This is a genomic window from Marinilactibacillus piezotolerans (assembly GCF_900114235.1).
GTDB classification, from domain to species: domain Bacteria; phylum Bacillota; class Bacilli; order Lactobacillales; family Carnobacteriaceae_A; genus Marinilactibacillus; species Marinilactibacillus piezotolerans.
Window position 1 is genome coordinate 1 of sequence record NZ_FOSJ01000008.1, and the last position, 57671, is coordinate 57671.

The 57671-nt window shown below is 37.8% G+C and carries 68 protein-coding genes, 1 tRNA gene, 1 rRNA gene and 2 other annotated features (1 of these 72 running past the window's edge); of the genes, 68 read left to right on the forward strand and 2 right to left on the reverse strand.

Annotation, left to right across the window (positions count from 1 at the left end; translation table 11 throughout):
• Positions 1-191: 191 nt before the first annotated feature.
• A 5S ribosomal RNA gene (gene rrf, locus BM212_RS03130) occupies positions 192-307 on the forward strand.
• Positions 308-342: 35 nt separating this feature from the next.
• A tRNA-Asn gene (locus BM212_RS03135) sits at positions 343-415 on the forward strand.
• A gap of 202 nt (positions 416-617) precedes the next feature.
• Here BM212_RS03135 and BM212_RS03140 read toward each other — a convergent pair.
• Together BM212_RS03140 and BM212_RS03145 are read right to left on the reverse strand one after the other, a co-directional pair.
• On the reverse strand, positions 618-920 hold the full coding sequence (locus tag BM212_RS03140) for a HesB/YadR/YfhF family protein (RefSeq protein ID WP_072693509.1): 303 nt from the start codon (positions 918-920) through the stop codon (positions 618-620).
• A 43-nt stretch (positions 921-963) separates the two neighbouring features.
• Positions 964-1830 carry an SDR family oxidoreductase gene (locus tag BM212_RS03145; protein WP_091896247.1) on the reverse strand — a complete coding sequence of 289 codons (867 nt, stop codon included), beginning with the start codon at positions 1828-1830 and terminating at the stop codon, positions 964-966.
• Positions 1831-1989: 159 nt separating this feature from the next.
• Here BM212_RS03145 and BM212_RS03150 point away from each other — a divergent pair, with 159 nt between their 5' ends.
• The 66 genes from BM212_RS03150 to truA form a co-directional block, all read left to right on the forward strand.
• Positions 1990-3129 carry a glycerate kinase gene (locus BM212_RS03150; protein ID WP_072693507.1) on the forward strand — a complete coding sequence of 380 codons (1140 nt, stop codon included), beginning with the start codon at positions 1990-1992 and terminating at the stop codon, positions 3127-3129.
• 12 nt (positions 3130-3141) lie between these two features.
• The gene (locus tag BM212_RS03155) at positions 3142-3696 is read left to right on the forward strand and encodes a sugar O-acetyltransferase (protein WP_072693506.1); all 555 of its coding nucleotides are present in this window, start codon (positions 3142-3144) and stop codon (positions 3694-3696) included.
• A gap of 176 nt (positions 3697-3872) precedes the next feature.
• A complete protein-coding gene (locus BM212_RS03160; RefSeq protein ID WP_072693505.1) occupies positions 3873-4979 on the forward strand; it encodes an ABC transporter ATP-binding protein in 1107 nt (368 codons plus the stop codon).
• A 236-nt stretch (positions 4980-5215) separates the two neighbouring features.
• Entirely contained in the window at positions 5216-5752 is a 537-nt protein-coding gene (locus tag BM212_RS03165; RefSeq protein WP_072693504.1) for a dCTP deaminase/dUTPase family protein, read from the forward strand.
• Positions 5753-5924: 172 nt separating this feature from the next.
• Positions 5925-7295 (forward strand): DNA repair protein RadA, encoded by a 1371-nt coding sequence (radA, locus tag BM212_RS03170; RefSeq protein WP_072693503.1) that lies wholly within the window; start codon positions 5925-5927, stop codon positions 7293-7295.
• A gap of 20 nt (positions 7296-7315) precedes the next feature.
• A complete protein-coding gene (locus BM212_RS03175; RefSeq protein WP_072693502.1) occupies positions 7316-8428 on the forward strand; it encodes a PIN/TRAM domain-containing protein in 1113 nt (370 codons plus the stop codon).
• Positions 8425-9144: a 2-C-methyl-D-erythritol 4-phosphate cytidylyltransferase gene (gene ispD, locus BM212_RS03180; protein WP_072693501.1), complete on the forward strand. Its 720-nt coding sequence runs from the start codon at positions 8425-8427 to the stop codon at positions 9142-9144. Before BM212_RS03175 ends, ispD begins: the two co-directional genes overlap by 4 nt.
• An 80-nt stretch (positions 9145-9224) precedes the next feature.
• Entirely contained in the window at positions 9225-10697 is a 1473-nt protein-coding gene (gene gltX, locus BM212_RS03185) for a glutamate--tRNA ligase (RefSeq protein ID WP_091896250.1), read from the forward strand.
• A gap of 6 nt (positions 10698-10703) precedes the next feature.
• Positions 10704-10921, forward strand: a binding site (T-box leader).
• A 74-nt stretch (positions 10922-10995) separates the two neighbouring features.
• Entirely contained in the window at positions 10996-12420 is a 1425-nt protein-coding gene (gene cysS, locus BM212_RS03190) for a cysteine--tRNA ligase (protein WP_091896253.1), read from the forward strand.
• Entirely contained in the window at positions 12417-12818 is a 402-nt protein-coding gene (locus BM212_RS03195; RefSeq protein WP_072693498.1) for a Mini-ribonuclease 3, read from the forward strand. Before cysS ends, BM212_RS03195 begins: the two co-directional genes overlap by 4 nt.
• A 193-nt stretch (positions 12819-13011) precedes the next feature.
• A complete protein-coding gene (gene rlmB / locus BM212_RS03200) occupies positions 13012-13737 on the forward strand; it encodes a 23S rRNA (guanosine(2251)-2'-O)-methyltransferase RlmB (RefSeq protein ID WP_072695921.1) in 726 nt (241 codons plus the stop codon).
• Between the two features lie 32 nt (positions 13738-13769).
• Positions 13770-14324, forward strand: coding sequence for an NYN domain-containing protein (locus tag BM212_RS03205; protein WP_072693497.1), 555 nt, complete (start codon positions 13770-13772; stop codon positions 14322-14324).
• A gap of 267 nt (positions 14325-14591) precedes the next feature.
• Positions 14592-15212: a sigma-70 family RNA polymerase sigma factor gene (locus BM212_RS03210; RefSeq protein ID WP_072693496.1), complete on the forward strand. Its 621-nt coding sequence runs from the start codon at positions 14592-14594 to the stop codon at positions 15210-15212.
• Between the two features lie 437 nt (positions 15213-15649).
• The gene (gene rpmG, locus BM212_RS03215) at positions 15650-15799 is read left to right on the forward strand and encodes a 50S ribosomal protein L33 (protein WP_072693495.1); all 150 of its coding nucleotides are present in this window, start codon (positions 15650-15652) and stop codon (positions 15797-15799) included.
• Positions 15800-15842: 43 nt separating this feature from the next.
• Positions 15843-16019 (forward strand): preprotein translocase subunit SecE, encoded by a 177-nt coding sequence (gene secE, locus BM212_RS03220; protein ID WP_177206290.1) that lies wholly within the window; start codon positions 15843-15845, stop codon positions 16017-16019.
• A 173-nt stretch (positions 16020-16192) separates the two neighbouring features.
• Positions 16193-16747, forward strand: coding sequence for a transcription termination/antitermination protein NusG (nusG, locus tag BM212_RS03225; RefSeq protein ID WP_072693494.1), 555 nt, complete (start codon positions 16193-16195; stop codon positions 16745-16747).
• Between the two features lie 161 nt (positions 16748-16908).
• On the forward strand, positions 16909-17334 hold the full coding sequence (gene rplK, locus BM212_RS03230; RefSeq protein ID WP_087056883.1) for a 50S ribosomal protein L11: 426 nt from the start codon (positions 16909-16911) through the stop codon (positions 17332-17334).
• Between the two features lie 193 nt (positions 17335-17527).
• Complete coding sequence (rplA, locus tag BM212_RS03235) at positions 17528-18220, forward strand: 50S ribosomal protein L1 (RefSeq protein WP_072693492.1); 693 nt, start codon at positions 17528-17530, stop codon at positions 18218-18220.
• A 132-nt stretch (positions 18221-18352) separates the two neighbouring features.
• Positions 18353-18489 (forward strand) — a sequence feature (ribosomal protein L10 leader region).
• Positions 18490-18521: 32 nt separating this feature from the next.
• Complete coding sequence (gene rplJ, locus BM212_RS03240) at positions 18522-19028, forward strand: 50S ribosomal protein L10 (RefSeq protein ID WP_072693491.1); 507 nt, start codon at positions 18522-18524, stop codon at positions 19026-19028.
• Positions 19029-19118: 90 nt separating this feature from the next.
• On the forward strand, positions 19119-19484 hold the full coding sequence (gene rplL / locus BM212_RS03245; protein ID WP_072693490.1) for a 50S ribosomal protein L7/L12: 366 nt from the start codon (positions 19119-19121) through the stop codon (positions 19482-19484).
• A 294-nt stretch (positions 19485-19778) separates the two neighbouring features.
• The gene (locus BM212_RS03250) at positions 19779-20969 is read left to right on the forward strand and encodes an FtsW/RodA/SpoVE family cell cycle protein (RefSeq protein ID WP_072693489.1); all 1191 of its coding nucleotides are present in this window, start codon (positions 19779-19781) and stop codon (positions 20967-20969) included.
• A gap of 40 nt (positions 20970-21009) precedes the next feature.
• Entirely contained in the window at positions 21010-22164 is a 1155-nt protein-coding gene (locus BM212_RS03255) for an FtsW/RodA/SpoVE family cell cycle protein (RefSeq protein WP_072693488.1), read from the forward strand.
• Positions 22165-22256: 92 nt separating this feature from the next.
• On the forward strand, positions 22257-22742 hold the full coding sequence (locus BM212_RS03260) for an LURP-one-related/scramblase family protein (RefSeq protein ID WP_177206292.1): 486 nt from the start codon (positions 22257-22259) through the stop codon (positions 22740-22742).
• Between the two features lie 313 nt (positions 22743-23055).
• Positions 23056-24348 carry a uracil-xanthine permease family protein gene (locus BM212_RS03265; protein WP_072693487.1) on the forward strand — a complete coding sequence of 431 codons (1293 nt, stop codon included), beginning with the start codon at positions 23056-23058 and terminating at the stop codon, positions 24346-24348.
• Between the two features lie 201 nt (positions 24349-24549).
• A complete protein-coding gene (gene fumC / locus BM212_RS03270) occupies positions 24550-25917 on the forward strand; it encodes a class II fumarate hydratase (RefSeq protein WP_072693486.1) in 1368 nt (455 codons plus the stop codon).
• 6 nt (positions 25918-25923) lie between these two features.
• Complete coding sequence (locus tag BM212_RS03275; RefSeq protein WP_072693485.1) at positions 25924-26529, forward strand: class I SAM-dependent methyltransferase; 606 nt, start codon at positions 25924-25926, stop codon at positions 26527-26529.
• Between the two features lie 324 nt (positions 26530-26853).
• Positions 26854-30450: a DNA-directed RNA polymerase subunit beta gene (rpoB, locus tag BM212_RS03280; RefSeq protein WP_072693484.1), complete on the forward strand. Its 3597-nt coding sequence runs from the start codon at positions 26854-26856 to the stop codon at positions 30448-30450.
• Between the two features lie 176 nt (positions 30451-30626).
• Entirely contained in the window at positions 30627-34256 is a 3630-nt protein-coding gene (gene rpoC / locus BM212_RS03285; protein ID WP_072693483.1) for a DNA-directed RNA polymerase subunit beta', read from the forward strand.
• A gap of 417 nt (positions 34257-34673) precedes the next feature.
• Positions 34674-35084, forward strand: coding sequence for a 30S ribosomal protein S12 (rpsL, locus tag BM212_RS03290; protein ID WP_072693482.1), 411 nt, complete (start codon positions 34674-34676; stop codon positions 35082-35084).
• A 41-nt stretch (positions 35085-35125) separates the two neighbouring features.
• The gene (gene rpsG, locus BM212_RS03295) at positions 35126-35596 is read left to right on the forward strand and encodes a 30S ribosomal protein S7 (RefSeq protein WP_072693481.1); all 471 of its coding nucleotides are present in this window, start codon (positions 35126-35128) and stop codon (positions 35594-35596) included.
• A gap of 150 nt (positions 35597-35746) precedes the next feature.
• The gene (gene fusA, locus BM212_RS03300; RefSeq protein WP_072693480.1) at positions 35747-37840 is read left to right on the forward strand and encodes an elongation factor G; all 2094 of its coding nucleotides are present in this window, start codon (positions 35747-35749) and stop codon (positions 37838-37840) included.
• A gap of 132 nt (positions 37841-37972) precedes the next feature.
• Entirely contained in the window at positions 37973-39157 is a 1185-nt protein-coding gene (tuf, locus tag BM212_RS03305; RefSeq protein WP_072693479.1) for an elongation factor Tu, read from the forward strand.
• 401 nt (positions 39158-39558) lie between these two features.
• Positions 39559-39903, forward strand: a complete 345-nt coding sequence (locus tag BM212_RS03310; protein ID WP_198033970.1) for a tetratricopeptide repeat protein — start codon at positions 39559-39561, stop codon at positions 39901-39903.
• A 399-nt stretch (positions 39904-40302) separates the two neighbouring features.
• The gene (gene rpsJ / locus BM212_RS03315; protein ID WP_072693478.1) at positions 40303-40611 is read left to right on the forward strand and encodes a 30S ribosomal protein S10; all 309 of its coding nucleotides are present in this window, start codon (positions 40303-40305) and stop codon (positions 40609-40611) included.
• 33 nt (positions 40612-40644) lie between these two features.
• Positions 40645-41283, forward strand: a complete 639-nt coding sequence (gene rplC, locus BM212_RS03320) for a 50S ribosomal protein L3 (RefSeq protein ID WP_072693477.1) — start codon at positions 40645-40647, stop codon at positions 41281-41283.
• 26 nt (positions 41284-41309) lie between these two features.
• A complete protein-coding gene (gene rplD, locus BM212_RS03325) occupies positions 41310-41933 on the forward strand; it encodes a 50S ribosomal protein L4 (protein ID WP_091896256.1) in 624 nt (207 codons plus the stop codon).
• Complete coding sequence (gene rplW / locus BM212_RS03330; RefSeq protein WP_072693475.1) at positions 41933-42226, forward strand: 50S ribosomal protein L23; 294 nt, start codon at positions 41933-41935, stop codon at positions 42224-42226. Before rplD ends, rplW begins: the two co-directional genes overlap by 1 nt.
• Positions 42227-42301: 75 nt before the next feature.
• Entirely contained in the window at positions 42302-43135 is an 834-nt protein-coding gene (gene rplB, locus BM212_RS03335) for a 50S ribosomal protein L2 (protein WP_072693474.1), read from the forward strand.
• Between the two features lie 51 nt (positions 43136-43186).
• Positions 43187-43465 (forward strand): 30S ribosomal protein S19, encoded by a 279-nt coding sequence (gene rpsS / locus BM212_RS03340; protein ID WP_072693473.1) that lies wholly within the window; start codon positions 43187-43189, stop codon positions 43463-43465.
• 21 nt (positions 43466-43486) lie between these two features.
• Complete coding sequence (gene rplV, locus BM212_RS03345) at positions 43487-43843, forward strand: 50S ribosomal protein L22 (protein ID WP_072693472.1); 357 nt, start codon at positions 43487-43489, stop codon at positions 43841-43843.
• Between the two features lie 3 nt (positions 43844-43846).
• Entirely contained in the window at positions 43847-44503 is a 657-nt protein-coding gene (rpsC, locus tag BM212_RS03350; protein WP_072693471.1) for a 30S ribosomal protein S3, read from the forward strand.
• A gap of 3 nt (positions 44504-44506) precedes the next feature.
• Positions 44507-44938 carry a 50S ribosomal protein L16 gene (rplP, locus tag BM212_RS03355; RefSeq protein WP_072693470.1) on the forward strand — a complete coding sequence of 144 codons (432 nt, stop codon included), beginning with the start codon at positions 44507-44509 and terminating at the stop codon, positions 44936-44938.
• A complete protein-coding gene (gene rpmC / locus BM212_RS03360; RefSeq protein WP_072693469.1) occupies positions 44928-45122 on the forward strand; it encodes a 50S ribosomal protein L29 in 195 nt (64 codons plus the stop codon). Before rplP ends, rpmC begins: the two co-directional genes overlap by 11 nt.
• Before the next feature lie 34 nt (positions 45123-45156).
• Positions 45157-45420: a 30S ribosomal protein S17 gene (gene rpsQ / locus BM212_RS03365; protein WP_072693468.1), complete on the forward strand. Its 264-nt coding sequence runs from the start codon at positions 45157-45159 to the stop codon at positions 45418-45420.
• A 78-nt stretch (positions 45421-45498) separates the two neighbouring features.
• On the forward strand, positions 45499-45867 hold the full coding sequence (rplN, locus tag BM212_RS03370; protein WP_072693467.1) for a 50S ribosomal protein L14: 369 nt from the start codon (positions 45499-45501) through the stop codon (positions 45865-45867).
• 34 nt (positions 45868-45901) lie between these two features.
• Positions 45902-46207, forward strand: coding sequence for a 50S ribosomal protein L24 (gene rplX / locus BM212_RS03375; RefSeq protein ID WP_072693466.1), 306 nt, complete (start codon positions 45902-45904; stop codon positions 46205-46207).
• Between the two features lie 27 nt (positions 46208-46234).
• Positions 46235-46774 carry a 50S ribosomal protein L5 gene (gene rplE / locus BM212_RS03380; protein ID WP_072693465.1) on the forward strand — a complete coding sequence of 180 codons (540 nt, stop codon included), beginning with the start codon at positions 46235-46237 and terminating at the stop codon, positions 46772-46774.
• Between the two features lie 33 nt (positions 46775-46807).
• Positions 46808-46993: a type Z 30S ribosomal protein S14 gene (locus BM212_RS03385; protein WP_072693464.1), complete on the forward strand. Its 186-nt coding sequence runs from the start codon at positions 46808-46810 to the stop codon at positions 46991-46993.
• Between the two features lie 35 nt (positions 46994-47028).
• Positions 47029-47427, forward strand: a complete 399-nt coding sequence (gene rpsH / locus BM212_RS03390) for a 30S ribosomal protein S8 (protein ID WP_072693463.1) — start codon at positions 47029-47031, stop codon at positions 47425-47427.
• 31 nt (positions 47428-47458) lie between these two features.
• Positions 47459-47995, forward strand: coding sequence for a 50S ribosomal protein L6 (gene rplF / locus BM212_RS03395; RefSeq protein WP_072693462.1), 537 nt, complete (start codon positions 47459-47461; stop codon positions 47993-47995).
• Between the two features lie 208 nt (positions 47996-48203).
• Entirely contained in the window at positions 48204-48569 is a 366-nt protein-coding gene (gene rplR, locus BM212_RS03400) for a 50S ribosomal protein L18 (protein ID WP_072693461.1), read from the forward strand.
• Between the two features lie 22 nt (positions 48570-48591).
• The gene (gene rpsE / locus BM212_RS03405) at positions 48592-49095 is read left to right on the forward strand and encodes a 30S ribosomal protein S5 (protein WP_072693460.1); all 504 of its coding nucleotides are present in this window, start codon (positions 48592-48594) and stop codon (positions 49093-49095) included.
• 14 nt (positions 49096-49109) lie between these two features.
• On the forward strand, positions 49110-49289 hold the full coding sequence (gene rpmD / locus BM212_RS03410; RefSeq protein WP_072693459.1) for a 50S ribosomal protein L30: 180 nt from the start codon (positions 49110-49112) through the stop codon (positions 49287-49289).
• A 37-nt stretch (positions 49290-49326) separates the two neighbouring features.
• Entirely contained in the window at positions 49327-49767 is a 441-nt protein-coding gene (gene rplO, locus BM212_RS03415) for a 50S ribosomal protein L15 (protein ID WP_091896262.1), read from the forward strand.
• Between the two features lie 3 nt (positions 49768-49770).
• Complete coding sequence (gene secY, locus BM212_RS03420) at positions 49771-51066, forward strand: preprotein translocase subunit SecY (protein ID WP_072693457.1); 1296 nt, start codon at positions 49771-49773, stop codon at positions 51064-51066.
• 129 nt (positions 51067-51195) lie between these two features.
• Positions 51196-51840, forward strand: a complete 645-nt coding sequence (locus tag BM212_RS03425; protein ID WP_072693456.1) for an adenylate kinase — start codon at positions 51196-51198, stop codon at positions 51838-51840.
• 174 nt (positions 51841-52014) lie between these two features.
• Positions 52015-52233, forward strand: coding sequence for a translation initiation factor IF-1 (infA, locus tag BM212_RS03430; RefSeq protein WP_072693455.1), 219 nt, complete (start codon positions 52015-52017; stop codon positions 52231-52233).
• A 34-nt stretch (positions 52234-52267) separates the two neighbouring features.
• Entirely contained in the window at positions 52268-52381 is a 114-nt protein-coding gene (gene rpmJ / locus BM212_RS03435) for a 50S ribosomal protein L36 (protein WP_034299928.1), read from the forward strand.
• Between the two features lie 21 nt (positions 52382-52402).
• On the forward strand, positions 52403-52768 hold the full coding sequence (rpsM, locus tag BM212_RS03440) for a 30S ribosomal protein S13 (protein WP_072693454.1): 366 nt from the start codon (positions 52403-52405) through the stop codon (positions 52766-52768).
• A gap of 29 nt (positions 52769-52797) precedes the next feature.
• A complete protein-coding gene (rpsK, locus tag BM212_RS03445; RefSeq protein ID WP_072693453.1) occupies positions 52798-53196 on the forward strand; it encodes a 30S ribosomal protein S11 in 399 nt (132 codons plus the stop codon).
• Between the two features lie 62 nt (positions 53197-53258).
• A complete protein-coding gene (locus tag BM212_RS03450) occupies positions 53259-54203 on the forward strand; it encodes a DNA-directed RNA polymerase subunit alpha (protein WP_072693452.1) in 945 nt (314 codons plus the stop codon).
• Positions 54204-54230: 27 nt separating this feature from the next.
• Positions 54231-54650, forward strand: a complete 420-nt coding sequence (gene rplQ, locus BM212_RS03455; RefSeq protein ID WP_087058343.1) for a 50S ribosomal protein L17 — start codon at positions 54231-54233, stop codon at positions 54648-54650.
• 402 nt (positions 54651-55052) lie between these two features.
• Positions 55053-55892, forward strand: coding sequence for an energy-coupling factor ABC transporter ATP-binding protein (locus BM212_RS03460; protein WP_091896265.1), 840 nt, complete (start codon positions 55053-55055; stop codon positions 55890-55892).
• Positions 55868-56752, forward strand: a complete 885-nt coding sequence (locus tag BM212_RS03465; RefSeq protein WP_072695915.1) for an energy-coupling factor ABC transporter ATP-binding protein — start codon at positions 55868-55870, stop codon at positions 56750-56752. Before BM212_RS03460 ends, BM212_RS03465 begins: the two co-directional genes overlap by 25 nt.
• Positions 56749-57546 carry an energy-coupling factor transporter transmembrane component T family protein gene (locus BM212_RS03470; RefSeq protein WP_091896268.1) on the forward strand — a complete coding sequence of 266 codons (798 nt, stop codon included), beginning with the start codon at positions 56749-56751 and terminating at the stop codon, positions 57544-57546. The genes BM212_RS03465 and BM212_RS03470 overlap by 4 nt, the downstream gene beginning before the upstream one ends.
• 93 nt (positions 57547-57639) lie before the next feature.
• On the forward strand, positions 57640-57671 hold the start of the coding sequence (gene truA / locus BM212_RS03475) for a tRNA pseudouridine(38-40) synthase TruA (protein ID WP_091896317.1). Its footprint extends 715 nt past the window's final position; the window shows 32 of its 747 coding nt (coding positions 1-32); it begins with the start codon at positions 57640-57642; its stop codon lies off the right edge, out of view.

Below are 57671 nucleotides of genomic sequence, written 5' to 3' on the forward strand. Positions count from 1 at the left end.
ATACAAAAGGCGTTCTTTAGCGGTCCCTAGACAGCTGAAGAGAGTCGAAGTATTTCTGAGAAGCCTGGCGAGTGAAACTGGAATAAAGTGGGAAAAGCGTATGATGGTGTTGTAGACAAACTTGTTTGGAAAGTTCAACTATCTAGTTTTCAGAGAACAACGTTCTCTAAAAGATATAAAAAGAGTCATTGTGCGGTGATGATGGCGGGAAGGATCCACCTGTTCCCATTCCGAACACAGCCGTTAAGCTTCCCAGCGCCGAGGATAGTGAGGGGTTTCCCCTTGTGAAAGCAGGACGTTGCCGTGCAGCTCTTTTTTATTTATTAAAAATAGTTTTTTGATTCCGCAATAGCTCAGTTGGTAGAGCGCGCGACTGTTAATCGCGTTGTCGCAGGTTCGAGCCCTGCTTGCGGAGTTTTTTTATGTTTAAAAATATAGCTATGTTCAGAATTTTAGATTCAATTATACTAAAATAGTTAAATATTTAGTAAAAAACACAATCTTCCTTCCTACAGTAGTGAAATTAGTGAGGAAAAAGATTGTGTTTTTTTATTATATCTACTATTATCTGTTAAATAAAATATTTTGTAACTTTCATTAATACCTATCCCAAAAAATTATGATTGAGTTTCCTGGAAATGATAAACTGGTTCTTCGAGTTTTGTGTCAAGGTCAATTTCTAAGTTGTAGCCACTAAAGAACCATTCATCTTCTTTTCCTGCAAAATAAGTTACTTCGTTAACTTCTTTCTGTGCCAATGGCTCGCTATCAGGTTGATCAACACTCATGCCTATAGAGAATCCTTCGTGGACTTCTGTATTTCCGTAAGTTTTGCCAAAAAATCTAACACTGTCACCTTTTTCTAAAGCTAGTTCGTCTTCAAACCATTTTACAGCACGTTCCGTTACATCGATTTTCATTATTATTCTCCTCTTAAAGCTTAGCCTTGTAATTTGTAGTTGGTCATCTATTCGCTAGAGCATTGGTGACCAAGTCTTTTAGACTAGCTTCCTTTTTAATCAAATTTTTTATATCAGTTCCAGGCTTTTCAATATCACCATTAGCTATAGCGTGGTTCATAGAGGCAGTAAATTCAGCTGCAGGTTTCGGAAGTCCTGAATCAATAAAGTATTGTACAGCTTCTTCATTGGAAACTGCTTTATATGTTACCTGTTTTCCACTAACCTCACTCAAGGTGACAGCAAGGTCTTCATAAGACCAAGGTGTAGAAGATGCTAGATCTATTATTTCATTTTGAGAACCATTTTGACTTAATAATGCTGCTGTTGCCATTGCTAGATCTGTACGTGAAGTGGTATTTAACTTTCCATCACCTACATTCGCTATTAATTTTCCAGAAGCTATAGACTGGTTTAGAGAAGGATTAATGAAAACTTCCGTATAAAGTGGGTTTCGTATAAATGTATAGGTAAGACCTGAAACTTTTATAGCAGCTTCTGTGGCAAGATGCAATTTTGCTAATGGAATAGTTGAATGATCTGCATTAGAAAAACTTGTATAGTAAATTCGGCCGACTTCTGCATCACGGGCAGCTTTTACTACGGTAGCGTGCTGGATTACTCGTTCCATGTCATCAGTGCTGGGACTTGAAATAAATAGTAATTTTTTGATTCCTTGAAAAGCTTTTACTAATGAATCGTATGAGGAATAGTCACCATATCTTATCTCAATAGTACCTGGGAGTTGTTCTTTTGCTTTTTCTACGTTGCGAACAATGGCTGCTATTTTTTCTTTTGGGTTTTCTTCAAGAAGTTCCTGGATCACTAAATTTCCTAAATTACCTGTTGCTCCTGTTATAGCAATGGACATGTTGGATCCCTCCGGTTTTTAGATTCTTTTGTAACTTACTTTATGTTTGTTTCTAATCTTAATTTTAAGTGTAATGATATGGGAAGTCAATTCTATAGCTGGCTATGAATAATGGAATTCTGGTATGATAGATTTAAAATAATGAGGAGAGTAGTTTATATGACAACAATTGTAATTGCATCTGATTCTTTCAAAGGAAGCGCAAGTTCAAAATTGATAGCAGAATATATTACTAAAGGAATTAAACGGGTTGATAATACAGTAGAGATTTTATCTTTTTCGATTGCCGATGGAGGAGAAGGAACGGTAAATGCTCTTGTTGAATCATTAAAGGGAGAGTATGAGATAGCTCAGGTGAAGGGACCGTACAACAAAAATGTGATGGCTCGATATGGAATGTTAGGTGATTCAAAAGCTGTCATTGAAATGGCTAAAGCATCAGGATTGCACCTGAAAAGTGTAGGAGACTCTCCAATAGAAGCACATACTTATGGTGTAGGGGAATTAGTTAAAGCAGCAATGGACAAAGGTGTCACCGATCTTTTTATAGGGTTAGGAGGAAGTGCAACCAATGATGGAGGAGCGGGCATGGCGCAAGCTCTAGGAGTAAAATTGTTGGATAAGAATGGTAAAGAAATTGGTACAGGATTAAATGAGTTGAAACGAATACATACTATAGATTATTCTCAGATCGATTCGCGAGTTAAAAATTGTAAATTTACCATTTTATCAGATGTAACAAATCCATTAACTGGTGACAATGGTGCTACTGCCGTTTTCGGTTCTCAAAAAGGAGTCAAGAAGAATGAGATTAGAGAATTTGATTCTATTTTGCAGTATTATGCTGAAATAGTAGAAGAAACATTGAAATGCAGTTATATCAATACAGCAGGTGCAGGTGCAGCTGGCGGACTAGGATTTGGTTTGATGGCTTTTTGTGGAGCAGAAATGGCTAGCGGTATAGACGAAGTTCTTAGACTAATAGAATTAGAAAGCGTTTTGCCAAGAACTGATTTGGTTATAACAGGTGAAGGTAGAATGGATGGACAATCTGTTCAAGGTAAAGCACCAACAGGAGTAGCAAAGTTAGCAAAAAAATATCATTTGCCAGTAATAGCTGTTGTTGGCGGAAGAGATGATGATGTTTCTAAAATCTATGAAGCAGGCATTGATTTGATCATTGATACTGTTAATCGACCAATGCCACTAAAAGAAGCTATCGAAAATGTGGAAAAACTGTTGATAGAAGCCGGAGAAACAGCATTTCGAGCTTATCAGTTGAATAAAAATAAACAATAAAGAGGGAGCAGAATGAAGACAGAAAGAGATAAAATGATTGCAGGAGAGTTATATAATCCGGCTGATGAGGAATTAGTTAAAATGAGGATAAAGACTCATAATCTGGCACATACTTATAACCTTTTAGAAACAGAACAGGAAAGATCCGAAATGATCAAAGAGATATTCGGAATAACTGGAGAAAAACTTCATGTTGAACCAGGATTAAGAGTAGATTACGGAGAAAATATAACAGTGGGTAATAATTTTTATGCAAATTTTGATGCTGTAATGCTTGATGTTTGTCCTATCACCATTGGGAAAAACGCCATGTTAGGACCGAGAGTCAGTTTAGTGACGCCTGAACATCCTTTGCATCCAAAAGAGCGGAATTCTGGTATTGAATTTGGTCGACCTATAATGATTGGAGACAATTGCTGGGTTGGTGCAGATGCAACGATCATTGGTGGTGTGACTTTAGGGCATAACGTAGTAGTAGGAGCTGGATCTGTTGTGACGAAGTCTTTTGGAGACAACGTTGTAATTGCTGGAAATCCGGCACGGGTTATTAAAACCATTGAAATTTAGTATAATAGAAAATCAATAAAATTCTTGAATAATATATTTTAGTCAACATGCACAAATATCTACTAGATATTTGTGCATGTTACCGTAGAGAAATAAAACCGTTTACAATAAAATGATGAGTGTAAAGAAACTGATAAAACTAAACTATAGAAAAATAAAAAGGATTGGTGAATTAAATGGTAGAAATCGCACTGAAAAATATATATAAGAGTTATGATAATTCGGAAGATTACGCAGTGTCAGATTTTGATATGAAGATCAAAGATCGTGAATTTATTGTTTTCGTTGGCCCTTCAGGATGTGGCAAATCCACTACCTTACGCATGATTGCTGGACTAGAAGAAATTACAGATGGTGAGTTATGGATCGGTGACACAATGATGAATGATGTGGCACCTAAAGACCGTGATATCGCCATGGTTTTCCAAAATTACGCTTTGTATCCTCATATGACTGTGTTTGATAACATGGCTTTTGGTCTGAAATTACGTAAATATAAAAAAGATGAAATAAAAAAACGTGTAGATAATGCTGCAGAAATTCTTGGGTTGACTGAATACTTAGACCGAAAACCAGCGGCCTTATCAGGTGGTCAACGTCAGCGTGTTGCTTTAGGACGTGCGATCGTTCGTGATGCTAAAGTATTCTTGATGGATGAGCCTTTATCAAATTTAGATGCTAAATTACGGGTAGCGATGCGTGCAGAAATCGCAAAATTGCATCAACGCTTGAACACAACTTCTATCTATGTAACACATGATCAGACAGAAGCGATGACGATGGCTGATCGTATTGTTATCTTGAAAGATGGATTCATTCAACAAATTGGAACACCGAAAGAAGTATATGATTATCCAGTAAATACGTTTGTAGGTGGGTTTATTGGATCACCAGCTATGAACTTTTTTGATGTGACACTTACCGGAAATCGAATATCTAATGGAAGTGGTATGGAAGTAGAAGTTCCAGAAGGCAGACTGAAAATGTTACGAGAAAAAGGATATACTGAGGGAGCAAAATTAGTTTTCGGTATTCGGCCAGAAGATATCCATAGTGAACAAGTAGCATTGGAAGCTTCGCCTAACTCTGTTATTACTTCTAAGGTAGCTGTTTCTGAACTATTAGGAGCTGAAACAATGTTGTATTCTGAAATTGGCGGTATTGAATTTATTGCAAGAGTAGATGCACGTGATTATCACAATCCGGGAGAAAATGTAGATCTCGCTTTTGATATGGGCAAATCTCACTTCTTCGATATTGAAACGACAAACGTTATCCGCTAATTTTAATAAAGAATTTAATAGATTAGTTCTTTCCTCTCTAGTTTAACCAGACTAGAGAGGTTTTTACTTATCCAAGAATCATAAATGAATTTGCTTTGATCTATATTCTTCATAAGAAGTGCTGCTAAGTGAGCAGTATAGTTATAAAGGCAGTCTTTATTATAAAATATGGTTTTCAGAAAATATCATTTCATGTAGAATAAGACCATATGATTTTAAGAGGAGAATATAAAAATATGAACGAACATATACGCGGGTTTGAAGTGGTGTCAAAATATAAAGAAGAAACAATCGATTTACCTGTAAGAGCGACAAAAGGATCGGCTGGTTATGATCTTAAAGCAGCAAAAGATACTGTGATTCCTTCAATTTGGAAAGCTTTGCTAGCAAATAATGGTCTTGAAAATCTTTTAGAAGGAAGTCCAATAAAAGAAGAAAACAAAGAATTTCTAGCATCAACTTTAGTTCCCACAGGAGTAAAAGCGTTCATGCCGGAGCAGGAGTATTTACTCTTAGCTAATCGTTCAAGTAATCCTATGAAAAAACAGCTAGCACTGCCGAATGGTATCGGAATTATTGATGCTGATTATTATGGGAATGCTAATAATGAAGGTGAAATTTTTGTGCAGCTGGTCAATTATGGATTTGAAGATATTCTAGTGAAAAAAGGGGAACGTATTGCTCAAGGTATCTTCACTCCTTATAAAATAATTGATAATGAAGTGAATGAATTTCAGACAAGAATAGGTGGATTCGGCTCTTCGGGGTCATAGTGAGAAAGTTGTTTGAAAAGATGAGAAACTTTGAAGAACCTTCTATGTATATAATGTGAAGATAACTCGTTTTAGCTTATGATATGGTATAATAGAGAAACGATTTATTTTAGAAAAGACTATCTTACATAAGGTAGTCTTTATCAATCCAAAAACAAAAGGGGTAACCTGATTGGCAAAAAAAGCACCTACAGTATTTGTTTGTCAGCAATGCGGGTATGAGTCTCCCAAGTATTTAGGGAAGTGCCCGAGTTGTGGAACTTGGAATCAAATGGTTGAAGAAAAACTTCCAAGTAAAAATGACAGTAGAAGTCGTGTATCCATTAGTGGTAAAACCTCTAAAGCAGAGGCTATTACAGATATTACTATCGAAAAAGAAGAACGAGTCAAAACTAAATTGGTTGAATTCAATAGAGTTTTGGGTGGTGGAGTTGTTCCAGGTTCACTTGTATTGATCGGAGGAGACCCGGGTATTGGCAAATCAACTTTGTTGCTTCAAGTATCTGCTCAACTGAATAATAGTGGAGGAACTGTCTTATATGTCTCTGGAGAAGAAAGTGCCAGCCAGATCAAGATGCGAGCTGAAAGACTAGAGCTCCGTGGTACAGATTTTTATTTGTACGCAGAAACTGATCTAAATCTTATTCAAGAGACTATCGAAAATATTAAACCAGACTATGTAATCATTGATTCAATTCAGACAATGCATCATCCTAATATTGATAGTGCTTCTGGAAGTGTATCTCAAGTTCGTGAATCAACTGCAACATTGATGCAGCTTGCCAAGATGAACAATATTGCTATTTTCATTGTAGGTCATGTAACTAAAGAGGGAAACATTGCTGGACCTAGAATGTTAGAGCATATGGTCGATACTGTATTATATTTTGAAGGAGAAAGACATCACACTTTCCGTATATTAAGAGCAGTAAAAAATCGTTTTGGTTCGACTAACGAAATTGGCATATTCGAAATGAGAAATGGTGGGTTAGAAGAAGTATTAAACCCTTCTCAGCTGTTTTTAGAAGAAAGGCTTGCTGGAGCAACAGGGTCTTCTGTAGTAGCAGCAATGGAAGGGACAAGACCCATTTTAGTTGAGATACAATCTCTGATTTCTCCAACTGTTTTCGGTAACGCTAAGCGAACAGCCAGTGGACTCGATTATTCTAGAGTATCTTTGATTATGGCCGTCCTTGAAAAAAGAGCGGGTCTGCTTCTGCAGAATCAAGATGCCTATTTAAAAGCAGCTGGTGGGGTCAAACTAGACGAACCAGCTATTGACTTGTCTATCGCTGTTAGTATTGCCTCTAGTTATAAAGAAAAAGAAACTAGAGCAACTGACTGTTTTATTGGAGAGATCGGACTGACTGGAGAAATTAGACGAGTATCAAAAATAGAGCAAAGAGTGAATGAAGCAGCCAAGTTAGGGTTTAAAAGGATTTTTATTCCAAAAAACAATCAGGATGGCTGGACTTTCCCTGAGGGAATCGAAATTATTAGTTGTGCTACTATCTCAGAAGTGATAAAAAAAGCATTTGTATAAAGTTTTGAAAGGAGGATTAGATGATTACAAATTTAATAATATTGACACTTGTTTTAGTTGGCGGAAGTCTTGGATATAATTTCTTTCCAGATTTAATGACTTTCGTCCCATCTGCTCCTTCTTGGATCTTTCATCCTATTGTTGGAATGATCCTTGGAGCAGCAGTTTTTTACCTGATTTCATTTCAGACAATCAAGCCAATTGAACGGGCAATAAAAAGAATTGAGAATTTTTTCAATGAACAAAGCGTTTCTTATCTGATTTTTGGGAGTATCGGTGCGATTCTTGGACTTATTCTAGCAATATTAATTAGCTTACCTTTAAGAGCTCTCAATTTAATCATTGTAAGTGATGTTGTTCCATTAATATTAACGGTGATTCTAGCTTATCTGTTTTTTCAGTTGGGTACCTCAAGAAGAGAAGAAATCCGCCGCTTATTCACTTCAAGAACTCAGAAAACTGAGGAGAATGGGATTTTAGAAAGAAAAGAAGGCGACACGTTTAGACGGTACAAGGTTCTTGATACAAGTACAATCATTGATGGACGTATTCTAGATGTTACTAAAGCAGGATTTTTAGAAGGTATCTTAGTTATTTCTCATCATGTTTTACAAGAATTACAGTATATTGCTGATTCTTCTGATAGTCTTAAAAGAGTACGAGGACGCCGAGGATTAGATATCCTTAATGCCTTACAAAAAGAAGAAAATGTTGTAGTACAAATGGATGACAGCGAATTACCTGAATCTGACGAGGTAGATATGAAATTAGTTCATTTAGCAAAAAAAATGGATGGCGTTGTTGTAACAAATGATTATAACTTAAATAAAGTTGCTGAATTTCAGCGCGTACCTGTTTTGAATATCAATGAGTTGGCTAATGCAGTTAAACCTGTTGTTATACCAGGAGAAAATATGCGTGTCATGATTGTGAAGAATGGGACGGAAAGAAGCCAGGGAGTTGCTTACTTGGATGACGGAACAATGGTAGTTGTTGAAGAAGGTCAACACTATATGAATCAGTCTGTCGAAGTTGTTGTGACTAGTGCGCTTCAGACAAATGCTGGGCGTATGATTTTTGCTAAAATGGCACATAGTCAAAAAGCTATTGATGATTGGAAGGAAACAAAGTGAAAGAAACATATGAAGTTATTCTTCTAGGAGCCGGGTCGAGTATTCGCTTGGGAACTTTGGAAAATAAAGTAATGTTAATGTTGAAAGATCGTCCAGTATACGATTATGCGTTGAATTTATTTATAGAAGATGATTGCTGCGAACAAGTCATTTTCGTAGTTCAGCAAGAGGATCAGGCAAACATAAAAAATCAGTTATTAAAATTATATAATTCATTGCCTAAAAAGTTAACCTTTGTACAGGGTGGTAAGGAAAGGCAATATAGTGTCGAAAATGGGTTAAGTGCTTTGAATAATCCCAAAGATGGATATGTACTAGTCCATGATGCTGCCAGACCTTTTATTGATAAAGAAATGATTAATGAATTATTTGAAACGGTAAAAGTTGAAAAAGCTGTTATTCTCGCAATCCCTGCTAAGGATACGATCAAAGTTGTACGAAATAGTGAAGTCCATCAGACTCTTCATCGTCCGGTGATCTGGCAAGTACAAACGCCTCAGATGTTCAAAAGTAAATTGCTTATTCAAGCGCACAAGCAAGCTAGTGTAGATGAATTTGTTGGGAATGAAGAAGGAGAACTGGTAGAAAGAATGAATCATCCAGTTAAAGTCTTAGAAGGAAAAGATAAAAATTTTAAAATCACAACTGCTACTGATTTTATGATAGCAGAAGCAATTGTTGAGAGAATCAGGGAGCAGGGAATAACAAACAATTGATTAGACAATCTGGTGTTTTATGCTGAAACATGTTAAGTTTTAAAGAAGAATAGCTAGTAAATTTTAAAAGGAGAGTATATATGGAAAATAAAGTCCGTGTAAGATATGCACCAAGCCCGACAGGACATCTGCATATTGGGAATGCACGTACAGCCTTATTCAATTATTTATTTGCTCGTCACCACGGTGGAGATTTTATTATTAGAATCGAAGATACAGATATCAAAAGAAATGTAGAAAGTGGAGAACAAAGCCAATTAGATAATTTAAAATGGCTGGGAATTGATTGGGATGAAAGTTCAGACATTGGAGGAGCATATGGACCTTATCGTCAATCTGAGCGTAAAGACATATATGATCCACTGATTGAACAATTACTGGCAAGCAATAAAGCTTATAATTGTTACTGTACGACAGAAGAGCTAGAAGCGGAAAGAGAAGCGCAGCGCGCACGCGGCGAAATGCCTCATTATAGTGGGAAATGTGCTCACCTGACTCCTGCTGAGCAAAAAGCGAAAGAAGATGAAGGTATTGTACCTGTAGTACGTTTTCGTATTCCAAAAGGCAGCACATATACCTTTGATGATATGGTCAAAGGAGATATTACTTTTGAAGCTGATTCAATCGGAGGCGATTGGGTCATTCGTAAACGTGACGGAATGCCGACCTACAATTTTGCAGTAGCTGTGGATGATCACTATATGGAAATCTCTCATGTACTAAGAGGGGATGACCATATTGCCAATACTCCTAAACAGATGATGGTGTATGAAGCTTTTGACTGGACGGCACCACGATTTGGTCATATGACTTTAATCATCAACAGTGAGACAGGCAAGAAATTGAGTAAACGTGATGAAACAATATTGCAGTTTATTGAGCAGTATCGTGACTTGGGGTATGTTCCAGAAGCTTTATTTAACTTTATAACACTGCTGGGCTGGTCACCGGTTGGAGAAGACGAATTATTTTCTCGAAAAGAATTCATTGAAATGTTTGATCACAAACGTCTTGGTACTTCACCTGCAGCTTTTGATTCCAAAAAATTAGAATGGATCAGCAATCAGTATTTGAAAAATGTTGATTTAGATGAATTGACATTAAAAGCGATCCCTCATTTAGTCAAAGCAGGCTTTCTAGAAGAAACTCCTTCACCCGAAAAAAGTGAATGGGTCAAAAAACTGATAGGACTATATCACGAACAAATGAGTTATGCTGCTGAGATAACACAGTTGGCTACCTTATTCTTTGAAGAAGATATCGAGTGGAATGAAGAATCTATAGAGATCTTGAAAGGTGAAACAGTCCCTCAAGTATTAGAAGCATTTAGTGCTCAATTAAAAGAAGTAGAACCTTTTGAAGCAGATGAAATCAAAAAAGCAATCAAAAATGTTCAAAAAGAAACTGGTGTAAAAGGTAAAAATCTATTTATGCCGATTCGAGTAGCCGTAACCGGACAGCAACATGGACCACAATTAAATGAAGCCATTGAATTGCTGGGAAGAGAACGTTCTTTAGAACATCTAGAAAAAGCAAAAAAACACCTATCATAAAAACAGCCAAATATTATGATAAGAAAAGTAGTTTGAAAACTGTCTTCAGAAAACCTGAGTAGATGTGAACAGGTGACAGAATTCAAATGAAGTGCCTCTTTGAATAAGATTGTCGAAATGTATAGTAGGCAGTCTCGATTTATCACCGTTAAAAGATAGAAAGGGAAAGTTTCCAAGAAAAGCTTTCTAAACAAAAGTGGAACCACGTATTTGGCGTCTTTTTTAGAGGCTGATCACGTGGTTTTTACTATAGTAAATAAAATTTTCATAAAAAACAGATGGGAAGGGAGATGGAGTAATGATTGAGTTGTACAATACGCTATCAAATAAAAAGGAAGTTTTTAAACCGATCGAAGACGGAAAAGTGAAAATGTATGTATGTGGACCGACAGTCTATAATTACATTCACATCGGAAATTCTAGAAGTACGATTGCATTTGATACGGTCAGACGTTATTTTGAGTATCGTGGATATGAAGTAAATTATGTGTCAAATTTTACTGATGTAGACGATAAAATTATCAGAGCAGCCAGAGAACTTGGAATTACTGCTCCAGAAGTAGCAGATCGATTTATCAAAGCTTATTATGAAGACACTGAAGCGCTGCACGTCAAAAAACCTACACATACACCTAGAGTGATGGAAAATATTCAGGATATTATTCATTTCGTTGAACAATTGATTGCGAAAGAATTTGCATACGCTGTTGACGGAGACGTATATTATAGAACACGAAAATTTGCTGGATATGGAAAACTAAGTGGAATATCAGTAGATGAATTAGAGTCTGGAGCAAGTAAGCGTTTGGAAGAAATAGAAAGTAGTAAAAAAGAAGATCCTTTAGATTTTGCCTTATGGAAATCAGTCAAAGGAGATGAAATCAGTTGGGCTTCGCCATGGGGAGAAGGACGCCCGGGCTGGCACATCGAGTGTTCAGTCATGGCAACTAAGTATTTGGGAGATACGATTGACATCCATGCTGGTGGACACGATTTGACATTCCCTCACCATGAAAATGAAATAGCCCAATCAGAAGCAAAGACGGGTAAACCATTTGCACATTATTGGATGCACAATGGTTTTGTAACAATGGATGAAGAAAAGATGAGTAAATCGCTGGGGAATTTTGTACTGGTGAATGAATTGAGAATGATTCATGATCCCCAAGTCTTACGTTTCTTTATGGCAACTGTTCATTATCGTCATCCAATCAGCTATACAGAAGATACAATTCAAGAAGCTAAAACTAACTTAAATAAAATACAGACGGCTTATGCGAATGCAAGTCACCGTCTGAATACGGCTGTAGATGCATTGGATGGAGACGAAGTTCACATAAGCCAATGGGTTCAAATGGTCAATCAGTTTAAACAACATATGGATGATGATTTTCAGGCTCAAAACGGAATTACAGATGTTTATGAAATGGTCAGGATGTTAAATCGTTATTTGAAAGCCCCTGAAGTTTCAAAAGTTGTTGTGAACTATGCGATGGAACAACTGGAAGCCATTCTTGATATATTTGGAATACAATTGAAGGCGACGGATGATAATAATCTATTAGACGAAGAAATTGAATCACTTATTGAAGAAAGAAACCAAGCAAGAAGCGAGAAAAACTTTTCACGAGCAGATGAAATTAGAAATATCTTGCAAGAAAAGGGGATTATACTTGAAGATACACCTCAAGGTATTCGCTGGAAAAGAAAGGATAGACTATGAAACCTAAAGACGCAGAGCTTTTGAATGGACTAGCACTGGCGTATATGGGAGATGCAGTCTATGAACAATATATTCGTGAATATTTACTGACGAAAGGTCAGACTAAACCTAATCAACTGCATCGACTAGCAACTAATTACGTTTCAGCAAAAGCTCAAGCATGGCTGATTGATGAGTTGATAGCCGAAGAAAAACTGAGCGAAATAGAACTAGACTTTTTTAAAAGAGGCAGGAATGCTAAAAGTTATTCTAAGGCTAAAAATACCGATGGTTCAACCTATAATAAATCATCAGGTTTTGAAGCAGTTTTGGGGTATTTATATTTAACGCAGCAATCAGTACGACTGAATGAAATAATAAATGAATGTATTTCAAAAATTGACAGTACTTTAAGCTAGTTACTCAATTTGAAAGGAGGATAATAGTATGGTTAAAAAAAATGATAATAAAAGGCTAAGAAATAATAGAAAGAATAGAAAGAATAACAAGAATAATGAGCATCCCAAACAGCATAGACAGTCAAGGATTCAGCCGAGAGCGGGACAAGGAAACGAATTGAAACATAACCTCGCTGAGATAAATCAAGATGAGATGGTGATGGGAAGAATACCAGCAATTGAAACACTGAAATCTGATAGAGATATCAATAAAGTCTTTTTACAGGAAGGGCTGTCAGGTGGGAAATTAAAAGAGATTCAGAGTGAGGCAAAAAAAAGAAAAATTCAGCTCAGTTTTGTACCCAAAAGTAAACTAGACTTATTGAGCGATGGTGAAAATCATCAAGGTGTTATTGTTGCAGCTAGTCCAGTAGCATATGCAGAGTTAGAAGATTTATTTACTGCAGCTAAAGAAAAAGAAGAATCTCCATTTTTCTTGTTACTTGACGGAATTGAAGATCCGCATAATTTGGGATCAATCATGAGAACGGCGGATGCTGCAGGGGTACACGGAATCATCATTCCTAAACGTCGAGCGGTTGGATTAACTTCAACGGTTGCGAAAGCTTCAACGGGAGCTATAGAACATGTTCCAGTCGTACGAGTAACAAACCTAGTACAGACAATTGATGAATTAAAAGAACGTGGACTATGGATTTTTGGAACAGATATGGATGGGAAAGACTATAGACAATGGGAAGTTGATTCTCCAATCGGTCTAGTGATCGGAAATGAAGGAAAAGGACTTTCTAGACTAGTAAAAGAGAAAGTAGATGAAACGCTGACTATTCCGATGACAGGTCATGTTCAGAGTCTGAATGCCAGTGTGGCATCAAGTTTATTGATGTACGAAGTATTTCGCAAACGTCATTCATTATAAAATAAATTTAAGTTATAGAGAGGAGGAGAGCAATGAAAAAGGAACTGCTATACGTAGATGGATACAATATGATTGGTGCTTGGCCGGAATTAGTGAAGTTGAAAAAATTGGATAAAATGGCAGATGCCAGAGATCTATTACTTCATGAACTCAGCAATTTTGCTAAATATCAAGGTGTAGAGGTACGCATTGTTTTTGATGCTCAACTTGTACCTGGCATCCAACAGAGATATGATAAATATGATGTGATCGTAATTTTCACAAGTGAAGGTGAAACGGCGGATAGTTATATCGAGAGATCGGTAGGAGAGGAAAATCTGCTAATGACGAATGTTACCGTAGCGACCTCTGATTTAGCAGAACAATGGATTATTTTCCAGCGAGGTGCAGCAAGAATGTCTGCTCTGGAACTCTACAAAGATATTAATAGAGTGAAAAAAAGTATTTCAGTAGATGCAACCTTATATCGTATGCAGCAGTATCGACGTAACTCTCCTCTGAAAGAACAAGACGAAAAAAGATTAAAGAATCTTTATCAGCAGATGATCCAGGCAAAATCGACTGAAAAATCTAAAGAAAAAAAGTGATTGTGAATAAAATGTGAACAAAAAAAGAGCTCTTAAACAGAGTTCTTTTTCATCATAATAATTACGGGAAACGTTAACATAACAAGTGTGTTTAATACTATATTACATATATATCTATTTGGAAAAAAGAATATAATAATTATAAAAGTTAAAAATATCATAAAATAACCCGTGACAATTAACAGATATGTGTCAGTATATAGTTAGAAGGTCTTTTCATTTCATGTGAATGTTTTATCAAAGTGACTTGGAAGGGAGTAATAATAAATGGATAAAAACTTAGGAGAAGGAGCAAATTTTAGAAATAGGAAAATGGAGGAGCATATAAACGAGACGCTGATATTCATGATTCAGTATATAGATGACAGTCATTTCGATAAACTGTTCGAAAGGTGCAAACCACTACTCAAAAAGGCTGTTAGAAAGAAGCGATACATAAAAGGATATGATCAAGATGATCTTTGGCAAGAAGCCTGTGAATGCTTTGTCGAAGTAACCAAAAAGTATGATCGAACACGTGGGATGTGTTTCAGTCAATATGTATCATTGAGCCTAGATAATCATTTCAATCGACTAAGAAGATGGAATAATGCTCTAAAAAGGAAATCAAATATAGAAGCCTTATCATTAGATGGATTAGTGGAGCAGGCCGGCCAGCATATTATGGGTTCTTCAAAAGAATTAACACCTCCGGAAGCTGTAATCGTGAAAGAGTCAATGTCAGAATATAGTGAAGTCTTATCAAGATTTGAACAGATTGTCAGCATGCTTTATATGGAAGGGTATTCTTATGATGAGATTTCTGCAGAACTGAGTTGTTCTAGGGAAAAGGTCATGAATGCAAAACATCGCTGTAGTCAGAAATATAAAAATCTATTTATGAGATAGATAATCGTTTATTGGAGATGAAACATCATAGATATGAATTGAAATAATTACCTTCTACCACATATTGGAATCTTAAGGTGTCGTTATGGTCAATTGAAAAGGACTAAACGATTATTAATAGTAAATAGATAACAATCTCTGTGTTATAAATCTAGCTGACTGATACTCTATTGACGGGAAAAAGTTGGCTAGATTTTTATAAATAATCAGTTTACTTATCTTGTTTAGAACTCAATGATAGAGTGTTTGCTAAAAAATGTACTCAATGAAAAGGTAGTTAGGTATAATGAGTTCTGGGATTTCAATAATCGAACAAAGCTATAAAATAAACTTAGCGGTTGACTAACCATTTATTTAACAGTATTATTTGTATTGGTACGCCATGCAAATAAATAACAAATTTGATCGGTGTAAATCAGAAACGAGGAACTAAACTAATGAAAAAGAAAGTCATATTAGCATGTACTGATTGCGGATCTAGGAACTATTCTAAAGATGGTGGATCTAAAATACGCACAGAGCGATTAGAGGTTAAAAAATATTGTAGCTACTGCGGGAAACATACGATCCATAGAGAGACAAAATAAATAAAAGCGTGATAAGCAATTTTCATTTAAGGAGGCGTAACCCGTGAGTAAAATCAAAAAATTCTTCGGTGAAGTAAAATATGAATTAAAAAAAACAACTTGGCCAACTGCAAAAGAAATGCGTAAAAATACTCTGACAGTTTTTGGAGTAGTAGCCTTTTTTGCTGTTTTCTTTTTCGGTGTAGATTCTCTTATTACATTTTTATTGAATTTACTTTAAAAATGATTTGAACATTAAGAATAAATAGATTATCATGAAGTTACATGATATAATACGTAAAAAGACACGTAAGAAAACCTTCTCATTTAACCAATATCATAGAAGGTTTTTTATTATGGTTAGAAATGATTAGTAGACAGACAACTCAAAAAACAATATTAAAGGAGAACAAAATGAACGAAATAGAATTGTCAAAAGCATGGTATGTATTGCATACTTACTCAGGTTACGAAAATAAAGTAAAACAAAACTTAGAGTCTCGTGCGACAAGTATGGGTATGGAAGATAATATTCTCCAAGTCCTAATCCCGGAAGAACAAACTTATGAAGAAAAAAATGGGGAAACAAAAGTCTCTACAAGCAAAGTATTCCCAGGATATGTATTAGTTGAAATGATTATGTCAGATGATGCTTGGTATATTGTCCGTAATACACCTGGTGTTACAGGTTTTGTTGGCTCACACGGAGCAGGAAGCAAACCATCTCCATTGCTGCCGGAAGAAGTAGACCAAATCTTGCGAAGTATGGGAATCAATCCTCGTAAAGTAAATATCGATGTTGAAATCGGTGAACGCGTTAAAATCGTTACAGGAGCTTTTGCTGGAATGGAAGGAACGATTACTGAAATTGAATCTGAAAAAGGTAAAGTTAAAGCTTTAGTAGAAATGTTCGGTCGTGAAACGAATGCTGAGCTAGAATATGATCAGATTGCTCAGATTAAAGATTAAGTAATAACAAAACTATTATTGACATTGACACGCTGAAGGTCTATAATACATCAGTACGCCTAATATGCAGTGCGCATATTTTGCATGCGAAGAAATAGGTGGGAGAGGAAAACTATAACCTCATTTAACCACTCGCGAAACAAATCAAGGAGGTATGTCTCGTGGCAAAGAAAGTCGTAAACGTAGTCAAATTGCAGATTCCTGCAGGGAAAGCTAATCCAGCTCCTCCAGTAGGACCAGCATTAGGACAAGCACAAGTAAATATCATGGGATTCTGTAAAGAATTCAACGCTCGTACTGCTGATCAAGCAGGAATGATCATTCCGGTTGTTATTTCAGTATATGAAGACCGTTCATTTACATTTATCACTAAAACTCCACCAGCTGCAGTATTGCTTAAAAAAGCTGCCGGCGTTGAGTCTGGTTCAGGCGAACCAAACACTAAAAAAGTGGCATCTGTAACGCGTGATCAAGTTAAAGAAATTGCTGAAACAAAAATGGAAGACTTAAACGCAGCAAGCGTAGAAGCTGCAATGCGTATGGTCGAAGGTACAGCTCGTAGCATGGGCTTCACAGTTGAAGGTTAATAAAAACCAGAAACTATAAGCTCTTGCTGTCTCCAAAGTCGTAAAATCAATACTTATTAAGTAGACGATTATTATTGGAGGATTTTTTTCAATTGTCATCAAATAGACTGACTCACTGAAAATCATTTCAATCGCACTGTGGAGAACAAGTGGGAGGTTAAGCCGTTAATACCACAACAAGGAGGAAATAATCATGGCGAAGAAAAGTAAAAAATATTTAGCTGCTTTAGAAAAAGTAAACAGAGAACAATTATACGATGCTACTGAAGCGCTAGAATTAGTTAAAGAAATCGACTACGCTGGATTTGATGCATCTGTAGAAGTTGCATACCGTCTAGGAGTAGATCCTAAACAAGCTGATCAACAAATTCGTGGAGCAATGGTATTGCCGCACGGAACAGGTAAAACTTCAACAGTTGTTGTTTTCGCAAAAGGAGATCAAGCTAAAGCTGCAAAAGAAGCTGGAGCAGATTTCGTTGGCGATAGTGACTTAGTAGAAAAAGTTCAAGGTGGCTGGTTAGAGTTCGACGTTGTCGTAGCAGCCCCAGACATGATGGCTGAAGTTGGGAAATTAGGACGTATCTTAGGACCTAAAGGCTTAATGCCAAATCCTAAAACTGGTACAGTAACACCTGACGTAGTAAAAGCAGTCAATGATATCAAAGCTGGTCAAGTAACTTATCGTGTAGATCGTCAATCAAATATACATGTTCCAATTGGAAAAGTATCTTTTGACTTGAATAAATTACAAGAAAACCTTGCTGCACTTCATGATACAATTGTTAAAGCGAAGCCTGCAAGCTCAAAAGGCGTTTACATCAAAAATATGGCTGTTGCCAGCACATTTGGCCCTGGTGTCAAAATTGATCAAACAACAGTTAAATAATTCTAATATATTCTAAAAAAATCAATTAATTCTTGACCTGTGTAAGGTAGCTTGCTATACTTATGCAGGTTAAGCAATTAACTAAACATTGATGATTAAAAGTAAATAGATTCTACATCTTGATTTTGTAGAAGAAATTACTAGATTATACCGAAGACAGTATGTGGCGTAAGCCTTAATAATCATACCGAGGATAATTGTGATGTATGTATACATTAAACACACAATCCCTCATTGTCTACGGAGACATGGGGTTTTTTTATTGCCCTTATCAATTAATTGATCAGGAGGTGAAACATCAATGAGCAAAGCAAGTGTTTTAGCACAAAAAGAAGAATTAGTACAAGATATTACTAAAAAATTCCAAGATGCATCAGCAGTAGTCGTAGTTGACTATCGTGGATTGACTGTGGAACAAGTAACTGAATTGCGTAAACAATTACGTGAAGCTGGAATCGAAATGCGCGTATTGAAAAATACAATGCTTCGTCGTGCGGCAGTAGCAGCGGGACTAGAAGGACTAGAAGACGTCTTCAAAGGACCTACAGCTGTAGCATTCAGTAATGAAGAAGTAGTAGCACCTGCAAAAATTATTGCAGAATTTGCTAAAGATGCAGAAGCTTTAGAAATTAAAGGTGGCGTATTAGAAGGAAGAGTTGCAAGTGTTGAAGATATCAACAAAATTGCAAAACTACCAAGTCGCGAAGGTTTACTTTCTATGTTACTATCTGTACTTCAAGCACCAGTTCGAAACACTGCATTGGCAATCAAAGCAGTGGCAGAGAAGAAAGAAGAGGAAGCAGCTTAATTTCCAGTACGGAAATGCCTACTCTAGAGATTTATATGCAGTATCATTTAATTAAAAAAAAACAACTATTAAATTGGAGGAAAATATAAAATGGCATTAGATATTGAAAAAATCATTGCTGACTTGAAAGAGTCTACAATCGTTGAATTAAACGACTTAGTTAGTGCAATCGAAGAAGAATTTGGCGTTGAAGCAGCAGCACCAGTTGCAGCTGCAGGAGCAGCAGAAGGTGCTGCAGAAGAACAAACTGAATTTACAGTTGAATTAACAAGTGCTGGATCTGCTAAAATTAAAGTAATCAAAGCAGTTCGTGAAGCTACTGGTCTTGGCTTGAAAGAAGCTAAAGCATTAGTTGATGGCGCTCCTTCAGCAATTAAAGAAGGCGTTTCTAAAGAAGAAGCTGAAGAACTTAAAGCTAAAATCGAAGAAGCTGGCGGATCTGTAGAAGTTAAATAATTTAACTCTACTGTGCTAGTTACTGGTTGTAAAAGAGTCAGTGAATTGACTTGCTCACAAAAAAGTATCTCTATTTTGATTTTCTAATCAAAATGGTGGATGCTTTTTTTGTTTTCTAAGGTAAAAAATCAAGAATTATTGGCAATTATATGGCAATTTCATGCTAATTGTACAGGAAACCTATTAAAAGGGAATCGAATCTGTTAAAATGTTTTTTTGAAGAGGATAAAACTCTTTTTGATTTAAATGTTAGATGCATACCAGTATTTGTGAAATGCAAAGGAGAATTAAGAAATGAGTAACGACAAAAATGTGCAGCGGATAGACTATGGTATTATTCTGACTGTTATGCTTCTTGGATTATTTAGTATCGTTATGATTTACTCAACGACCGCACTTATGGAAGATGCTGGAATTAGACCTACAATCATGCAAATTGCTTGGTATGTTTTAGGAGCTGTTGCAGTAGCCATTATTATGCAGTTTGATTCTGAACAGTTATGGAAAATGACAACTTATTTGTATATAGCGGGTATCATATTGCTGATTTTAACAACATTACTGTATGATAGACAACTACAAGCCGCTACAGGAGCAAGATCTTGGATTAGAATCCCAGCCGTTGGGACTGTCCAGCCATCAGAATTCGTTAAGATACCTTATATACTGATGTTATCTAAAATTGTGACCAGACATAACAATTATTACAATTATCGAGATTATGCAAGTGATTTTAAACTAATAGGAAAATTAACGCTTTTTGCTGCTATACCATCTGCCTTAGTGTTATTTCAGAATGACTTAGGTACAACGCTTGTATACCTAGCTGTTTTCGTTGGAATAATTTTACTGTCTGGAATCAAATGGCAAATCTTGCTTCCAGCTTTTACTTTAGTTGCAGGTGCTGGGATTACGTTAATACTATTAGTAACGTATAATCGTGAATTACTCATACAGATGGGATTTGGCGGATATCAGCTTGCGCGTATAGAAACTTGGCTGAATCCATATCAGGATACTTCTAATGCTGCATATCAGATTACTCAAGTATTTAAAGCGATTGGATCCGGCGGAATATTTGGTAAAGGTCTGGGTGTCACTGAAGTCAATATCCCGGTTAGAGAATCAGATATGATCTTCTCAACTGTAGGTGAAAATTTTGGATTTGTTGGTGGCGCAATACTCATATTGACTTATTTCGTTTTGATTTATCATATGGTTAAAATTGTTTATGATACCAAAAATGAATTCTATGCTTATATTGCAACAGGCGTTATCATGATGATTGCCTTCCATGTGCTGGAAAACATTGGAATGAGTGTAGGCTTGCTTCCTATGACGGGCATCCCATTACCATTTATTTCTCAAGGGGGATCTTCTTTACTAGGCAATATGATGGCGATAGGGTTGCTGATGTCCATGCGCTATCACCACAAATCGTATTTCTTTTCCGGAGACGGAGAAGAATTTCATTCAGGTGCATAATAAAATGGAAGTTAAAAATAGGTAAGGGGGAGTTGCTGAGATGTTAAAAGATAGATTGAAGCACGTAGATAAATATCTTGTAATTCCCTTTTTGATATTATCATTGTTCAGTATTGTAATGGTATATAGTGCAAGTAGTTATGTGGCTTTGCAGGAGTATGGGAATCCTCAATTTTATTTTATTAGACAATTCATGTTTGTGGGGCTGGGATTATTATTTGCTTTTGCAGGATTTATCTTTCCCTTTAGATTACTTAAAAAGAAAAAGTTCGTTATGCTGGTCGTTTTAGCAATCATCGTAACCTTAATGCTCTTGCTTATTTTCGGTAGAGAGATCAATGGAGCAAAAGGATGGATTGAAACCCCCTTATTCAATATCCAGCCAGCTGAATTTGCAAAACTGATCGTCATTTGGTATTTATCGTATATCTTATCAAAAAAACAACATGTTATTGCGAATGATTTTTGGAATTCAATTATGGCGCCAAGCATATTAGTTGGATTTATTGTTGCATTGATACTGATTCAGCCGGATACGGGTTCAGCGGTTGTTATTTTAGGAATTAGCATCATTTTGTTATTTTCAAGTGGTGTTTCTGCAAGGCTTGGCTTACTCTTTGGTTTTTCAGGAACAGTATTTTTATTTGGAATATTAGAAATTGTTAGGCGCTTCGGTGAAAGCTTACCATTCTTAAAAGACTATCAATATCAGCGGTTTCTGGCTTTTTGGGATCCGTTTGCCTTGGCGGAAGGTGCTGGATTACAGCTTGTTCAGTCCTATTATGCATTAAGCAGAGGTGGAGTCTTTGGAGTTGGAATCGGTAATAGTGTCCAAAAAACTGGTTATCTTCCGGAGCCATATACTGATTTTATTCTATCAATTACTGGAGAAGAATTAGGACTTTTAGGAATTTTATTTGTTTTAGGACTAGCGACTTTAATGATTTCTAGAATGTATCTAATCGGAATCCGCTCTAAAAAAAGTTTTGAATCTATGATGTGTATCGGTATTGCTACGCTATTTTTGATACAAGCTACAATCAACGTAGGTGGCGTAATTGGACTCTTGCCGATTTCTGGGATGACTTTCCCGTTATTAAGTTATGGAGGATCTAGTATGCTGATTTTATCTGCATCTGTAGGTTTAGTTGCAAATGTGTCGGCTAGAGCTAATCTAGAAAGAAAACTGAAATAAAATAACTGAAAGGTCATATTTTTACGATATGGCCTTTTTTGTGGTTTTCTTTATAATGGAGATAAACCCATTAAATTAAAGGAGTTTTGATTGTGAAATACTATATTAAACAAAAAGTGTTTTCGCTCAAAGAGCAGTTTACAGTTAAAAATGAAGATGAGCAAGATGCCTACTATGTAGAAGGGAAACTTTTCACACTCGGAAGTAAATTACATATTTACAATACAAATAATGAAGAAATCTTGTACATTGAACAGAAAATCTGGAGATTTCTTCCGGAATTCGATATTTATCAACAAGGAGAACTTGTCGCAACAATCAAAAAAGAATTTAGATTTTTTAAAAATGATTATTCTATCAATGGACCGGATTGGGATATAGAGGGGTCAGTCATGGCTCATGATTATGTAATCAGGGAACGGGAAAAAGTAGTCGCAGATATCAGTAAAAAGTGGTTGTCTTGGGGAGATTCTTATGCGATCGATATTCAAGATAACAGTCAGAAAGAATTATTATTGCGAGCCGTTATCGTTATAGATTGTGTGATTTCCGCCAGCAGGAAGCAAGGATCTTCCTGATAAACGGCAGGAAGCAAATTCAGGTCGCTCAATTTTAGGTTGCAACCTACTATTAAAATTGCTACAATAACTAAAGCAAAACTCCTTTAAATTTTACCCTGTGAGGTAAAAAAGGATGGAAAGCTTTATATCATTACTTTTCTCCCTCAACTATAATTAGGCAAACTGATTTATAGAAATGTCTGAAGAGTAGAGGCGAAGAGTAGGCGATTTCCATCGAATTTCTAGGTCCTTTTGCATAAAAGCAAAGGGTATTTTTTTACGAAAAATTAAGGAAATACCTAATCTTACAACGGGGAAGGAAAGATAGTGAATGGCAGTACAAAAGCAATCATTGATATTAGATATAGAAGATAAACCGGCTTTAGGAACAGGGTTATTTTTAAGTTTACAACACGTTTTTGCAATGTTCGGGGCAACGATTCTAGTTCCAATCTTACTAGGGTTACCAGTATCCGTAGCTCTTTTGGCTAGTGGAGTAGGAACAATTATTTATCAGATCGCAACTAAAGCGAAAGTTCCTGTATACTTAGGTTCGTCATTTGCCTATATTGCAGCCATGCAAATTGCGATTGAACAGATGGGTGGGGACATCAGTGCAGCTCAAACAGGTATTGTATTAGTTGGACTGACATATATTCTTATTGCTGGGTTAGTTAAAGTTATAGGTACAAGATGGATCGACCATTTACTTCCGCCTATTGTGATTGGTCCGATGATCATGGTAATTGGTTTGGGTCTTGCTGGCAATGCTGTCCAAAATGCAGGTTTTGTAGCGGACTCGGATTGGAGAAACATCATAATAGCTATCTCTACATTCTTGATTACAGCATTCATTAATACTAAAGCAAAAGGATTTTTCAAAATCATTCCTTTTCTAACAGGGATTATAGCTGGATACCTTATTGCTGTTGTACTGGGAATAGTAGACTTTAACCCAGTTTTGGAAGCAAAATGGTTAGCTTTTCCAGAAATTTATCTACCATTCGAAAATAGTACATTCAATTCTTATCATTTCTATTTTGGTCCTGAGACATGGGCGATTCTACCAATTGTTTTAGTAACGATTGCTGAACATATTGGGGACCATACTGTTTTAGGGAAGATTGTTGATCGACCATTTTTGAAAAAACCTGGTCTGTCTAGAACTCTAATTGGAGATGGTGCTGCGACAGCTGTTTCAGCGTTTTTCGGAGGTCCTGCTAATACTACTTATGGAGAAAATACTGGTGTAATCGGTATGACTCGGGTAGCTTCTGTCTCTGTTATCCGAAATGCCGCATTTATCGCCATTGGGTTAAGCTTTTTAGGAAAATTCACAGCGTTGATTTCAACAATTCCCAATGCCGTTTTAGGAGGAATGTCGATCCTTCTTTATGGAGTTATCGCAAGTAATGGTTTGAAGGTCATGATTGAGGATAAGGTTGATTTTAATCAGTCACGAAATTTAATAATTGCTAGTTCGATGCTAGTCGTTGGGTTAGGCGGAGCAGTTTTAGATTTTGCAGGTATTGTTACACTTTCTGGTACGGCATTGAGTGCTATTACCGGGGTTATTTTGAATCAGATTCTTCCTCGAGAAGAACCTTTTGAAGCAGAAATTTAAATACTATTTTAGTGAAAAGAAGTTGCAGAAGCATCTTCTTTTTTTATTTTTTGATAAAAAATAGTAATACTTTTTGATATTTTTTTTAATTGCGGTAAAATGAAAAGTAACTTCAGAATAGTATATTTATTTAATGGAAAAATAGTAGGCAGAGGAAATTCACCATATGTTTTAAAAATGACTTAGAAAGTGTGCAAATAAATGATGGAAAGAATCGAATCAGATACTTTAGGAGAAATTCGGATAGCTGCCTCAAAAAAATGGGGTGCGCAGACGCAGAGAAGTTTGAAAAATTTTCCAATTGGAAAAGAAAAGATGCCGTTAGAACTCATCCAGGCATTTGGATTGATTAAAAAAGCAGCTGCTCTAACAAATTCGGAGCTTGAGTTATTAGATTGGGATAAGGCGGAAGCTATATCAGATGTATGTGATGAGCTGATTTGGGGCATGTTAGATGAAGAGTTTCCTTTGTCTGTATGGCAGACTGGTAGTGGAACGCAGACGAACATGAATTTAAATGAAGTTATATCATATGTCTGTAACGAAGAAAAACAGCAAAAGAATTGGCTACATCCAAATGATGATGTTAATAAAAGCCAAAGTTCAAATGACACATTTCCCACAGCAATGCAAATAGCTGTAGTATTAAAAGTTAAAGAACGCTTACTGCCAGTTTTAGAAAAAGTTAAAGAGACACTGGCTGGATTATCAGATGTTTACAAAGATACACTCAAAATCGGGCGAACTCATTTGCAGGATGCTACACCTATGACGTTTGGTCAGGAAATAAGCGGCTGGCTAACAATGCTGGAATATAACGAGAGAATGCTAAACGATGCACTTAAGTGGATGTATGAATTACCATTAGGTGGAACAGCGGTAGGTACTGGATTGAATACAGATCCTGATTTTCCGGAAAAAGCTATTCAAATGATGAAACGTTGGACTAATGAACCTTTTGTACAAAAAGAAAATAAGTTTCACGGATTATCTAGTAAAGATCAGTTTGTTTTTTTTCATGGGGCATTAAAAGCACTGGCTGCGAATGTCATGAAAATGGCTAATGATATCAGATGGCTGGCAAGCGGTCCTCGTACAGGGTTCTCAGAAATTACTTTACCTGCCAATGAACCTGGCAGTTCAATCATGCCTGGAAAAGTAAACCCTACGCAGATTGAAGCGTTAACGATGGTTTGCGTACAGGTCATGGGAAACGATACTACAGTTGGTATAGCGGCATCTCAGGGGAATTTTGAATTGAATGTTTATATGCCAGTGATTATCTATAATACTATACAATCGATTACTCTTTTAGCAGATAGTCTAGACAGTTTCAATCAGCGTTGTCTGATAGGACTGAAAGCAGATAAAAAGCAAATGAAACAATATGTTGATCGGTCATTGATGCTGGTTACCGCGCTTGCACCAGTCATCGGTTATGATAGAGCGAGCCAGTGCGCTAAACAAGCTTATGAACAAAGTAAAACATTGAAGGAAGTTGTTTTGAGTTCCGGCCTTTTATCAGAAAAAGATTTTGATAAGTACACAGACCCTAGAAAGATGGTATAAATAAATATGAGTGATCATTACTATACAAATTCTCCTCAATCAAAAAATCAGCCCCAGTCGTGGACTGCTGAATTAAGAGGATACAAATTGGCTTTCACTACTGATTCCGGTGTTTTTTCAAAAGAACGAGTGGATTATGGAACGCAAGTGCTGCTGAATGCTGTCGAACTGGCTGACTATCCCGCAGGAAAGCTGCTAGACGTAGGATGTGGATACGGTCCTCTTGGATTGACACTGGCAAAACTTGATCCTTCAAGAAGTGTGGAGATGGTAGATATCAACGAAAGAGCTCTGGCGCTGGCACAAAAAAATGCAGCTGACAATCAAATTGAAAATGTATCTATTTATGCTTCATCACTTTACGAAAACGTCAGACACCAAGAGTTTGCGGGAGTTTTCTCTAACCCACCTATCCGAGCAGGAAAAAAAACTGTTCATGCCGTACTCGAAGAAGCGAGCCTTCATTTGAAAAAAGGCGGCTATTTAACGATTGTTATCCAGAAAAAACAAGGGGCGCCTAGTGCACAGAAAAAAATGGAGACAGTGTTCGGGAATGTGGAAAGAATTTCATTAGATAGTGGATATTGGATTCTTCAATCGCAAAAGAAATAAAAATTGATGTATAAAGGAGATTGTCAAAATTCTCAAGAATTTCTTGACAGTCTTCTTTGTATTGTGTACAATTAGTAGACGCTAAACAATGTATGTAATGGAAGACTGTGCGAAATATTGTCCGTACGGTATTCTATATGATAAACAAAAGAACGTGAGAATGAATCAATCGATTTATCACACATCTTTTGTATTTTTTTTGGTCTAAAACACCTAAAATAGTTACGATTTAAACAAATAGAAATAATTGTTACCAAATTGTAACACTTAGTTTTTAAGATCAAAAGAAGCCATGCATTGAATACTAACGAGGGGTGAAAAAGTTTGGCAGGCCATAATGTGAACTACGGTAAACACCGTGTAAGAAGAAGTTATTCACGAATCAACGAAGTGCTGGAACTCCCGAATTTGACAGAAATACAGACAAATTCATACACATGGTTTTTAGAAGATGGACTAAGAGAAATGTTCAAAGACATTTCGCCTATTGAGGACTTTTCTGGAAATCTTTCACTGGAGTTTACTGACTATCAGTTACAAGCACCGAAATATTCAGTCGATGAAGCAAGACAGCACGACTCTAATTACTCTGCACCATTATATGTAAAATTACGGTTAATCAATAAAGAAACAGGGGAAGTTAAAGAACAAGAAGTATTCTTTGGTGATTTCCCGCTGATGACTGAACAAGGAACTTTCATTATCAACGGTGCTGAACGTGTCATCGTTTCCCAGTTAGTTCGTTCACCTGGTGTGTACTTTAGCCCTAAAGTTGAGAAAAATGGTATGGAAGGCTTTGGCTCTACTGTTATTCCTAATAGAGGAGCATGGCTGGAATACGAAACTGACTCAAAAGGATTATCTAATGTAAGAATTGATCGTACTCGTAAAATTCCTTTAAGTGTATTAGTTCGCGCATTAGGATTTGGATCAGACGATGAAATTATGGACTTGTTTGGTTCGAATGAAAGTCTGAAAGCAACTTTAGAAAAAGATGTTCACAAAAACACTGCTGACTCTCGTGTGGAAGAAGCATTGAAAGATGTTTATGAACGTCTACGTCCAGGAGAACCTAAAACAGCGGATTCTTCAAGGAGTTTATTGACTACTCGTTTCTTTGATCCTAAACGCTATGACTTAGCTCGAGTAGGACGTTATAAAATAAATAAAAAATTAGACCTTAAGATCCGTTTGATGGGCTTGACGCTAGCAGAAAATCTAGTTGACCCTGAAACAGGAGAACTACTTGCAAAAGAAGGAACGGAAGTAACACGTGATGTAATGGATAACCTTGGACCTCACTTAGATAATGGCTTGGGTAGTATTACAATTCATCCTTCAGATGAAGGTGTAGTTCCTGAACCGATCAATCTGCAGGTTATCAAAGTGTATTCACCTAAAGACAGCGATCGCGTGATCAATGTGATTGGTAATGCAAATCCTGATCGTGAAATAAAATATGTTATACCAGCAGATATGATTGCTTCGATGAGTTACTTCTTCAATTTACAAGAAGGAATCGGCGAAACAGATGATATTGACCACTTAGGGAACCGACGTATCCGTTCCGTAGGTGAATTGCTGCAAAATCAATTCCGTATCGGGCTATCTCGTATGGAACGTGTTGTACGTGAACGTATGTCTATCCAAGACACGTCTACAACAACTCCGCAGCAGTTAGTCAACATTCGTCCTGTTGTTGCATCAATCAAAGAATTCTTTGGTTCTTCTCAACTGTCTCAATTCATGGATCAGACAAACCCGCTAGGTGAGTTGACGCATAAACGTCGTCTATCTGCACTTGGACCCGGTGGTTTGACTCGTGACCGTGCTGGATATGAAGTTCGAGATGTACATTATTCTCACTATGGTCGTATGTGTCCTATCGAAACACCTGAGGGACCAAATATCGGGTTAATCAATAGTTTATCCACATACGCTAAAATCAATGAATATGGATTTATTGAAACACCTTACCGTAAAGTAGATCGTGAAAATTTACGTGTAACAGACGAAATCAGTTATCTTACTGCTGACGAAGAAGATCTGTACGTTGTGGCACAGGCAAATGCTCCGTTAAATCCAGATGGTACATTTACTAATGATATTGTACTTGCGCGTACGAAAAATAATAACGAAGAAATTGATGTAGCAAAAGTTGACTACATGGATGTCTCTCCTAAACAAGTTGTTTCTGTAGCGACAGCAAGTATTCCATTCTTGGAAAACGATGACTCTAACCGTGCTTTGATGGGTGCGAACATGCAGCGTCAAGCAGTTCCATTGATGCAGCCAGAAGCACCGCTTGTAGGTACTGGTATTGAACATCTTGCTGCACGTGACTCTGGAGCAGCGATTATTGCAAAACATGATGGAATTGTAGAGTATGTTGATGCGAAACAAGTTCGCGTTCGTAGAGAAGACGGATCATTAGATCGATACAACGTTGCTAAATTTAAACGTTCAAATGCAGGTACTTCATATAATCAGCGTACATTAGTAAGTAAAGGCGAAAAAGTTGATAAAGGGGACATCTTAGCAGATGGACCATCTATGGAAAATGGGGAAATGGCATTAGGCCGCAACCCACTGATTGCTTTTACAACATTTGACGGCTATAACTTTGAAGATGCGGTCATCATGAGTGAGCGTTTAGTTAAAGATGACGTGTACACTTCGATTCATATTGAAGAATTTGAATCAGAGGCTCGTGATACAAAGCTAGGACCTGAAGAAATTACTCGTGAATTACCAAACGTCGGAGAAGATGCACTAAAACATCTTGACGACCGTGGAATCATCCGGATCGGAGCAGAAGTACAAGATGGCGATATTCTAGTTGGTAAAGTTACCCCTAAAGGTGTTTCAGAACTGTCTGCAGAAGAAAAATTACTGCATGCAATTTTTGGGGAAAAAGCACGTGAAGTTCGTGATACATCACTACGTGTACCACACGGTGGTGGCGGAATCGTTCATGATGTTAAAATCTTTACTCGTGAAGCTGGAGACGAATTATCTCCAGGTGTCAACTTCTTAGTACGTGTATTCATTGTTCAAAAACGTAAAATCAACGTTGGAGATAAGATGGCTGGACGTCACGGAAATAAAGGGGTTGTATCATTGATCCTTCCTGAAGAAGATATGCCGTTTATGCCAGATGGAACACCAGTAGATATTATGTTGAACCCACTTGGTGTACCATCTCGTATGAATATTGGACAAGTAATCGAATTGCATATGGGAATGGCTGCACGTAAATTAGGTATTCACATTGCAACTCCAGTATTCGATGGAGCGCATGAGGAAGATATCTGGGAAACAATCAAAGAAGCTGGTATGGACGACGATGCGAAAACTGTATTGTATGACGGTCGTACAGGTGAAGTGTTCGATAATAAAGTCTCTGTAGGTGTTATGTACTTTATCAAACTTGCCCACATGGTAGACGATAAATTACATGCCCGTTCAACTGGTCCTTACTCTTTAGTTACGCAACAACCATTGGGTGGTAAAGCCCAGTTTGGTGGACAACGTTTCGGAGAGATGGAAGTGTGGGCACTGGAAGCTTATGGTGCTGCTTATACACTTCAAGAAATCTTGACATACAAGTCAGATGACGTTGTTGGTCGTGTGAAAACATATGAAGCTATCGTAAAAGGTGAGCCAATTCCGCGTCCAGGTGTACCGGAATCATTCCGAGTGTTGGTAAAAGAATTACAGTCACTAGGATTAGACCTTAAAGTTCTTGATATAGAAAACTTACCAATCGATCTTCAAGATACAGAAGAAGATGATGACTATGGTAACGTAGATTCTTTAGAAGAAATGAAAAAGGAACAAGATATCAAACGTGCTGAAGAAGCTAGATTACGTACGGAAGAAGAAGCAATGATCGAAATCCAAGAACAAGAAACAGAATAATCATCTACCTTACTCAATTGCAACACTTTATAAATACAGAGTAAACTGAACAGTTCAATCAAGATGATAGACACCTATTAATAAAGCTGTCGGATGATCTTGCTGAACTGTTTAGCACCGCTTTGTATTGGAGCTTTAGGGCAGCTCGATAATCTAACAAAAGGGAGGTCGCCCCTTTGATCGATGTAAATAATTTTGAAAGTATCCAGATAGGACTTGCTTCGCCAGATAAAATCCGTAGCTGGTCATTTGGAGAGGTTAAGAAACCAGAAACAATTAACTACCGAACACTGAAACCAGAAAAAGATGGACTGTTTTGTGAAAGAATCTTTGGACCAACTAAAGATTATGAATGTTCATGCGGGAAATATAAACGAGTTCACTATAAAGGGATCGTTTGTGACCGTTGTGGAGTAGAAGTAACTAAATCTAAAGTACGTCGTGAACGCATGGGACATTTAGAGTTAGCTGCTCCTGTTACACATATCTGGTATTTTAAAGGTATTCCAAGCCGTATGGGACTTGTTTTAGATATGAGCCCGCGTGCACTTGAAGAAATCATCTACTTTGCTTCATATGTTGTTACTGACGCAGGAGACACACCTCTTGAGAAGAAGCAACTAATGACAGAGCGCGAATATCGTGAGCGTCGTGCACAATATGGGAATGAGTTTCGTGCTGAAATTGGTGCAGAAGCTATCAAAACTTTATTAAATGATGTAGATCTAGAAGAAGAAGTTGCTGAATTGAAGGAATTATTACAATCAGCTACTGGTCAAAAACGTACGAGGGCTGTTCGTCGCCTAGACATTCTTGAGGCATTCCGTAACTCTGGAAATCACCCTTCATGGATGGTTATGGATGTAGTTCCGGTTATTCCACCAGAATTAAGACCGATGGTTCAATTAGAAGGTGGACGCTTTGCTACAAGTGATTTGAATGACTTGTACAGACGGGTTATTAATCGTAACAACCGTTTGAAACGTCTGTTAGATCTCAATGCACCACACATTATTGTGCAAAACGAAAAACGTATGCTGCAAGAAGCTGTTGATGCTTTAGTAGATAACGGACGTCGTGGACGTGCGGTTACAGGCCCAGGGAATCGCCCGTTGAAATCTCTTTCTCATATGTTGAAAGGGAAACAAGGACGTTTCCGTCAGAACTTGCTTGGTAAACGTGTAGACTATTCAGGTCGTTCTGTTATCGTAGTAGGACCTACTTTGAAAATGTACCAATGTGGCTTGCCGAAAGAAATGGCAATTGAATTATTTAAACCATTTGTAATGAGAGAACTTGTTGCAAGAGATATTGCAAACAATATAAAAAATGCTAAACGTAAAGTAGAACGCATGGATGAAGAAATCTGGGAAGTTCTTGAAGATGTAATCCGTGAGCATCCAGTACTATTGAACCGAGCACCTACATTACACCGTTTGGGAATCCAAGCTTTTGAACCGATTTTAGTTGAGGGTAAAGCGATCCGTCTTCACCCATTAGTATGTGAAGCGTACAATGCCGATTTCGATGGAGACCAAATGGCTGTTCACGTTCCGCTAAGTGATGAAGCTCAAGCAGAGGCACGTATTCTGATGCTTGGTGCACAAAACATCTTGAATCCTAAAGATGGTAAACCAGTTGTTACGCCTTCTCAGGATATGGTTTTAGGAAACTATTACTTGACTATGGAAGAAGCCGGGCGTGAAGGAGAAGGTATGATCTTCTCAAGCACATCGGAAGCAATCCAGGCATACCAAAGTGGTTATGTACACTTGCATTCACGTGTAGGGATTCACGTGTCAGCTTTACCAAACAAACCATTCACTGAATGGCAAAGTGATAAATATCTAATGACAACAGTTGGGAAATTAATTTTTAATGAAATCATGCCAGCTGAATTCCCTTATTTAAATGAACCAACTCAAGCAAACCTTGAAAAACAAACACCAGATAAATACTTTGTTCCTTATGGTACCGATATTCCGGCGCATATTAAAGAGAACGAAACGATCGAGCCATTCAAGAAGAAAAATTTAGGTAATGTTATCGCAGAAGTCTTTAAACGATTCCATGTTACCGAAACTTCTAAGATGTTAGATCTTATGAAAAACTTGGGATATAAATATTCTACAAGATCTGGTATTACAGTTGGGATAGCAGATATCTCTAACTTGAAAGAAAAAGAAGAAATTTTAAACAAAGCTCATGGGCAAGTAGATCGTATTAATGCTTCTCACAGACGTGGTCTGATTACTGAAGAAGAACGCTATACAGCTGTTATTGATGTCTGGACTAAGACAAAAGATACGATCCAACAACATTTAATGCATTCATTGGATGCTCGAAATAACATCTTTATGATGAGTGACTCTGGAGCACGTGGTAACATTTCCAACTTTACACAGCTTGCAGGTATGCGTGGATTGATGGCCGCTCCAAGTGGACGAATCATGGAACTGCCGATCACTTCTAATTTCCGTGAAGGATTATCAGTCTTAGAAATGTTTATCTCTACTCACGGCGCTCGTAAAGGTATGACGGATACAGCGCTTAAAACTGCCGATTCTGGTTACTTGACACGTCGTTTAGTAGATGTTGCACAAGATGTCATCATTCGTGAAGAAGACTGTGGAACAAAACGAGGACTCCTGGTTAAATCAATTAAAGATGGTAATGAAGAAATTGAACCGCTAGAAGACCGTATCATTGGCCGTTACGCTCGTAAAACAGTTAGACATCCAGAAACGAATGTAGTAATGGTAGCTGAAAACGACTTGATTACAGAAGATATTGCAAAACAGATCATTGAAGCAGGAATTGAAGAAGTAACAATTCGTTCTGTATTCAACTGTAATACAAATCACGGAGTATGTAAGAAATGTTATGGCCGCAACTTGGCAACTGGTCGTGAAGTTGAAGTTGGGGAAGCTGTTGGAACAATTGCTGCTCAATCAATCGGAGAGCCAGGAACACAGTTGACAATGCGTACATTCCATACCGGGGGTGTTGCCGGAGATGATATTACACAAGGTTTGCCTCGTGTACAAGAAATCTTTGAAGCTCGCCATCCTAAAGGTCAAGCAATGATTTCCGAAGTTTCAGGTGAAATTATTTCTATCGATGAAAATCCTTCAGAACGTACAAAAGATATCATGGTTAAAGGTGCAACAGATACTCGTACGTATACTCTTCCAATCAATGCTCGCTTAAGAGTTAAAGAAGGAAGTTATATCGAACGTGGAGATGCCTTTAATGAAGGTTCAATCGATCCGAAAGAATTATTGGGAGTAAGTAATGTAATCAAGTTACAGAACTATATGCTTCAAGAAGTGCAATATGCCTACCGTAGTCAAGGGGTAGAAATTGGCGATAAACATATTGAAGTAATGGTTCGTCAAATGCTGCGTAAAGTACGCATCCTTGATCCAGGCGATACATCAATTCTGCCAGGTAGCTTAATTGATATTCATGACTTTAAAGAGAAAAATAGAGATACTTTAATGTCAGGTGGGCTTCCGGCAACTGCTCGTCCGGTATTGCTGGGAATTACAAAAGCATCACTTGAAACCAACAGTTTCTTGTCGGCTGCTTCATTCCAGGAAACTACACGAGTATTAACAGATGCTGCTATCCGCGGTAAAAACGATAAACTGATTGGTTTGAAAGAAAATGTTATTATCGGTAAATCTATTCCAGCTGGAACAGGTATGAAAGTATATAACAAAATGAAACCGAAAAGTGTTGGTGTTGTAAGCGAAAATGTTTACAGCATTAATGATGAAGCAGCGCAATCAACAGAAGAATAAAACTTTCTCTTAAAAACGAAATGAATTTTGATGAAGCAGATGGATGTCTATAGACATCCATCTGCAATTCATCATTTATCAAAAAAATATACTATGGAATGTTGACAGCATTATATAGACGTGCTATTATGCTAGAGGTGCTTTTGTTTACAGATTCCTGTTCTAGATCGTTTTAGCTCATTAGAGTCAACAGTCGTTCTGACTGGAACGCAAGAGCCGCTATTGTGCCGCAGATTTTTGGTGCGCTTTTTCAAATTTGGATACACCGAACTTGATGTTTGGATATTCATTTGCAGGCAGGTTGAATAAAGTCGCTTGACCAAGCGATTCTTTCTTTTGCCAATTGATGAACCACCTGGATGTGTGGGTCTAGAAAAACCATATAACATAAGTAAATTCGGAAGGAGGAAACAAAAAATGCCAACTATTAATCAATTGATTCGTAAACCTCGTAAATCAAAAATCGAAAAATCTGAATCACCAGCATTGAACAGAGGATATAACACACAAAAACGTAAACAGACAACTGTATATTCTCCACAAAAACGTGGTGTTTGTACTCGTGTAGGAACAATGACTCCTAAGAAACCAAACTCTGCGTTACGTAAATATGCTCGTGTACGTTTATCTAACATGATTGAAGTAACTGCGTATATCCCTGGAGAAGGACACAACCTGCAAGAACATAGTGTTGTTTTACTTCGTGGTGGACGTGTAAAAGATTTACCGGGAGTTCGTTACCACATCGTTCGTGGTGCGCTTGATACTGCTGGAGTTACTGATCGTAAACAAGGCCGTTCTAAATACGGTACTAAAAAACCTAGCTAATTTAAACATTAAAACCAATTTGAGTGAAAGGAGGAATTTACATGCCTCGTAAAGGTCCTGTTACAAAACGTGACGTATTACCAGATCCAATTTATAATTCTAAATTAGTATCTCGCTTGATCAACCGCTTGATGGTTGATGGTAAACGTGGAAAAGCTTCAACTATTTTATATGATGCATTTGCTGCAATTAAAGAACAAACTGGAAATGATCCAATCGAAGTGTTTGAACAAGCACTTAAGAACATCATGCCAGTTCTTGAAGTAAAAGCTCGCCGTGTGGGGGGGTCTAACTACCAAGTACCGGTAGAAGTTCGCCCAGATCGTCGTACTACACTAGCATTACGCTGGTTAGTAAGCTATTCTCGTCTTCGTGGAGAAAAAACTATGGAAGATCGTTTAGCTAAAGAAATCATGGATGCTGCTAACAATACTGGAGCAGCTGTTCGTAAACGCGAAGAAATGCACCGTATGGCAGAAGCTAACAAAGCTTTCGCTCACTACCGTTGGTAGGATAACTAAAGAATGTGATCAGAAAAAGCTGTTTCTTTGTTTATAAAGAAACGATGCTTCCTGATTCATTCTTTTGTACTATTATTGAATAGTTCTAATCTTTATGCATAAGTATGGATAGAAACAATCAAAGAGAGGTGTAGAGAACAAGTGGCTAAAAGAAAATTCCCTCTAGAAAAAACGCGTAATATTGGGATTATGGCGCATATCGATGCGGGTAAGACTACTACTACTGAGCGTATTCTTTATTATACTGGACGTATCCACAAAATTGGTGAAACACATGAAGGTGCTTCTCAAATGGACTGGATGGAACAGGAACAAGAACGTGGGATTACAATTACCTCTGCAGCAACAACTGCTCAGTGGAATAATCACCGTGTAAACATCATCGATACACCTGGACACGTGGACTTTACCGTTGAGGTAGAGCGTTCATTACGTGTACTAGATGGAGCGGTAGCTGTCCTGGATGCACAATCTGGTGTTGAACCTCAAACTGAAACAGTTTGGCGTCAAGCTACAACTTATGGTGTTCCTCGTATCGTATTCGTAAATAAACAAGATAAACTAGGTGCTAACTTCTTAGACGCTAATCATTCATTACACGATCGCCTTCAAGCAAATGCTCATCCGATCCAATTACCAATTGGAGCTGAAGATGACTTTAGTGGAATCATTGACTTGGTTAAAATGAAAGCTTTCATGTATGGTAATGACTTGGGAACTGAAATTTCTGAAGAAGAAATTCCAGCTGACTACCAAGAATTAGCTGAAGAGTGGCATGATAAACTCGTTGAAGCTGTTGCTGAAATGGATGAAGATCTAATGATGCAATATCTTGAAGGAGAAGAAATTTCTCAAGAACAACTAAAAGAAGGAATCCGTAAAGCAACACTTAGTGTTGAATTTTACCCTGTTTTAGTTGGATCAGCTTTCAAAAACAAAGGTGTACAATTGCTTTTAGATGCCGTAGTTGATTATCTTCCATCTCCACTTGACGTTCCTGCAATCCAAGGACACGCTCAAAGAGATCCGGAAGAAATTATCGAACGTACTGCTGGCGATGACAAACCTTTCTCAGCATTAGCATTTAAAGTTATGACTGACCCTTATGTAGGTCGCTTGACATTCTTCCGTGTATATTCTGGTACTCTTGAGTCTGGATCGTACATCTTGAATGCAACAAAAGACTCACGTGAACGTGTAGGTCGTATTTTGCAGATGCATGCAAACTCACGTCAAGAAATTCCTGAAGTATTTTCTGGAGATATCGCAGCAGCAGTTGGATTGAAAGATACAACTACTGGAGACACACTATGTGATCTTGATAGCCCGGTTATTCTTGAATCAATGGAATTCCCTGAACCTGTTATCCAAGTTGCGATTGAACCTAAATCAAAAGCAGATCAAGATAAAATGGGTATTGCATTACAGAAATTAGCAGAAGAAGATCCAACTTTCCGTGCTGAAACAGATCAGGAAACTGGTGAAACTCTAATCTCTGGTATGGGTGAGTTACACTTGGACATCATCGTTGATCGTATGAAACGCGAATTCAAAGTTGAAGCTAATGTAGGTGCTCCTCAAGTATCTTACCGTGAAACATTCACTAAACAAGTACAATCAGAAGGTAAATTTGTTCGTCAGTCTGGTGGTAAAGGTCAATACGGTCACGTATGGGTTGAATTTACACCAAACGAAGAAGGAGCAGGTTTCGAATTTGAAGATGCTATCGTTGGTGGGGTTGTTCCTCGTGAATACATCCCGGCGGTTAAAGCTGGATTAGAAGCTTCTCTAGCTAACGGAGTATTAGCTGGATATCCATTAGTGGACGTTAAAGCTAAACTTTATGATGGATCTTATCACGATGTCGATTCCAATGAAACGGCATTTAAAGTAGCAGCTTCTCTTGCATTGAAAAATGCAGCTAAAAAAGCTGGTGCAGTGATTCTTGAGCCAATCATGGCTGTAGATGTTACAGTTCCTGAAGACTACATGGGTGATATCATGGGTCACATTTCTGCTCGACGTGGAAATATCGAAGGTTCTGAACAACGTGGTAACACAATGATCGTTAGAGGTATGATTCCTTTGGCAGAAATGTTTGGTTACGCAACTACACTACGTTCTGCAACTCAAGGTCGTGGTACATTCTCAATGCAATTTGATCATTATGATAAAGTGCCTAAGAGTATTGCTGAAGAAATCATCAAGAAAAATGGCGGATCTGACTCAGAATAATCTTTCTGAGCTTTCGCTTAAATTAATTGATTATTCACCGTTTACTCGGTATAATTATATGAGATATAATGGGATGGAAACTGAGTTTTCATTCTGAATAAATGAACACAATCTAAGGAGGAAATGTTTAAAATGGCTAAACAAAAATTTGATCGTTCAAAACAACACATGAACATTGGTACAATCGGACACGTTGACCACGGTAAAACAACTTTAACTGCTGCTATCACTACTGTATTATCTAAAAAAGGATATGCAGAAGCACAAGCATACGACAGCATCGATGGCGCTGCAGAAGAAAAAGAACGTGGAATCACAATCTCTACTTCTCACGTTGAGTACGAAACTGATACTCGTCACTATGCACACGTTGACTGCCCGGGACATGCTGACTACGTTAAAAACATGATCACTGGAGCTGCTCAAATGGACGGAGCTATCTTAGTAGTTTCTGCTGCTGATGGCCCAATGCCTCAAACTCGTGAGCACATCTTACTTTCTCGTCAAGTTGGTGTTCCATACATCGTTGTTTTCTTAAACAAAGTTGATATGGTTGATGACGAAGAATTACTAGAATTAGTTGAAATGGAAGTTCGTGACTTATTGTCAGAATATGACTTCCCAGGCGACGATATTCCTGTAGTTGCTGGATCAGCTTTAAAAGCCTTAGAAGGTGACGAAGAATACGAACAAAAAATTCTTGATTTAATGGAAGCTGTAGATACCTACATTCCAGCTCCAGAACGTAGTTCAGACAAACCATTCATGATGCCAGTTGAGGATGTATTCTCAATCACTGGTCGTGGTACTGTTGCAACTGGTCGTGTTGAAACTGGTCAAGTATCAGTTGGAGACGAAGTTGAAGTTATCGGTATCAAAGATACTGCTAAAACAACTGTTACTGGTGTAGAAATGTTCCGTAAATTGTTAGATTACGCTGAAGCGGGAGATAACATTGGAGCACTTTTACGTGGTATGTCACGTGAGGATGTTGAACGTGGACAAGTTCTAGCTAAACCAGGTTCAATTACTCCGCATACTAAATTTGATGCAGAAGTATATGTTCTTTCTAAAGAAGAGGGTGGACGTCATACTCCGTTCTTCTCAAACTACCGTCCACAATTCTTTTTCCGTACAACGGACGTAACAGGTATCGTAGAATTGAACGAAGGTACTGAAATGGTTATGCCTGGAGACAACACTACAATGACTGTTAGCTTGATTGCACCAATCGCTGTTGAAGACGGAACTAAATTCACTATCCGTGAAGGTGGCCGTACTGTTGGAGCGGGCGTTGTAACTAAAGTTATAGAATAATTTTATTCTATTAATTGAAAAAGCCTAATTAATTAGTAAAAGCGCAACTTTGAGTAAATCTTAAAGTTGCGCTTTTTTATTTATATTCATTTCAGCATTTGGATACGGTATATTGTATAACATGTTTAAGTAAGCAGCAACAAAGGGGAATTAGTATAGAGGTAGATAAAGAATGCTGACTATAAATAAATACTATGAAAAGAATTTTTATTATGTAATGAACAATTCTATTGTATCTAATGACAGCATTATCTGAATGGAGATGAAAGTAATGAATAGTAAAATAAATATGACAATTAAATTAAGAAAAAACGGAAACTTGAAAGAATCAAATAAAATGTTTTCTAAATTAATTAATAATTATCATGATAATTATTAATTAACAATATGCATGTTGTGATGTGCTAGGCGAAGAAAAAGAAGCAGCCGTCTTTTATGAACGTGCGATTAGATTAGGATTAACGGGAAACGATTTAGAGGAAGCTTTTTTAGGTCTAGGGAGTACATACAGAGCACTAGGTGAATATGAGAAGTCGAAAAATATATTGCAAAAGGGGAAAGATTTATTTCCTGACAATAAAGCGATACAAGTGTTTTATTCAATGACTTTATATAATATGAAAGAGTATAGTACAGCTATGAAAATAATACTCACATGTTTGACTGAAACAACAGTAGATGCTGATATCATAAACTATAAAAAGGCGATTGCTTTTTATAGTGATAAATTGAATGAAAAGTTTTGAATTTTCTATGCTTTGCGAAAATTGAAATAGTAACTATTAATATAGAAGGAACACGATTTATACCTACTAGAAGAGTGTCAGTGAAAGCTGATATAACAAGTATTTAACGGATTTAGAATAAAATAGAAAGAAATCAAAAATAATTCACTTTTTTTGTAAAATAAACTGGAAAACACTTGAAATTTAATATGATTGTATGTATACTTGTAAAAGTGTCTGCGAGGGGCTTTTTCTTTGTGTGCGTTCAATAAAATGTACTTAAAGAGGAGTAATAACTTCAGATCCAAGGCGTTGAAGCGAGAGGTTGCGACACACCCGGGTGCATTGCCATGGTGGGTGAGTTGGTTAAATTTTCGTGGAGCTAGGTTTATTTCTTAAATAAGCGAAGGAGGGAAAAACATGGCAAAACAAAAGATTCGTATTCGTTTGAAAGCATATGAACACCGTGTGCTTGATCAATCAGCTGACAAAATCGTAGAAACGGCAAAAAGAACTGGGGCAACAGTTTCAGGTCCGATCCCGTTACCTACAGAACGTAAACTATACACAATCATTCGTTCACCACATAAATACAAAGATTCACGTGAACAGTTTGAAATGCGTACACACAAACGTCTTATCGACATTGTGAATCCAACGCCTAAAACAGTTGATGCTTTAACTAAGCTAGACTTACCATCAGGTGTGGATATCGAAATTAAATTATAATACTATAAAAAATCATATAACGGAGGTGTACTCATGACCAAAGGAATCTTAGGAAAAAAAGTCGGAATGACTCAAATCTTTAGCGAATCAGGAGAATTAGTTCCTGTAACAGTAATCGAAGCTGTTCCTAACGTAGTTTTGCAAGTTAAAACTGTTGAAACTGACGGTTACAACGCAGTTCAATTAGGATTCGATGACAAACGCGAAGTTTTATCAAACAAACCGGCACAAGGTCATGTTAAAAAAGCTAACACGACTCCTAAGCGCTTCATTAAAGAATTACGAGATGCTGAGCTTGGAGATGTCGAAGTTGGAAACGAAATTACAGTAGCAACATTCGCAGAAGGCGACATTGTGGATGTTACAGGGACTTCAAAAGGTAAAGGATTCCAGGGTGTTATTAAACGCCATGGACAATCTCGTGGGCCAGAAACTCACGGATCTCGTTATCACCGTCGTCCTGGTTCAATGGGTGGCGCATCTGATCCATCACGTGTATTCCCTGGTAAGAAATTAGCAGGTCGTATGGGTGGAGATACAGTAACTGTACAAAACCTTGAAATTGTACGTGTCGATACTGATCGCAACGTATTATTGATTAAAGGAAATGTACCAGGATCTAAGAAATCACTTATTCAAATTCAATCTGCATTAAAAGCAGGTAACAAGTAATAGATTAGGAAGGGAGGACAAGCAGAATGCCAACTGTAGCGTTATATAAACAAGATGGAATGCAAAATGGTGAAGTAACATTAAATGATGCAGTCTTTGGTATCGAACCAAACGAAAGTGTCGTATTTGATGCAATTACCATGCAACGCGCTTCTTTAAGACAAGGAACACACGCGGTTAAAAACCGTAGTGCAGTACGAGGCGGTGGACGTAAACCGTGGCGTCAAAAAGGTACGGGTCGTGCTCGTCAAGGATCAATCCGTTCACCACAATGGCGTGGAGGTGGAGTAGTCTTCGGACCAACACCACGTTCATACAGCTATAAATTACCCAAAAAAGTTCGTCGTTTAGCAATCAGATCAGTACTTTCTTCTAAAGTATTAGATAAAGAATTGATCGTTGTTGAAGGTTTGAACTTCGACGCACCAAAAACTAAAGAGTTCAGAGCTGTTCTAACTAACTTAGACGTGAATAAAAAAGTCTTAGTTGTCTTAGAAAATGACAATGACTTTGCAGCGCTGTCAGCTCGCAACCTTCCAGGCGTGAAAATTGTTGCACCTAACAATGTATCTGTACTGGACGTAGTTGCTCATGACAACCTCATCATAACGAAGGCTGCTCTGGAAAAAGTAGAGGAGGCACTTCAATAATGAATGCACGTGACGTAATTTTACGCCCGATCATCACTGAAGCTTCTATGAATGCTATGGATGCAAAAAAATATACATTCGAAGTAGATGTTCGCGCTAAAAAAACTACAGTAAAACAAGCAATCGAAGAAATCTTCGATGTTAAAGTGAAAAAAGTTAATATCCTTAACACTGCTCGTAAACCAAAACGTATGGGTCGTTACATGGGATATACTAAAAAACGCCGTAAAGCAATCGTTACTTTAACACCTGAATCTAACGATATTACTCTATTCGGAGAAGAAGACGAATAAAAAGATCACTTTAAGACAAGTGACTACCGACTAATTGAAAATTAGTCAATTGATTATTACAAGGAGGGGAATTGCGTGGCGATTAAAAAGTACAAACCTACCACAAACGGACGTCGTAACATGACTGGGTCAGATTTCGCTGAAATCACTACTGACAAACCAGAAAAAAGTTTGTTGGCTCCAAGCCCAAAACGTGCTGGACGTAACAATAAAGGTAGAATCACAGTCCGTCATCAAGGCGGAGGCCACAAGCAAAAATACCGTATTATCGATTTCAAACGTCAAAAAGATGGCGTTCGCGGTATTGTAAAAACAGTTGAGTATGATCCAAACCGCTCAGCAAATATTTCATTGATTCAATATGAAGATGGTGTTAAAGCTTACATTTTATCTCCTAAAGGTATTGAAGTAGGACAAGACATCATGTCGGGTACAGATGTAGATATCAAAATTGGTAATGCATTACCATTGAGCAGCATTCCTGTTGGTTCAACTATCCACAACATCGAGATGAAACCTGGTAAAGGTGGACAATTAGCTCGTTCTGCTGGTACTTCTGCACAAATTCTTGGTAAAGAAGGCAAGTACGTATTAGTACGTTTGAGATCAGGAGAAAGCCGTCTGATTTTAGCTAGCTGTCGTGCCACTATTGGTGCTGTAGGAAATGAACAACATGAACTGATCAATGTTGGTAAAGCAGGACGTAACCGCTGGAAAGGCAAACGCCCTTCAGTACGTGGATCTGTTATGAACCCGAACGATCACCCACACGGTGGTGGTGAAGGTAGAGCTCCAATCGGACGTCCAAGTCCAATGACTCCATGGGGTAAACCTACTCTTGGTAAGAAAACTCGTAATGGTAAAAATCGTTCAGATAAACTTATCATTCGTCGTCGTAAAAGCAAATAATAAAAAATAAATGTAGAAATCTCAGGATATATCCTGGAAGGAGGGCAATACATGAGCCGTAGTTTGAAAAAAGGACCTTTCGTCGATGCTCATTTGATGAAAAAAGTTCGTGAACTTGGTGAAGACAACAAACGTGTTATCAAAACATGGTCACGTCGCTCAACGATTTTCCCGAACTTTGTAGGTCACACCATTGCCGTATATGATGGAAGAAAACATGTACCAGTTTATGTTCAAGAAGACATGGTTGGTCACAAACTAGGTGAATTTGCACCAACAAGAACATACCGTGGACACGGTAAAGATGACCGCACAACCGGTAAACGTTAATAGCGAAGGGAGGAAATTTCCATGGCAGAAACAGTAACAGCAGCAAAAGCAACTGCGCGTACAGTTCGTATTGCTCCTCGTAAAGCTAGATTAGTAGTCGATACTATCCGAGGAAAAAGTGCTGCAGAAGCTATTTCTATCCTTCGCTTCACTAACAGAGGAGCATCTGAAGAGGTAGAAAAAGTTTTAATGTCAGCAATTGCGAATGCTGAACATAACTATGATATGGATATTGAAGAATTATACGTAAGCGAAGCCTATGTAAACGAAGGAGCTACTTTAAAAAGATTCCGTCCGCGTGCAAAAGGTGCAGCTTCAAGAATCAACAAACGTACAAGCCACATTACTGTAGTGGTATCAGAGAAGAAGGAGGGGTAATCTGTGGGACAAAAAGTAAACCCTAATGGTATGCGTGTTGGTGTCATCCGTGATTGGGACGCTAAATGGTATGCTGAAAAAGATTTTGCAGACACTTTGCTTGAAGATATCGCAGTTCGCGAATACATTGCAGAAAAACTAAGTACTGCTTCAGTTTCACGTGTTGAAATTGAACGTGCTGCTAATAGAATCAACTTATCTATTCACACTGCTAAACCAGGAATGGTTATTGGTAAAGGTGGATCAGAAGTTGACACTTTAAGAAACAAACTAAACAACATGACTGGCAAACGTGTCCACGTCAACATTGTTGAAATTAAAAGACCAGATCTTGACGCTACTTTAGTAGCTAAAAGTATCGCTGAACAACTTGAAAACCGTATTTCATTCCGTCGTGCACAAAAGCAAGCAATCCAACGCACAATGCGTTCAGGAGCTAAAGGAATTCGTACAATGGTATCAGGTCGTTTGAACGGAGCAGATATGGCCCGTAACGAAAGTTTTTCTGAAGGAACAGTTCCATTGCACACAATTCGTGCTGATATCGATTTTGCTAATGAAGAAGCAAATACAACTTATGGTAAAATCGGCGTTAAAGTATGGATCTACAAAGGAGAAGTTCTTCCAGCAATTACAGAGAACAAGAAAGGAGGAAAATAATCAATGTTAGTACCAAAACGTGTAAAACACCGTCGTGAGTTCCGTGGTAAAATGCGAGGCGAAGCGAAAGGTGGAAAAGAAATTGCTTACGGTCAATATGGCTTACAAGCAGTTGATTCAGTATGGATCACAAGTCGTCAGATTGAATCTGCTCGTATCGCTATGACACGTTACATGAAACGTGGTGGGAAAGTATGGATTAAGATCTTCCCTCACAAACCGGTGACAGCTAAAGCAATTGGTGTACGTATGGGTTCTGGTAAAGGAGCTCCTGAGAGCTGGGTCGCACCTGTAAAACGTGGTAAAATCATGTTTGAAATTGGTGGCGTATCTGAAGAAGTAGCTCGCGAAGCATTGCGTTTAGCTTCACACAAACTACCCGTTAAAACTAAGGTAGTAACTCGTGAAGAAAGTGGTGACTCACATGAAGGCTAATGAATTAAAAGGCTTATCCACTACTGAATTGATTGAAAAAGAAGCAGAATACAAAGAAGAACTATTTAACTTGCGCTTTCAGTTAGCTACAGGACAGTTAGAAAATACTGCGCGCATTAAAGAAGTCCGTAAAAATATCGCACGTGTTAAAACGGTTTTGCGTCAAGCTGAATTAGTTAAATAATCGTGCCTGATCTGTATTCAAAGGAGGCTGGAAAATGGCTGAACGTAACGAACGTAAAGTGTATCAAGGACGTGTTGTTTCTGACAAAATGGACAAAACAATCGTTGTAGAAATCGCTACTCAAAAACAACATCGTAAATACCAAAAACGTATGAAGTACTCAACAAAATTCAAAGCTCATGACGAAAACAACGTAGCTAAAGCAGGCGACGTGGTTAGAATCATGGAAACTCGTCCATTATCTAAAGACAAACGATTCCGTTTGCTTGAAGTGGTTGAAGAATCAGTAATTTTATAATAAGAAAATGCATTTTAAGCCTAATGGGCTAAACAACGAAGAATAGATTCTTCGTGAGTTTGAAAGGAGGATCCTAACGTGATTCAAACAGAAAGTCGAATGAAAGTCGCTGACAACTCTGGTGCGCGTGAAGTACTTGTAATCAAAGTATTAGGCGGATCAGGTGCCAAGACTGCTAACATCGGTGATGAAGTGGTTGTTACTGTTAAACATGCAACACCAGGCGGCGTTGTTAAAAAAGGTGAAGTTGTTCGTGCGGTAATCGTACGTACTAAATCAGGAGCTCGTCGTCCAGACGGTTCATATATTAAATTTGACGAAAATGCTTGTGTTATTATTCGTGAAGACAAAGCACCACGTGGAACACGTATCTTCGGACCAGTTGCTCGTGAATTGCGTGAGAATGACTTTATGAGAATTGTTTCGTTAGCTCCGGAAGTTCTTTAATTCCGACAAATGTCATAAGGAGGTGCGCTAGAAAATGTTTGTAAAATCAGGAGACAAAGTTAAAGTTTTAGCTGGTAAAGATAAAGGGAAACAAGGTACTGTCTTAAAAGCTTTACCAAAGCAAAGCAAAGTTGTCGTTGAAGGTATCAATATCATGAAAAAACATACCCGTCCTACTGGTATGGGACAAGAAGGCGGAATAGTTGAAACTGAAGCGCCTATTCACGTATCTAATGTTCAATTAATTGATCCTAAAACAGATGAACCTACAAGAGTAGGATATAAAGTAGAAGATGGTAAAAAAGTTCGTTACGCTAAGAAATCTGGCGAAACACTTTAATATAGTAGGAAAGGAGGGCATTCATAAATGACACGCCTTAAAGATAAATATCTAAATGATGTACAACCATCATTAGTAGAAAAATTTGAGTACAGTTCAGTTATGCAATCACCAAAAGTAGACAAAATCGTCTTAAATATTGGTGTTGGTGATGCTGTATCAAACACTAAAAATCTAGATAAAGCAGTAGAAGAATTAACATTAATTTCGGGACAAAAACCAATTGTCACTCGTGCTAAAAAATCTATCGCTAGCTTCCGTTTACGTGAAGGTATGCCAATCGGTACTAAAGTAACTCTTCGTGGAGACCGTATGTATGATTTCTTGGACAAATTAGTAACTGTTTCACTACCTCGTGTACGTGATTTCCGTGGAGTCAGCAAAAATGCTTTTGACGGACGCGGCAACTATACGTTAGGTGTTAAAGAGCAACTGATCTTCCCTGAAATTGATTACGATGATGTAGATAAAGTCCGCGGTATGGATATCGTTATTGTAACAACAGCTAATACAGATGAAGAAGCTCGTGAATTACTTGGACAATTGGGAATGCCGTTCCAAAAATAACCTTGACACCTTAATAGGAGGGAAAATTCAGAAATGGCTAAAAAATCAATGATTGAAAAAAACAAAAAACCGGCCAAGTTTTCAACTCAAGAGTATACTCGCTGTGAACGTTGTGGACGCCCACATTCAGTATATCAACAATTTAAATTATGCCGTATTTGCTTGCGTGAGCTAGCTTATAAAGGGCAAATTCCAGGCTTGAAAAAAGCAAGCTGGTAAAATAAGAAAACTTGCCATAAAGGAGGATACAACGAATGGTCATGACAGATCCTATCGCAGATTTCTTGACTCGTGTACGTAACGCTAATAACGCTCGTCATACGAAAGTAGAAATTCCTGCTTCAAATTTAAAAAAAGGTATGGCCCAAATCTTGAAAAATGAAGGATTCGTAAAAGATATCGAATTCGTGGAAGATGACAAACAAGGAATCGTCCGCATTTTCTTGAAATACGGTCAAAATGACGAACGCGTTATTACTGGCTTGAAACGTATTTCAAAACCAGGATTGCGTGTCTATGCAAAAGCAGAAGAAATGCCAAAAGTATTAAACGGTTTAGGAATCGCGCTTGTTTCTACTTCAGAAGGCGTTGTTACTGATAAAATCGCTCGTTCTAAAAATATCGGAGGAGAAGTCCTCGCGTACGTTTGGTAATTAACATAAGAAATGAAGGAGGTGCCGTACATTGAGTCGTATCGGAAATAAACCTATCACTATTCCAGAAGGCGTTGAAGTCAACCTTAATGGAACAGAGATCACAGTTAAAGGAAAAAATGGCGAATTAACTCGTACATTAAGTCCAGTAATTAAAGTAAACATTGAAGATAACGTAATGACTTTTACAAGACCTGATGAATCAAAAGCTAGCCGTACAATTCATGGAACTACACGCGCTGTCGTGAATAACATGGTTGAAGGTGTAACTGAAGGATTCCAGAAAACACTTGAATTGATCGGTGTTGGTTACCGTGCCCAAAAACAAGGTAACAAATTAGTATTAAACGTTGGTCTTTCTCACCAAGTTGAATTTGATGAAATCGAAGGATTGACAGTAGAAGTACCGTCAAACACTTCTGTTATTGTTAAAGGTGCGAGCAAAGAAAAAGTTGGCGCATTAGCTGCTAACATTAGAGGTGTTCGTCCTCCTGAGCCATATAAAGGTAAAGGAATTCGTTACCAAGGTGAACATATTCGCCGTAAAGAAGGTAAAACAGGTAAATAATCGTGCAACAAAGTCGAACCTGATATTGAAATTATTAAAATTGAACTTAGAACATGTAAATTACATGACCTCAGTATTCAAAATTGATGATTTCTCTCTATTCCTGAATCAAGTAGTTGATCTCAGAAATAAACTGTTCGACTTACTTTTGCGTCGATTGCCTAGTTAAGCTATACTCAGGCTTGAATGAGTAATAAAATATAAAGAGGTGACAATTGTGATTACAAAACCAGATAAAAACAAATTACGTCAAAAAAGACATAAACGTGTCCGTAGAAATCTTTCTGGTACTGCAGAGCGCCCACGTTTGAACGTATTCCGTTCTAATAAAAACATCTACGCTCAAGTAATTGATGATGTAGAGGGTGTAACGCTCGCAAGTGCATCTACCTTAGATACTGATGTTTCAGGTAACTCTAAAGTTGAGAAAGCTGCAGCTGTTGGCGAACTAGTTGCTAAACGTGCAAGCGAAAAAAATGTTACAGAAGTAGTATTTGATCGTGGTGGATATCAATATCACGGGCGTGTGAAAGCATTAGCTGACGCAGCTCGCGAAAACGGACTAACATTCTAGAGTAAAGGAGGAGTTAAGGTACATGACAACTCATATTGATGCAGCAAAATTAGACATTGAAGATCGCGTAGTTGAAATCAACCGTGTTACTAAAGTTGTTAAAGGTGGACGTCGTCTACGTTTCGCAGCACTAGTAGTCGTTGGAGACAAAAACGGACATGTAGGATTTGGTACTGGTAAAGCACAGGAAGTTCCTGAAGCAATCCGTAAAGCGATTGAAGCAGCTAAAACTAACCTTGTTAAAGTACCAATGGTAGGAACAACAATTCCTCACGAAATTATCGGACGCCATGGCGGTGGTAACATTATCATGAAACCAGCCGTTGCCGGTTCTGGAATTTCTGCTGGTGGACCTGTTCGTGCCGTACTAGAATTAGCTGGAGTACAAGATGTTTCTTCTAAATCAGTTGGATCTAGTTCACCAATCAACATGGTTCGTGCAACTATCGATGGTATTACAAAATTGAAACGCGCTGAAGAAGTTGCAAAACTTCGCGGAAAATCTGTAGAAGAATTACTTGGATAAGGAGGGATGACACAATGGCAAATCTAGAAATTACTTTAAAGCGTAGTTTAATTGGTCGTCCTCAAAACCAACATCTAGTAGTTAAATCTTTAGGTCTTAGAAAAACAAACTCTTCTGTTGTGAGACCTGATAATGATGCAGTCAGAGGCGCAATCAAAAAAATCGCTCATTTAATTGACGTAAAAGAAGTTTAGTAAGTCTAGAGTTTAACTAAAGGAGGTGCCAAGATTTATGAAACTTCATGAATTAAAACCTGCAGAAGGTTCTCGTAAAACACGTAACCGTGTTGGACGTGGTTCGTCTTCTGGTAATGGTAAAACATCAGGTCGTGGTCAAAAAGGACAAAAAGCACGTTCAGGAGGCGGAACTCGTCTAGGTTTTGAAGGTGGACAAACTCCATTATTCCAAACTTTACCAAAACGTGGTTTTACTAACTATACACGTAAAGAATATGCAATCGTAAATTTAGATGCATTAAATCGTTTCGAAGCAGATACAGAAGTAACTCCAGAATTATTAGTTGAAACAGGTGTTGTTAAAAACAAAAAATCCGGTGTGAAAGTATTGGCGAAGGGAAGCGTTGATCGCAAGCTTACAGTTAAAGCACATAAGATTTCTGCTGCAGCTAAAGAAGCGATCGAAGCTACCGGTGGATCAGTAGAGGTGATCTAGTTTATGATCGAGCTGATTAAAGGTGCTGTTAAAGAAAAAGACGTCAGAACACGAGTGATGTTCACTCTTGGAATTTTAATTGTTTTTCGTCTTGGTACACATATAACTGTACCAGGCGTTAACGCCCAAGCACTTGACGAATTATCGACAACAGGTTTATTTAATCTGTTAGATACATTCGGTGGTGGAGCATTGAACCAATATTCTGTATTTGCTCTTGGTGTTTCGCCATATATCACAGCTTCCATCGTTATTCAACTTCTACAAATGGATGTTCTTCCTAAGTTCAAAGAATGGGCAGAACAAGGAGAAGTTGGACGGAAGAAGCTTAATCAGGCAACTCGTTATCTAACGATCGTATTAGCATTTTTCCAGGCAATCGGAATCTCTTATGGCTTCAATGCATTATCTGAGTTGGATCTTGTGAGAAATCCTGGACCAACAACTTATCTGATGATTGCAGTGATGCTGACAGCAGGTACGATGCTTGTAATGTGGTTAGGGGAAATGATTACAGTGCATGGTTTCGGTAACGGAATTTCACTAATAATCTTTTCTGGTATCGTTGCCCGTCTTCCACAGGATATAACTGAATTCTATAATGTTCAGATCCGAAATGCTGGAGATGAAATTGTTACAAGTATACTGTTTACTATTGGAATTGTCGTTGCGATGATTATATTAGTAATCTTTGTCACTTATATGGAAAATGCTAAACGAAATATACCTGTACGTTATTCCAAACGTGCCAATGCATCTAAAGAGGGTGCGTTTTTACCACTTAAAGTCAACTCAGCAGGTGTTATCCCAGTTATCTTTGCGAGCTCATTTTTAATGACTCCTCAGATTATTCTTGGGTACTTTGCTCAAAACAATCAAAATGCCGGCTGGTACCAAGTTTTAAATAATATTTTTAACTTACAGGAACCAACGGGTGCAGTATTTTATTTATTCCTTATTGTAGTTTTCGCTTATTTCTATGCCTTCATTCAGGTTAACCCTGAGAAAGCGGCAGAAAATCTGCAGAAACAAAACGGTTATATCCCAAGTATTCGTCCTGGGAAAGCGACTGAAGAATATCTAGGATACATGCTGATTCGATTAAGTACTGTTGGAGCGATATATTTAGGGATCATTTCTATCTTACCTATAATAGCTTCTGCGCTTTGGGATCTTCCGGGTTCACTTTCTTTAGGTGGTACAAGTCTACTGATCGTAGTCGGTGTAGCACTTGATTCAATGAGACAACTTGAAGGATTACTAAGTAAAAAAAGCTATCAAGGATTTATCCAGAGATAAAGTGATTGAATTTTATCCTTTGTACGAAAATAGACGATTTGCCCCAGAGATATAAATATCCATTGTTGGGTAAATCGATCTTTTTTTCCTAAGACATTGAAAATTAGGAACAGTCAAGGAGGAAACAGAATGAATCTTTTTCTTTTAGGACTTCCAGGAGCGGGTAAAGGGACTCAAGCTGCACGTATTGCAGAAACTTATGGTATACCTCATATATCAACAGGCGATATGTTCCGTGCGGCAATGAAGAACGGCACACCTCTGGGCAAGGAAGCTAAAAGCTATATGGATGCTGGGAATCTCGTACCTGACGAAGTAACCAATGGAATCGTAAAAGAGCGTTTGGCAGAGCCTGATGCTCAAAACGGATTCTTATTAGATGGATACCCTCGTACGTTGAATCAAGCGAATGCTTTGAAAGAAGCACTTAGCAGTTCTGGTCGTTCGTTAGATGCTGTGTTGTACATCAAAGTCAACAAAGATATCTTAATGGAACGTCTAACCGGTCGTTTTATCTGTGCCACTTGTGGTGCAACATATCATAAATTGTTTAATCCACCAAAAGTGGAAGGAACATGTGATGTATGTGGCGGTCATGATTTTTATCAGCGTGAAGATGATAAACCAGAGACTGTTGAAAAACGTATCGACGTAAATGAAGCACAGACAGAAGAGCTTGCTGCATATTATGAAGAAACAGGAATCGTAAAAGAAATCAACGGAGAACAAGATCCAGACTCAGTATTTGAAGATATCAGAAATATTTTGAAATAATCATCAAAGTTTAAAAATATCTTGCATCAACAAACTTTGCGTGGTATAATATTTCGAGCGTCGTGTTAACATGACGGTTAATATAATAATTAAATTTATAAAGAAAATGTGGGAGCAGTCTGCCCTCACAATTTCATGCGTACAAAAGAGAGTCATCGAAGGAGGAAACTCAACGTGGCAAAAGACGATGTTATTGAGATTGAAGGAAAAGTACTAGAAACCCTGCCAAATGCAAGCTTCAAAGTTGAACTTGAGAATGGTCACGAAATTCTGGCACATGTATCGGGTAAAATTCGTATGAACTATATCCGTATTCTACCTGGAGATAAAGTAACAGTTGAAATGTCTCCATATGATTTAACTCGTGGACGCATTACGTATCGATTCAAATAACTTAAGACTCCGTAAAACCAAGGAGGGAAAGTTCATGAAAGTAAGACCATCAGTCAAAAAAATGTGTGACAAATGTAAAGTGATTCGTCGTAACGGCCGTGTAATGGTTATCTGCGAGAATCCTAAACATAAGCAACGTCAAGGTTAATAAAAGAGGAGGTGCTCATAAATGGCTCGTGTAGCAGGAGTAGATATTCCACGTGATAAACATGTGGTAATTTCATTAACGTATATTTATGGTATTGGAAAAACAACTTCTAAAAGCATTTTAGAAGCTGCAGGTGTACCTGAAGAAACTCGTGTACGTGAATTGACTAATGATCAATTAGATGCAATTCGTGCTGAAGTAGACAAACTTAAAATTGAAGGTGATCTTCGTCGTGAAGTAAACCAAAATATTAAACGTTTGATCGAAATCGGTTCATACCGTGGTATTCGTCACCGTCGTGGTTTGCCAGTTCGTGGTCAAAACACAAAAAACAATGCTCGTACTCGTAAAGGAAAAGCAGTGGCAATCGCTGGGAAGAAAAAATAATTACCTAAAGTTAGGAGGTCAATCTACGTATGGCTAAAGCAAATAGACCCGCACGTTCTCGTAAAAAAAGAGCGAAAAAGAATATTGAACACGGAGTGGCTCACATCCGTTCAACATTTAACAATACAATCATTATGATCACTGATGTTCATGGAAATGCTATTTCATGGTCTTCTGCAGGATCATTAGGATTTAGAGGTTCTAAAAAATCAACTCCATTTGCTGCTCAAATGGCTGCTGAAGCAGCTGCTAAAGGCTCAATGGAAAATGGCATGAAATCAGTTGAGGTTACTGTTAAAGGACCAGGTTCTGGTCGTGAAGCTGCAATCCGTTCTTTACAAGCAACAGGATTAGACGTAACTGCAATTCGTGACGTAACTCCGGTACCACACAACGGATGTCGTCCTCCAAAACGCCGTCGCGTTTAATAGTAGTATCGAACTAAAAATATTGCGTGAACTGAACGTTTTGAAAGGGGTAAACGGACTAGATGATCGAAATTGAAAAGCCGGTAATAGAAACAGTTGAGATCAGTGAGGATGGAAAATTCGGTAAGTTTGTCGTAGAACCACTTGAGCGTGGCTATGGTACAACGTTGGGGAACTCTCTACGTCGAATTCTTTTATCATCTTTACCAGGTGCTGCCGTCACAAATATTCAAATCGATAGTGTTTTACATGAATTCACAGCAATCGATGGGGTAGTAGAAGATGTGACTGCCATCATCTTAAACTTAAAGAAACTTGCACTTAAGTTGTATTCTGATGAAACAAAAACGATTGAGATTGATGTTGAAGGACCAGCAACTGTAACAGCTGCTGACATTATTTATGACAGTGATGTTGAGGTAATGAACCCTGATCTGTATATTTGTACAGTTTCTGAAGGTGGGCATTTACATGCACGCATGGAAGCGCAAAAAGGCAGAGGATATGTTCGCGCCGAATACAACAAACACGAAGATATGCCAATTGGTGTGCTCCCGATTGATTCGATTTATACCCCAATCAGCCGTGTAAATTATCATGTGGAAGATACTCGTGTAGGAGAGAAAAATCAGTTTGACAAGTTAACGCTTGACGTTTGGACTGACGGATCAATTTCTCCAGAGGATGGCGTGAGTTTAGCGGCAAAAATAATGACTGAACACTTAAACATCTTTGTTAACTTGACAGAAGAAGCTCGAGAAGCTGAAATCATGGTTGAAAAAGAAGAAACTCAGATGGAAAAAATGCTTGAGATGACAATCGAAGAGCTTGACCTATCTGTACGTTCTTACAACTGTCTGAAGCGCGCGGGGATAAACACTGTTCAAGAACTGACAAATAAAACTGAACCAGAAATGATGAAAGTTCGTAACTTAGGACGTAAATCACTGGAAGAAGTTAAATATAAATTAGGTGAGCTTGATTTAGGCTTACGTGAAGAAGAATAATCTTGTAGTTAAGGAGGGTTTCGACTAATGGGCTATCGTAAATTAGGACGTACAAGTTCACAACGTAAAGCATTGTTACGTGATCTTACGTCTGACTTAATTATTAACGAGCGTATCACTACTACTGAAACTCGTGCAAAAGAAGTTTCTAAAATGACTGATAAAATGGTTACTTTAGGTAAACGTGGAGACTTGCACGCACGTCGTCAAGCAGCTTCGTTTGTTCGTAATGAATTAGCAACTGTTGCAGAGACTGAAGAAGAAATCGTAGTACAAACAGTTTTACAAAAATTGTTTGATGATTTAGCTCCTCGTTTCGCAGAGCGTAACGGTGGATATACTCGTGTTTTAAAAACTGAACCTCGTAGAGGAGATGGCGCACCAATGGCTGTCTTAGAATTCGTGGTTAAAGCTGAAACTGATTCTGAAGAGACAGAAGAAGCTTAATAAAATTCATTTAAATTGAATTTAACCAAATTCACTTTTGGATGTATGATGAGCGTTATGATGATGGAATCTTTTCCAAGTGTCTAGCTCAAGTCTCTCCTAAAAGGCATTTTGCCTTTTAGGAGGACCATATATCGTTTAAAGTGTTTTTTTTGTATGCGGATAATCATTTTTCCCTAACAATTAAAAGACGAATAGTTAATCAATTATATCTATAAGTTTTGATCATAGTACATAAGAATAACGAATATAGATTGTTTAGCATACTTATTTTTGGTAATCTTGTACTGTTGAGGTCTGTCAAGACACCTTAAAATACGGTATAATAGTCAAGTTGATAATGATTGACAATGATGAATTTGAGATGCAAAAGCATCATGACTCAAAGATTGAGGTAAAAGAATGAATGAAATCATAACACTGAAAAATATTTCTTATAAATATACTGATGAAGAAACTCAGTATGCATTGGATAATATTTCTTTTTCGATAGAAAAAGGTGAATGGATAGCAATAATTGGACCCAACGGTTCTGGAAAATCAACGCTGGCAAAAACCATTAATGGATTAGTTGAACCTGAAAGTGGAGAAGTCAAAGTAGGCAAGTTTGATTTGAACGAAAATAATATCTGGTCGATTAGAGAAATGGTCGGAATGGTATTTCAGAATCCAGATAATCAGTTTGTTGGATCGACTGTTCAAGATGATGTAGCCTTTGGATTAGAAAATCTGGGTATCCCGAGAGACAAGATGGTTGAACGTGTCCGTGATGCACTAGAAAAAGTCAATATGCTGGAATTTGCAGAACGTGAGCCTGCCAGACTATCTGGGGGACAAAAACAGCGTGTAGCCATTGCTGGTATCGTGGCGCTGCAGCCAGAAATAATGATTTTGGATGAAGCGACAAGCATGCTGGATCCTAAAGGTCGTGAAGAAGTATTACGTACAGTCAAAGAAGTAAAAGAAAGAGAAAATCTATCCGTTATCTCTATTACACATGACATCGATGAAGCAGCAGCTGCAAATCGAATTATTGTTATGCGTGCAGGAAAGTTAGTCAAAGAAGGCACTCCTGAAGAAATTTTCTCATATGGTGATCAACTGATCGAAATGGGTCTTGATTTACCATTTCCTGAGAAATTGAAATCATCAATGAAAGAACTAGGAATACGAGTACCAAGTGAGTATTTAACAGAGGAAGGCATGGTGGAATGGTTATGGACATACGGTTCGAAGAAGTAGGGTATACGTATCAAAAAGGGACACCATTCCAAAGCCGAGCTTTGTATGATATCAATCTCTCAATAAAAGATGGTGGCTATACAGCACTGGTTGGACATACTGGAAGTGGTAAATCAACAGTTCTTCAGCATTTGAATGCCTTGAAAAAACCAACGGAAGGTTCTATCACTATTGGAGAACGCGTAGTCACAGCTGCTACAGATAACAAAGGATTGAAATCTTTGCGCAAAAAAGTTGGAATTGTCTTCCAATTTCCAGAGGCGCAGCTATTTGAAGAAACAATTGGAAAAGATATTGCATTCGGACCTAAAAACTTTGGGGTAAGCGAAGAAGAAGCAATAAGTAGAGCAAAAGCCTTACTACCACAAGTTGGTCTAGATGAGAGTTTTTTAGATCGTTCTCCATTTGATTTGTCGGGAGGACAGATGCGCCGTGTTGCTATTGCTGGCGTACTAGCTTTAGAGCCGGAAGTGCTGGTATTGGATGAACCAACAGCAGGACTTGATCCGCAAGGCCGTAAAGAGATCATGGATATGTTCTATAATTTATACAAAACGCAGGGACTAACGATAGTGTTAGTAACACATCAAATGGATGATGTGGCGAATTATGCTGATCATATGGTAGTACTGGAAAAAGGAACGGTAGTAAAAGAGGGTTCTCCAAGAGAGCTTTTTAAAGAATCAGACTGGTTAACTAGTATGCAGTTAGGAGTACCCTCAACAGTTCATTTTGCACAAGAACTAGAAAGGAAATTTGAATGGGCCTTTGATCCGTTGCCTTTGACAACAGATGAACTAGCGGAACAAATTAAAGATAGACTTGGTGTAACAGATCAGGAAGCAGGTGATCGAGTATGATGGATAAACTCATTTTCGGACGCTACATTCCTGGGAATTCTTTAATTCATAGGCTAGACCCTAGAACGAAACTCATGAGTGCCATTCTCTTTATTATTGTCATCTTTTTTGCCAATAATATAATCACGTATCTTGCGTTAGCACTTTTCGTTGGATTAGCTGTTGCCTTATCAAAAATTTCAGTTCGTTTCTTTATCAACGGAATCAAGCCACTTATCTGGCTGATTTTATTTACAGTAATTCTTCAGATTCTATTTACAAGTGGAGAAACAATCTTTTTTAGATTTGGGCCTATCATTCTTTCACAAGAAGGATTAATTAATGGTGGCTTTATCTTCATGCGCTTCGTACTGATCATTTTTATGTCGACATTGCTGACTTTAACAACTATGCCGCTGTCTCTGTCAGATGCAATTGAGTATTTGCTGCGACCGCTTGCTGTCATCAAAGTTCCCGTCCATGAAATTGCGCTGATGCTATCGATTGCACTTAGATTTGTACCAACTTTAATGGATGAGACAGAGAAAATCATGAACGCCCAAAGAGCTCGAGGAATCGATTTTGGAGAAGGAAATATCTATGAACAGATGAAATCTGTCGTGCCACTTCTAATTCCACTGTTTGTAAGCTCATTTAACCGTGCAGAGGAGCTAGCTACCGCTATGGAAGCTAGAGGTTATAAAGGTGGAGAAGGGCGTACTAAGTACCGTCAATTGAGCTGGCAGACCAAGGATACACTTGCGATGGTATCATTCGGCGTATTAACGGCCTTATTATTACTATTGAGAACCTAAGAAGAAGAGGATAAGGATGCAAGTCTTTATCCTCTTTCTATATAAAAAATGACAGTAAAGGAAGCAATTAATTTGGATAAGATAAGATATAAAATGAAGCTCGCTTACGATGGTACAAACTTTTC

Coding starts and splice junctions, on each gene's coding strand:
- rplW (WP_072693475.1), top strand. CDS start 41,933: ATGAATGCACGTGACGTAATTTTACGCCCGATCATCACTGAAGCTTCT.
- rpsJ (WP_072693478.1), top strand. CDS start 40,303: ATGGCAAAACAAAAGATTCGTATTCGTTTGAAAGCATATGAACACCGT.
- rplJ (WP_072693491.1), top strand. CDS start 18,522: ATGAGCAAAGCAAGTGTTTTAGCACAAAAAGAAGAATTAGTACAAGAT.
- rplO (WP_091896262.1), top strand. CDS start 49,327: ATGAAACTTCATGAATTAAAACCTGCAGAAGGTTCTCGTAAAACACGT.
- BM212_RS03210 (WP_072693496.1), top strand. CDS start 14,592: ATGGATAAAAACTTAGGAGAAGGAGCAAATTTTAGAAATAGGAAAATG.
- cysS (WP_091896253.1), top strand. CDS start 10,996: ATGATTGAGTTGTACAATACGCTATCAAATAAAAAGGAAGTTTTTAAA.
- BM212_RS03460 (WP_091896265.1), top strand. CDS start 55,053: ATGAATGAAATCATAACACTGAAAAATATTTCTTATAAATATACTGAT.
- rpsS (WP_072693473.1), top strand. CDS start 43,187: ATGAGCCGTAGTTTGAAAAAAGGACCTTTCGTCGATGCTCATTTGATG.
- BM212_RS03385 (WP_072693464.1), top strand. CDS start 46,808: ATGGCTAAAAAATCAATGATTGAAAAAAACAAAAAACCGGCCAAGTTT.
- rpmJ (WP_034299928.1), top strand. CDS start 52,268: ATGAAAGTAAGACCATCAGTCAAAAAAATGTGTGACAAATGTAAAGTG.
- BM212_RS03195 (WP_072693498.1), top strand. CDS start 12,417: ATGAAACCTAAAGACGCAGAGCTTTTGAATGGACTAGCACTGGCGTAT.
- rplL (WP_072693490.1), top strand. CDS start 19,119: ATGGCATTAGATATTGAAAAAATCATTGCTGACTTGAAAGAGTCTACA.
- BM212_RS03255 (WP_072693488.1), top strand. CDS start 21,010: ATGTTAAAAGATAGATTGAAGCACGTAGATAAATATCTTGTAATTCCC.
- rplV (WP_072693472.1), top strand. CDS start 43,487: ATGGCAGAAACAGTAACAGCAGCAAAAGCAACTGCGCGTACAGTTCGT.
- rplP (WP_072693470.1), top strand. CDS start 44,507: ATGTTAGTACCAAAACGTGTAAAACACCGTCGTGAGTTCCGTGGTAAA.
- rplX (WP_072693466.1), top strand. CDS start 45,902: ATGTTTGTAAAATCAGGAGACAAAGTTAAAGTTTTAGCTGGTAAAGAT.
- BM212_RS03205 (WP_072693497.1), top strand. CDS start 13,770: ATGAAAAAGGAACTGCTATACGTAGATGGATACAATATGATTGGTGCT.
- rpsQ (WP_072693468.1), top strand. CDS start 45,157: ATGGCTGAACGTAACGAACGTAAAGTGTATCAAGGACGTGTTGTTTCT.
- secY (WP_072693457.1), top strand. CDS start 49,771: ATGATCGAGCTGATTAAAGGTGCTGTTAAAGAAAAAGACGTCAGAACA.
- rplQ (WP_087058343.1), top strand. CDS start 54,231: ATGGGCTATCGTAAATTAGGACGTACAAGTTCACAACGTAAAGCATTG.
- rplC (WP_072693477.1), top strand. CDS start 40,645: ATGACCAAAGGAATCTTAGGAAAAAAAGTCGGAATGACTCAAATCTTT.
- rpsH (WP_072693463.1), top strand. CDS start 47,029: ATGGTCATGACAGATCCTATCGCAGATTTCTTGACTCGTGTACGTAAC.
- rlmB (WP_072695921.1), top strand. CDS start 13,012: ATGGTGATGGGAAGAATACCAGCAATTGAAACACTGAAATCTGATAGA.
- BM212_RS03150 (WP_072693507.1), top strand. CDS start 1,990: ATGACAACAATTGTAATTGCATCTGATTCTTTCAAAGGAAGCGCAAGT.
- rplA (WP_072693492.1), top strand. CDS start 17,528: ATGGCGAAGAAAAGTAAAAAATATTTAGCTGCTTTAGAAAAAGTAAAC.
- gltX (WP_091896250.1), top strand. CDS start 9,225: ATGGAAAATAAAGTCCGTGTAAGATATGCACCAAGCCCGACAGGACAT.
- BM212_RS03275 (WP_072693485.1), top strand. CDS start 25,924: ATGAGTGATCATTACTATACAAATTCTCCTCAATCAAAAAATCAGCCC.
- BM212_RS03450 (WP_072693452.1), top strand. CDS start 53,259: ATGATCGAAATTGAAAAGCCGGTAATAGAAACAGTTGAGATCAGTGAG.
- rplD (WP_091896256.1), top strand. CDS start 41,310: ATGCCAACTGTAGCGTTATATAAACAAGATGGAATGCAAAATGGTGAA.
- rpmG (WP_072693495.1), top strand. CDS start 15,650: ATGAAAAAGAAAGTCATATTAGCATGTACTGATTGCGGATCTAGGAAC.
- rpmC (WP_072693469.1), top strand. CDS start 44,928: ATGAAGGCTAATGAATTAAAAGGCTTATCCACTACTGAATTGATTGAA.
- fumC (WP_072693486.1), top strand. CDS start 24,550: ATGATGGAAAGAATCGAATCAGATACTTTAGGAGAAATTCGGATAGCT.
- rpsL (WP_072693482.1), top strand. CDS start 34,674: ATGCCAACTATTAATCAATTGATTCGTAAACCTCGTAAATCAAAAATC.
- rpsE (WP_072693460.1), top strand. CDS start 48,592: ATGACAACTCATATTGATGCAGCAAAATTAGACATTGAAGATCGCGTA.
- BM212_RS03145 (WP_091896247.1), bottom strand. CDS start 1,830: ATGTCCATTGCTATAACAGGAGCAACAGGTAATTTAGGAAATTTAGTG.
- BM212_RS03140 (WP_072693509.1), bottom strand. CDS start 920: ATGAAAATCGATGTAACGGAACGTGCTGTAAAATGGTTTGAAGACGAA.
- rpsG (WP_072693481.1), top strand. CDS start 35,126: ATGCCTCGTAAAGGTCCTGTTACAAAACGTGACGTATTACCAGATCCA.
- rpsK (WP_072693453.1), top strand. CDS start 52,798: ATGGCTAAAGCAAATAGACCCGCACGTTCTCGTAAAAAAAGAGCGAAA.
- BM212_RS03250 (WP_072693489.1), top strand. CDS start 19,779: ATGAGTAACGACAAAAATGTGCAGCGGATAGACTATGGTATTATTCTG.
- rplE (WP_072693465.1), top strand. CDS start 46,235: ATGACACGCCTTAAAGATAAATATCTAAATGATGTACAACCATCATTA.
- rpsM (WP_072693454.1), top strand. CDS start 52,403: ATGGCTCGTGTAGCAGGAGTAGATATTCCACGTGATAAACATGTGGTA.
- nusG (WP_072693494.1), top strand. CDS start 16,193: ATGAACGAAATAGAATTGTCAAAAGCATGGTATGTATTGCATACTTAC.
- BM212_RS03265 (WP_072693487.1), top strand. CDS start 23,056: ATGGCAGTACAAAAGCAATCATTGATATTAGATATAGAAGATAAACCG.
- BM212_RS03425 (WP_072693456.1), top strand. CDS start 51,196: ATGAATCTTTTTCTTTTAGGACTTCCAGGAGCGGGTAAAGGGACTCAA.
- BM212_RS03470 (WP_091896268.1), top strand. CDS start 56,749: ATGATGGATAAACTCATTTTCGGACGCTACATTCCTGGGAATTCTTTA.
- rpmD (WP_072693459.1), top strand. CDS start 49,110: ATGGCAAATCTAGAAATTACTTTAAAGCGTAGTTTAATTGGTCGTCCT.
- BM212_RS03175 (WP_072693502.1), top strand. CDS start 7,316: ATGATTACAAATTTAATAATATTGACACTTGTTTTAGTTGGCGGAAGT.
- tuf (WP_072693479.1), top strand. CDS start 37,973: ATGGCTAAACAAAAATTTGATCGTTCAAAACAACACATGAACATTGGT.
- BM212_RS03160 (WP_072693505.1), top strand. CDS start 3,873: ATGGTAGAAATCGCACTGAAAAATATATATAAGAGTTATGATAATTCG.
- BM212_RS03465 (WP_072695915.1), top strand. CDS start 55,868: ATGGACATACGGTTCGAAGAAGTAGGGTATACGTATCAAAAAGGGACA.
- BM212_RS03155 (WP_072693506.1), top strand. CDS start 3,142: ATGAAGACAGAAAGAGATAAAATGATTGCAGGAGAGTTATATAATCCG.
- BM212_RS03165 (WP_072693504.1), top strand. CDS start 5,216: ATGAACGAACATATACGCGGGTTTGAAGTGGTGTCAAAATATAAAGAA.